The sequence below is a fragment of the Actinoplanes sp. NPDC051851 genome (assembly GCF_040681165.1).
GTDB lineage: Bacteria > Actinomycetota > Actinomycetes > Mycobacteriales > Micromonosporaceae > Actinoplanes.
The window spans coordinates 1-44,071 of sequence record NZ_JBFAYF010000057.1 but is presented as its reverse complement, the minus strand read 5'-3'; the positions used below and the strand labels follow the sequence as shown (position 1 = coordinate 44,071).

Genomic DNA, 44,071 nt, shown 5'->3' with positions numbered 1-44,071 from the left:
TGCCCACGGCGTCGATACGCTCCCGGGCGGCGGCGGGGTCCCCCCCCCCCCCCCCCCCGAGAACCGTGCAGAGCAGCCGACTGAGCGGTGCGTAGAACCCGGTGGCCGCGGCGTGGATGCCGAGGGCGGAATGCAGCGTGACCACGCGCCAATCACTGTGCTGCCGGGTTCGCACAACGTGGCCCGCTTCCTCGATGCGGTTCAACAGAATCGACGTCGCGCCTGGGCGCCCGCGTTCAAGCACGGCAAGCCCCTCGAACGCGCCGAAGCTGTGTCTCCATCAAACCCGGGGCGAGACACATGGTAAAGATTGCCATCCACACGATAGGGTGGCCCTCGTGGCCGTACGCGAAGAACATTCGGACGAGGTTCGCGACCTTCCGCCACCACCCCGGGAACGGCTTCTCGATCAGCTGCGGCGATATTACCGATCACGACTGAGCCTGAGCGGACTTCAATTCTGGATCTTGTTTAGAGGCCTTCCAACCCTCGCGGCAGCCGCTGCGTTGTTCGTTGCCTGCGGGATCGTGATTGGATGGCGCACAGCATACGACGTGACCCTCGGAATCACATCACCCGCGGACACACGTGTACCGACCATTGCCTGGATGTTGTCTCTAGGCGGTTGGCTAGTCGCGCCGAGCGTTGCTGGCGCAGTCGCCGGTCATATAGTGACAACCTATATTGAGCGACGCCAGCGCCCCGTCACAAGCCTGTTTGATGAGGAGACCAGTGGCTGAGACCATTCCGCTGCTACAGGAGGCGCTTCATTCAGGCGGCGCGTCCAACCTACCCGTCGGTTTCGTGAAGTATTTTGTTAAATTACATAGCGGAGATTGGCGTCTGGCCCAGGATCATTGGGAGCGAATTGTTGAAATGGTTCTCAAAACCGACGCCGTCGAGCGGGCAGCGAGCGGACATCGGGCGATCCATCAGGCGGTACAGGCCACTGTTTCGTTCCTAGAGAACATGGAACGTTGTCCACTCGATCCAACGTCGCCTGCGTCACGACGTCCATGATAGCCACTTATAGAGATTCACTTCCACTGCAGGCGTTCCAGATTACGCCATCACCCTCGACCCGCCCATTGCGGGAGCAGGCTCCGACCGACCCCGTCACGTCAAGAAGGTCTTGATGACGCTAAAATCGACCCTTCGTTAAGGGATTTTCAAGTGCTGGGCTGGAAATAGACAATTACCCTCTGACTCGGAGGGTAAGGATTGTTGAAGGTATCACGCCCCGGCCTCGGAAGGCACTTGCCGGGTGAAGATTACCGCAACATATCCGAAGATCAAGGTGACCGGGACGGACGCGGCGTCGCCAGCCACGCCGACGCCCGGTTCAAAAATTTAACTCTAACCCGCCTGCTATCCACCTCATTGTGCCGCTGGCGCTACGCCGCGAATAACGCCATTCGAATAAGCTTTCGATCTACAGAAATCGCGTACTGGAGTACTCTTCTGTTACGCCAAGTGTGCGGTGCTGTCACGCTCGGCTGGGGCGGCAGAGGAGGGCCACGCCGTGTCTCGCGGAGGTACATTACCTGCCGTTTCCGCCGAGCCCGGCCGGGTCCGGACTACCCCGGCCGGGCATCAGCTCATTGGTAGACGGTGGCCTGGCCATACAGCGGGGTGGTGAAGGAGGAGATGTAGGTGTGCACGTCGGTGCTCGGCAGGTTGTAGGTCATGAAGACGCCGTAGCCGGCCGATACCGTGCGGGTCGCCAGTGCGGCCGCCGTGGTCGACGACGTTCCCTGGATGTTGACCGCGGCGGGTGACAGGTGTGACGCCGTGAGGCCGGGGATCTGGGGCACGATGTAGCTGCCGTAGTAGGGGTTCCAGGCGTAGTCCAGTTGCGCCCCGATCGTCGCGTCGGCGGAGGCCAGGCTGCTCGCGGACGGGCCGATGTTGTAGAAGGACAGCAGCTTGTCCGGCATGGCGGTGCGCAGTGCGGTGATGAGCCAGCCGATCGACTGCGCGTTCGGCTGCGGCGTGCCGTTCTTGCCGTACTCGGCGTACTCGTCGTCGAGGTCGATCCCGTCGAGGCCGTACGTCGACACGGCGGCCGCGACCTGGGCCGCGAAGTCGGCGGCGGCCTCCTGCGTCGTGAAGTTGGCGAAGCCGGCGCCCTGGTGGTTGCCGAGCAGCGACAGCGAGACCTTGATGCCCTTCGCCTGCAGCGGAGCGATCTGGGTGGCCGCGTCGTCGAGGGTCGCCTGCACGCGGTCGTTGAAGTACAGCTGGGCCTTGGTGCCGTCGTAGTTGATGTTCGCGGCGAAGATGATCGCGACGTCGAAGGCGTTCGACCCGTCCGCGAGCGTGTACCGGCCGACGTTGGCGATGTCGTAGTTGTTGACCTCGACGTACGCGATGCTCGTCGGCCCGGACTTCGTCGCGGCCAGGTCCGCCGTGACCGCGTGTGCCTCGCCCGGCACCAGGAGGACCGCGCACGCCACCCCCAGCGCCGCGGCGACGGCTTTGCGGCCGATCCGAAGTGTCATCCCACGCATGTCCACACTCCCGTCGAGCAGACTTTAAATCGAGATCTATCGATCATTGTACGCTCAGATCCGTCTCCACTCGGGCGTCCGGAGTGATCGAATACCGCGGCCTCCGGGACCCGCCGCCTGGGCACGGCGACCGACATCGCGGCCGCGGCGGCGTTCCTGCTCGGCCCGGAGTCGACCTTCATCACCGGTACGGACCTGCTGGTCGGCGGCGGCGTGGTGGCCGCGCTGCGCTCGGGGGCGCTGTCCCACCTGGGTGGTCAGTCGCGGAACACCCCGCCCCCGTTGACGCTCCAGACCTGGCCGCTGACCCAGGAGGCGTCGTCGCTGAGCAGGAAGCAGATGGTCGACGCGAGGTCGTCCGGGCGGCCGAGCCGGGAGAGCGGCGTACCGGCCAGCAGCTGATCCCGGAACTCCCGGCTCAGCGTCGCCAGACCCGTCTCGCTCAGCACCGCGCCGGGGCTGACGCAGTTGGCGCGGACCCCGTCCTTACCGTACGCGCTGGCGATGTGCCGGGTCAGCGCGTTGATGCCCGCCTTGGACGCCGCGTAGGCGGGGCGGACCGGCTCACCGACGCGGGAGGCCTCCGAGGTGGTGTTGACGATCGCGCCACCGCCGGCCGCGATCAGGTGCGGGAGGGCGTGCTTGCCGATCAGGGCGAAGCCGATGAGATTGGCGCTCAGCGTCCGGTTCCAGATGGCGATGTCCATGTCGAGCAGCGGGCCGTCGTTGCCGAGCGTCTCGGGCGACAGGTCCGCGGCGACGTTGGCCACGCCGTCGAGCCCGCCGAGCTCGGTGACCGCCCCGGCCACCAGCGCCTCGACGGAGTCGGCGTCGGTCAGGTCGAACCGGGCGGCGACCGCCGATCCCCCGGCGTCGTTGATCTCCTTCGCGACGGTCCGGAGACCGTCGATGTTGATGTCACCGAGGTAGAGCCGGGCGCCGGCGGCACCGAGCCGCCGGGCGGTGGCGGCGCCGATGCCGGTCGCCGCACCGGCCACCAGGACGCGCTTGTCCCCGAGTCCCCGCATGCGGGTCACCACCCGACCAGGAGGCGTTCGAGGCCACCGATGATGAGGCCCTCCCGGCGCGGGAGCTCGCCGGGCGGCACCGCCAGCACGAGGTCCGGGACACGATCGAGCAGCACGGTCAGGGCGATCTGCAGCTCGGTGCGGGCCAGGGCCTGTCCCAGGCACGAGTGCGGGCCGACGCCGAAGCCGAGGTGCGGGTTGGGCAGCCGGGTCAGGTCCATCCGGTCGGCGGCGGCGAAGGCGTTCTCGTCCCGGTTGGCCGCCGCGAGGCTGCTGATCACCGTGGTGCCCGCGGGCAGTTCGGTGCCGCCGACGGTGACCGCCTCGCTCAGGTAGCGCGGCATGCCGAAGCCCGGATTGGCGTCGAAGCGCAGCACCTCCTCGACGGTGCCGCGCACCAGCGACCGGTCGGCGCGCACCTGCTCCCAGAGGCCGCGGTCGGCGAGCAGCATCGCCACCATCTTGCCGATCATGTTGGCCGTCGTCTCGTGGCCGGCGATCAGGAGCGCCTGGGCGGTGCCGATCAGCTCGATCTGCGAGAGCCGGCCGTCGTCCCGGTCGGCGACGGCGATCAGCTCGCTGATCAGGTCCTCGCCCGGCTGGGCGCGCCGGCCCTCGACGTGGGCCCACATGTACTGCCCGAACTCCAGCTGCGCCGCGTCGATCTCGGCCTGGCCGTACCGGGTGAGGCTGAGCATCGTGTCGGACCAGTGGGCGAACCTCTCCCGGTCGGTGTCCGGAACCCCGAGCAGATCGCAGATGACCCAGACCGGAAGGGGGAACGCGAACGCGCTGACCAGGTCGGCCGGGGCATCACCGGCCAGCATCGCGTCGACGAGCTCGCCGGCCATCGCGGTGATGCGCGGGGTCATCGCGACCATCCGCTTGGCGGTGAAGTAGCCGCCGACGAGCCGCCGCCATCGCCGGTGGCCCTCGCCCGCCGAGATGGACGACGTCTCAGCGCCGAAGACGCCGCCGGACTCGTTCGCGGTCACCCGGGCCGCGCCGGCGGCGTCGAGCTGGCGGGTGAACCGTGGATCGCTGAGCACCTGTTTCACGTCGTCGTACCGGGTGAGCAGGCACGCCTCGTCACCGCTGGCCAGTCGCACACGGGCGACCGGGCACGTGTCGCGAAGTTCGGCCCACTCCGGCGGTGGCTCCAGCGCGGCGGGCAGTTCGAACGGGTACTGCGGCAGGTTCCTCGTGGGGTCCACCATCGCCTCAAAGTAAGACGACTCTCTTATTAAGACAACCCCCTTACCTTTTTATGTACGATTCCCGCAGCTCACGTGAGGAGAAGGATGCCCACCAACTCCGCGCCGACCCGTTCCCCGCGCAGCGGCAACACCCGGCTCCTGATCCTCACGGCCGCCGAGCGACTGTTCGCCGTCCACGGCATCGCCGCGGTCTCCAACCGGCAGATCTGCGAGGCCGCCGGCCAGGCGAACAACTCGGTGATCGCCTACCACTTCGGCACCCGCGACGACCTGATCCGCGCCATCGTCGCGCACCACCAGAGCGACATCGAACGCCGCCGCGACGCCATGCCGCCGAGCACCACCCCGTACGACGGGGTGGTCCGCCTGGTCAGGCCGATCCTCGACCACTACGCGGCCCTGGGCCGGCCCAGCTGGTACGCCCGGTTCGCGGCGCAGGTCACCACCGACCCGGCCCTGCGCCACCTGGTGATCGACGAGGTGATGGCCCAGCCCTCGATGCGCCGGGCGCTGGCCGACCTCGGCCGGTACACCGCCGACCTCCCGCCGCACGCCCTGCGCCAGCGAGCCGACATGAGCCGGCTGCTGATCGTCCACATGTGCGCCGAGTTCGAGCAGTCCCTGGCCGACGGCACCGCCGACACCACCTGGGACCAGACCGCCGAGGTCCTGGTGGACGCGCTGCTGGACATCATGAGTCACGGTGTCCGGGATAGATCAGGTTCGTAGGAATCGGCCGCCAGGCGTAGCCGAAACTGCCGGTCAGTCGCCTGTGGGACTACCTCGGCGAGCGGGCCGGGGTTCGTACGGTCGGGGCCATGCCCACTGCATCCCCGTTGCGCGGCGCGCAACGGGACACGATTCTGGTGCGTCCCGAGCCGCGGCCGGACGCGCAGCGAACCCTGGTGTGTCTCGGCTTCTGCGGGGGCGGCACCGGGACATACCGGGCCTGGCTCTCCTGCCTGGACGCGGCGACCGAACTGGTGCTGGTCTGCTATCCCGGCCGGGAGGGGCGCTTCGCCGAGCCCTTCGCGGCCGACTGGGACAGCCTCGCGCGCGACGCCACCGACGCGGTGGCCCGGCTCGCCCGCGACACCGCGGACCGGCCCTACCGGCTCTTCGGCCACAGCATGGGCGGATGGATGGCCTTCGAGGTGGCCGTACGGCTCGCGGCGCGGGGCGTACGGCCACCGGAGGGCCTCATCGTCTCCTCCTGCAACGCCCCGGACCGCGGGGTCACCGACCGGGACCGCTTCCCCCGGCTGGAGGACCCGGAGGAACGGTTGCTGGACTGGATGGAGACGATCGGCGCGCTGCCGGACTACGCGCGGGAGGATCCCGACCTGCGGGAGATGGCCGTCGAGCTGATGCGGGCCGACATCCGGGTACGCGACTCCTACCGGCCCGACCCGGACGTGACGACCCGGGTCCCGGTACGGGTGCTGCGCGGCGAGGACGACGCGGCCCTCGACCCCGACGTCGCCGAGCGGTGGCGACGGTGCGCGCCCGGCGGGGCGACCGTCACCGACCTGCCGGGCGGGCACTTCTACACGCGCCCGGTGTGGGAGGAGCTGCCGGCCCACTTCCTGGACGGGAGCGGAGTCCGATGACGATCGACTGGATCCGTGAGCCGGGCGCGCCGGTGACCGCGCACGCCATCCGGATGCACGACGAGAACAGCGACACGCTGACCTTCCCCGGCCTGCTCGTCGACAACGTCCTCGCCGCCCACGGCCGTGACCCGTACCGCGGGGACCGAAGGATCGTGGTCGGCATGGGCGATCCGGTCGCCCTCGCCGACTGCGTGCCGGCACTCGCCCACGCGTCCTCGTAGGGAGCTGGAGATGGACCTTCTCGACCGGTTCCGCGCCGCCGTCGCGCGGCACCCCGACCGCGAGGCCGTGGTGGCCCCGGACGGCACCACGGTCACCTTCGACGAACTGCACACCCGGGTGCGGCGGCTGAGCGGCGCACTCGTCGCGGCCGGCGTCGCCCCCGGCGACCGGGTGGGCGTGTGCCTGGCCCGCGGGCCCGGCTTGCTGACCGCGCTGCTCGGGGTCTGGTCGGCGGGCGGCGCCTATGTGCCGCTCGACCCGGCCTACCCGCGAGCGCGCCTGGACCTGATGGCCGCGGACGCCGGTCTGGCCGTGGTGATCGCGGACGACCCCTGGCCGAACGGCATCCGCACGGTACGGCCGTCCCCCGCCGGCGACGTCCGTACCGGAAGGCCTGAAGTGGTCGTGCCACCGGGCGCACCGGCCTATCTCATCTACACCTCGGGCTCCACCGGGGCACCGAAGGGCGTGAGCGTGAGCCGGGCCGCGGTGGCGCACCTGGTCGACGCGCTCACCGCGGCCGGCGCCTACCCGGCAGAGCCGGCCCGGGTGGCCTGGAACGCCAGCGTCTCCTTCGACGCCTCGGTGCAGCAGTGGGTACGGGTCTGCCGCGGCGACACCGTGCTGACCCTGACCGAGGAGCTGCGCGGGGACCCGGCGGCGCTCGCCGACTTCCTGGTCGCCGCCCGCGCGACCGACCTCGACTGCACGCCCTCGCACTGGTCGGTACTGCGCGAGCGGGTCGGCGCGGCGGCGGAGCGGCTACCCGGCGGGCTGCGGCTCTTCGTCGGCGGCGAGGCGATCCCGGCGGAGATGTGGCGCGACCTCGCCGGGGACGGCGCGATCCGGGCCCTGAACCTCTACGGCCCGACCGAGGCGGCGGTGGACTCCACCGTGGCGGTCGTCGACGGCGCCGAACCGCACCTGGGGCCGCCGCTGCCCGGCGTCGGCGCGTACGTGCTGGACGACCGGCTCCGGCCGGCCGGCGAGGGCGAGCTGTACCTCGCCGGTCCCGGTCTCGCCCACGGATACCACGGCCGGGCGGGGCTGACCGCGGCCCGGTTCCTGCCGGACCCCGCGGGCCCGCCCGGCGCGCGCATGTACCGCACCGGCGACCGGGTGCGGTGGCGGGCCGACGGGAGCCTCACCTACCTCGGCCGGGTGGACCACCAGGTGAAGGTGAACGGGTTCCGGGTGGAACTCGGCGAGATCGAGGCGACCCTGGCCGCCCATCCGGCGGTCGCCGCCGCGGTGGTGGCGCTGCGGGAGCACCCGGCGCGGGGCCGCAGTCTCGCCGCCTACTGGGTGCCGGCCGCCGGTGCACCGGCCGATCCGGCACCGCTCCGCGCCCACCTGCGGGAGCAGCTGCCCGAGCATCTCGCGGCACTGCCGCTGACCCCGCTCGACGCGCTGCCGCTGGGCGTCGGCGGCAAGGTGGACCGAGACCGCCTGCCGGACCCGGTCGAGTCGGCCGACGGCGACTTGCCGGCGGGTGACCTCGAAGTGTCCATCGCGCGGGCCTGGGAGCAGGTGCTCGGCCGGGAACGGGTGCTCGCCACCGACGACTTCTTCGCCCTCGGCGGGCACTCGCTCGTCGCGCTGCGGGTGGTCGCCGACCTGAAGAAGCGCCACGGCGTGGTGATCCGGACCCGTACGGTCTACGAGTACCCGCGCCTGCGGGACCTGGCCAGCTTCGTAGCCAGGTCCCAGCGAGCGGGGTGACGACCTCAGCGCGGCCACCACAGGTCGTCCGGGTCCAGGGCGCCCACCCCGTACTTGCCCAGAGCGGAGACGAGCAGCCGGGTCTCCAGGGCGATGCACTCGGCCAGGCGCACCAGGCCGTCCTGCGGGTCCTCGGCGACCGCGAGCAGGGCCGCCCGGCCGAGCCCGGCCGCGGTGGCGCCGAGGGCGAGGCAGCGCACCAGCCGGCTGCCCTCCCAGATCCGACCGGTGACCAGCAGGTTCCCCTCGGGCTGGCCGATCCGGCGCAGGCACTCCCCCAGCGGCAGGCCGACGTGGTCGAGGAAGGCGGTCGGCGCCCAGCCGGTGCCGCCCTCGGCCCCGTCGACGGTGACCGCGTCGGCACCGGCCCGCCACGCGGTCGCCGCGGCCAGGGCGACGTCGCGGCCCGGGTGGAACTTGACCCAGGTACGGGCCCGCGGATAGTTGTTGCGCATGAACCGCAGCTGCTGGCGGACGATCTCCTCGGTGAACGTGCCGGGCGTGGCGCAGCGCAGCACCTTGGTGCCGCCGTCGCCGAGCACGTCGCGGATGGCGAACCGGTCGGCGAGCAGCGCGGCCTGCGCGGCGTCCAGCACGGTCATGCCGCCGAGGCCCGGTTTGGCGCCCTGGCCCACCTTCAGTTCGAAGCCGAGCCGGCCCGACTCCAGCAGGGGCGCGACGGCGGGGTCGGTGTAGACGAGGTTCCACACCTCGGCGTCGGCGTCCTCGGTGGACTGCTGCACGACGATGCCGCCGGTGCCGGGTCCGGCCTCGTCGAGGTAGGCCCGGATCCGCGCGATGATCACCGACGGCGTACCGGACGCGGCGGTGCCGTAGCCGTGCACCGAGACGGTGTTCTCCCCGATCACCATCGGGATGCCGAGCCGTCCGGCCTGCCGGCTGGCCGCCACCGCGAGGTCGCCGCTGGCGATCCGGGTCGAGCCGAACGCCGACAGGAACAGCGGCAGCGGGCTGGCGAACCCGCCGATGTCGGTGCGCAGGTCGACGTCGTCGTAGTTCGGCTCCCGGCCGAGTTCGATCAGCGTCTCGAGGCGGCGGGGCATGAAGACGGGTGGCACGATGCGGGCGTCGTCGAGGTCGTCGGTGGGGCAGGCCGCGCCGAACGTACGGTTGCCGTAGTCGGCCACCGCCGGGAACGCGTCGGCGGTGCCGGTGCGGGCCCGGGCCCGTACCCGGGTCTCCGGCAGGGCGGTCACGGGGTCACCACGCCGGGCAGCTTCGGGTAGGCGCTGACCTGCCAGAGCGCGTCGAGGCCGGTGAGGAACCGGGTCAGGCGCTCCACGCCCATGCCGAAACCGGCGCTGGCCGGGATCCCCCTGCGGGCCTCGTCGAGGTACCAGGCGTACTTCGCCGGGTTCTCCCCGCTCTCGCGCATCCGGGTGACGATCGTGGCGTAGTCGGACTCGCGCTCGCTGCCGCTGACCAGTTCGCCGTAGCCGTCGTGGGCGAGCAGGTCGAAGTTGCGCAGCCGCCGCGGGTCGTCCGGGTCCCGCCGGTCGTAGAAGCCGCGGGAGCCCAACGGGTAGTCGGTGACGAAACACGGCCGGGTCAGCGCCCGGGAGAGGCACTCCTCGGCGACCCAGTCGATCTCGGTGTCGGGGCTCTGGACGTGCCCGAGCGCGGCGAGCCGGTCCACCGCCTCGGCGTGGGTGCACCGGTCGAAGTCGCCGGCGAGCAGCTCGTCGAAGACCCGCCGGTCCCGGCCGAGGCCCTCCAGCACGTCGGGCAACCGGTCCCACACCCGGGTGACCACGGCCTTGAGCAGGTCACGGGCGACCCCCATGGCGTCGGTACGGGTCGCGCCCGCGATCTCCACGTCGATCTGGTGGAACTCGACCAGGTGGCGCCCGGTGGCGGCGGTCTCGACCGGTTCGACGCGCACGTTCGGCGCGATGTAGAACAGCCGGTCGAACCCGTTCAGCGAGGCCTGCTTGTACAGGATGGCGCTGGTCATCAGCCGGTAGCGGTGGCCGTAGAAGTCCACGTCGAGGGCCTTGGCGCCGCGGCCACCGGGGTCGGTGACCGGCCCGAGCAGCGGCGGCAGCAGCTCGGTGAACCCGTCGGCCCGCAACATGTCCCGGGCCGCCTGCAAGGCCTCCTGCTGGACGAGGGTCGCGGCGCGGAGCCGGGCCGAGCGCAGATGTTCCCCGAGCGGGAGCGGGGCGGTGGGGAGGGCGGTGGTGGTCATCGGGTCGTCTCCAGGGGTCGGTGGTCGAAACGGTCGGCGACCGCGCGCAGGGCGCGCAGCAGTGCGGCGGAGCTCATCAGGCGGTCGGGCGGTGCGTCCGGGCGTACCGGCATGGCGCCGGTGGCCACCCAGCGCAGCCGGCCGGCGGCGTCCACGGTGCTGCGGGACCGGCCGGCGTTGTCCGGGTGCAGGCAGAACGGCACGTCGAGGTGACCGCGACGGAAGGCGGTCAGCAGGGCCCGCCCGACGTCCGCGCTGTGACCGAGGGTGACCTCGATGAAGGTGCGGGCCTCGGCGTACACGTCGGAGTCGGGGTCGGCGGGGCCGGTGGCGCCGTCGGAGAGCAGGGCGGCGACGGCGGCCCGCTCCAGCGCCCGGACGTTCTCCTCGACGGTGGGGATGCGCTGGGCCTCGGCCACCGTCTTGACGATCAGCCGTTCGGCGCCGGCCCGCACGGCGAGGCGGGCCGAGTCCTCCAGCAGCAGCCGGGCCCCGCGCGGGGTGCCGGGGAAGACCCCCATGTAGGTGTAGACGACGGTGTGCCAGTCGACATCGGCCGGCAGGAACTCCCCGGCCAGCCGGCGCAGCGCCCGCACGGCCCGTTCGTCCTGGGCACTGTCGGTCTGCTGGGCGTAGCTCAGCGACACGCTGCGGATGCCGTGCTGGACGAAGAAGAGCGCTTCGAGGAGGCTGATCGCCACCAGCAGACCCGGCGGGCAGAGCTGGCCGAGCAGGCAGCCGCCGAAGGTCTCCAGGTGCGGCCGGCGGGGCGGCGGGGCCAGCTCGGCGAGCAGTTCGCAGCCGCGCGCCCAGCGGGCGACCGACTCGCGCAGCGGGGTGCGGCCGTACGGCAGGCAGTAGGAGACCGGGCCGCCCTCGGTGGCGTCCAGGCCCACCGCGGCGGCGGCCCGCACGATGTGTTCCGGGCGCGACGAACCGTGGCGTACCTGCACCGGGAAGGTGTCGTCGGCGATGCCGTGCAGCAGCGCCCGGGTCCGCTCCACCGGCAGGTCGACGAGCGGGTAGCCGTTGAGCGGTACCCCCGCCGCGAGGGCGTCGCGGACCGCGGCGTGGTCACCGAGACGGGTGTAGCTGTCCAGCGTCAGGGTGCCGACGGTGCAGGCGGCGGCGAACTTGGTGCGTTCCAGACCATGGCGCATCCGGTACGGGTCACTGAAGCCCATCCGGGGCTGGACGACGAGCCGCCCGGCCCGCGCGGCGCCGGCGACGAAGGAGCCGAAGGACCCGGTCACGGTACGTGCTCCTCGATCCGGGCCGGGCGCGCGGCCAGCCGGTCGAGCAGGGCGAGCAGGGCCGTGGCGTCGCCGTCCTGGTACACCTCGGTGTAGCCGGCGGCGCGCAGCCGCGCGACGGCGTCCGGGTCGAGCGGGCCGGCCACACCGAGCTTGCCGCCGATGACGGCCGGCACCGCGGCGAGCTGTGGGTGGGCCCGGAGCGCCGTGATCACCGCGAGGCCGTCGCGGTGGCCGTGGCCGTTGACGCTGGAGACCACGACCAGGTCCGGGCGGTGCCGCCGGCACGCGGTGACGAGCAGGTCGCCGGTGACGCAGGGCCCGGCGTTGACCACCCGGTGGCCGGCCTCGGTCAGGTAGAGCTCCAGGTAGACCAGGTTCCAGGTGTGCGAGTCCGACGCTCCGCCGGCCACCAGCACGGTGAGTCCCGGCGCGGGGTCCTGCGCCGGGGTCAGCACGCCGGGGACCAGGCGGCCCGCGCCAGGTTCAGCACGCGGAAGCGGTTGTCTTCGGGGCGGCGCACCGACGCCGGGCAGACCAGTCCGTTCTGCAGCAGGCCGCGCAGGACCCGGCCGCAGTGGGCGAGGGTCAGCCCGGTGCGGTCGGCCGCCTCGGTCAGGTCGAAGTCGCCGTCGCCCGCGGCGAGGGTGCCGAGGATCCGGGTCTCGTCGCCGGTCAGGGCGCCGACCCGGCGCTCGACGCCGTCGCGTACCCGGGCGCCGTCGTCGGCGCAGGCCAGGTGCCCGAGCAGGCCGCCCGGTTCGGACAGGCACCGGCGCAGCGTCGCCAGGTCGTAGACGGCGAGCCACCAGGCGGCGGCCCGCAGCGCGGCCGGCATCCCGTCGACCGTGCGGCAGATGTCGGCGACCGCGGGCGAGTCCGCGGCGGTGAGCCGGTAGTCGGGCCGCACGCGGTCGATCTCGGCCAGCAGTACCCGTACCGAGGGAACCTGCCGCAGCCGGTCCGGGTCGGACTCCAGGCCGGGGGCCGGGATCTCCAGCGGGTACAGGGTGTGTACCCGTTCGCCGGGCACACCGGGGGCGCGTTCGGAGGTCGTCAGCACCCGCAGTCCGGGGCAGTCGCGCAGCAGCTGGGCCACCCGGCCGGGCCGGGCGGGTCCCTTCGCGCCGTCCACGACCAGCAGGGCCGGCCGGTCCGCGACCAGGGCGACGAGGTCGTCGGCTGCGTCGTCGGCGGTGAGGTCGGCGGCGGTCGCGGCCGGGCCGTACAGGTGCCCGGCGGCGGCGCCCACCACGGCGGGCAGCCCGTCCGGGCCCGAGGGCGGGCCGTACTCGTTCTCGACGTCGTCGGGGAAGGCGTGCCACAGCACCGGCAGCCGCTCCTCGCGCAGCCGGGTGGCGACCTCGACGGCGAGGCGGGTCTTGCCGACGCCGCGCAGGCCGGTGATGCCGACCAGCCGCTCGGTGCCGGTGGTGAGCTGCGCCCGCAGGGTCGCGGTGATCGTCTCGCGGGCGATGATGGGGCGCGGGGCCCGCGGTGGGCCGGGTGGATCGGCGTCGAGGTCGGCGGCGAGGCGCCCGCCGAGCCGGCCGGCGTGGGCCGCCTCGTGCAGTTCGGCCCGGGCCCGCGGGCCCAGCCGCAGCCCGTCGGCGATCAGCTGGACCGTGTCCCGGCGGGGATGGCGTACCCGGCCGCTCTCCAGGTCGCGGATGGCCCGCTCGCTGATGGTGGAGAAGTCGGCGAGCTGGCGCTGGGTGAGCCCGCTGCGGGTGCGATGGACACGCAGCAGCGTGCTGAAGCCGGATATCGGGGTGTCGACGCCGTCCATACCGGTCCCTTCATCTCGTGGTCGGTTCATCTCCTGTTCGGTGAGGCCATCGCAACGGCCGCCGTTATCCCTCCGGCATCCCCGCCCCGATCGCTTATCCCGGCGTGGGATAGCACGGAGATGCGTCGCGGATGGGGCCACTTCATACCGTCAAGGCATCACAGCGGGTGACAGCAAGAAAGGTGACGACGATGACGGTCAGGGCGCGCAGGGCGACGGCGGGGATGCTGGTCACAGGGTTCATCACGGTGCTGCTGGGCTTCGCGTTCAGCACTTTCAGCACGCACGTCGAGCAGCACGCTTCGGCAGCGGCATCACTCACGGTGACCGTGACGCAGAACGACCCCTGGGACTGACGGGCCGGTCTACAGGCGGGACAGCTCCCGCCGGACCGCCTCGGTCCCGGCCCGGTCCATGATCCGTTCGCGGATGGCCAGGGCCTGGGAGAAGTACTCCCGCGCCGGCCCGGTACGGCCCAGGTGGGCGTTGGTCTCGCCGAGGTCGCGCAGCAGGTGCCCCTCGCCGATCACGTCGCCGATGCCGCGCACCATCTCCAGCGCCTCGGCGAACCGGTGCAGGGCCCGGGCATGCTCACCGCGGCGGCACAGCATCTGTCCGGTACGCCGTACGGTGCGGGCCTCCCCGCCGACGTACCCGATCTCGCGGTAGATCGCCAGGGCCTCGTCGAGCTGGGCCGAGACGGTGCCCATCTCGTCCCGCCGCATCCAGATGTCGGCGCTCTGGATCAGCACCCCCGCCTTGCCGACGACGTCGCCGACGTGGTCGAAGTCCCGCAGCGACGTCGCGTACAGGGCGAGGGCGGCGTCGTCGTCGCCCGCCCGGCGGGACAGCAGCGCCAGGTCACGCCGGCACAGTCCCTGGCCGTGCCGGTCGTCCAGGTCGAGGAAGGTGTCCAGTGCGCCGCGCAGCGCGTCCGCGGACCGCTCCGGCTGACCCCGGCTGAGGTAGAGGGTGCCGAGGGAGGTCAGCACGGCGGCGGTGCCCCGCCGGTTGCCGGCCCGGCGCACCGCCTCGAGGGCCGTGTCGTGGGTCCGCTCCCAGAGGTCGTGATAACCGCGCGACTCGAAGAGGGTGACCAGGGTGGTGGCCAGGTCCCAGCAGAGCTCGTCGAGCCGGCTGCGGGCGGCCTGGTCGACGGCGCCGCAGAGCCCGGCCTGCTCCCGGTCCAGCCAGTCGAGCGGATCGGCGAGCAGCGCCTTCTGGTATTCCCGGGGCGGCTGCCAGCGCGGGGCGTGACCGTGCAGCACGGTGTAGTCGCCGCCGTAGACGGCACGGTGGGCCTGCTCAGCGAGGGCGAGCCAGCCACCGAGCATCCGGATCTCGGCGTCGGCGCGTTCCAGGGTGTCCTCGTGCTCGTCCAGCCGTTCCCGTACGAAGAGCTGGATGATCTCGTGGAAGCGGTAGCGGAACTCGCCGGTGGGCTCGACCGAGGTGACGTCCAGCAGCTGCACGTCGACGAGGGGTTCGAGCAGGTCGGCGGGCTCCGGGCGGCGATCGTCGAGCAGTGCGCCGGCCAGCCAGCCCGGCACGGTGGGCCCCGGCACCAGGCTGAGCAGTCGCAGCAGCCGCCGGTCGGCCGGCTGGAGCCCGTCGTAGGTGAGGCCCAGGGTGGCCCGGATGGTCAGCTCGCCGTGGGCCAGCTCGTCGAGCCGGTGCCGTTCGTTGGCCAGCCGGTGCACCATCGAGGCGAGGGTCCAGTGCGGGCGCGCGGCGAGCCGGGCGGCGACGATGCGCAGGGCGAGCGGCAGCCCGCCGACGGTGCGTACCAGGGCGAGCGCCGCCTCCCGTTCGCGGTCCACCCGGTCCCGGCCGACGACCCGGGCCAGCAGCTCCAGGGCCTCGGCGGGCGCGAGCGCGTCGAGCTGGAGGCGGGCCGCGCCGGGGAGCGCGGTGAGCCGGTTACGGCTGGTCACCACGACGGCGCTGACGCCGGCGCCGGGCAGCAGCGGGCCGATCTGGCGTTCGCTGGCGGCGTCGTCGAGCACGATCAGCACCCGCCGGTCCGCGAGCAGCGTGCGGTACATCTCGGCCCGCTCGTCGACCGGGTCGGGGATCAGTGAGCCGGGGATGCCGAGGGCCCGCAGGAACCGGCCGAGCACCGGCGCCGGGTCGAGCGGCTCGAGGGCGGCACCGCGCAGGTCGCAGTAGAGCTGGCCGTCGCGGTAGTGCTCGGCGGCGATGCGGTGCGCGACGTGGGTGGCCAGGGCGCTCTTGCCGGTGCCGGGCCGGCCGGCGATGACGACGACCGGGCCGGAGCGGGCCCGCGAATCGGTCAGCAGCGCCTCGACCCGCCGCACCAGGCCGCTGCCGACGTAGTCGGGGGTGTCGGCCGGCAGTTGCCGGGGGCGTTCCTGGCCCAGCGGGCGCGGTGCCGCCACCTCCGGTTCGGCGGCGGTCTCCACGGGAGGGGGTTCGGGGGTGCCAGGCAGGTTCAGGGCCGGGTCGTTGTGCAGGATCGCCGTCTCCAGCAGGCGCAGCGCATCGCCGGGTTCGAGGCCCAGCTCCTCCATCAGCAGCACCCGCCCGGCCCGGTGGACGGCGAGTGCCTCGGACTGACGGCCGGAGCGGTACAGCGCCAGCATCAGCTGCCCGCGCAGCTGTTCGCGCAGCGGGTTCTCGTCGACCAACCGGCCCAGTTCGCCGACCAGCTGGCGGTGCCGGCCGAGGTCCAGTTCGAGACCGAGGTAGGTCTCCACCGCCACCAGCCGCTCCTCGTCCAGGTGGATGGCGCGGTTGCGCAGGTTCGGCCGGGTGATACCGCTGAGGCTGGGCCCCCGCCACAGCCCGGCGGCCCGGCGCAGCGACTCGGCCGCCTCGGCGGCGCGCCCCTCCTTGACCAGCACCCGCGCCCGGCCCAGCTGCCGCAGGAACAGGTGCAGGTCGATGATCTCCTCGTCGACCTGGAGCATGTAGCCGGGCGGGCGGCTCACCACGTCGGCGGGCAGGCCGGGCCCGGAGAGCGCCTTGCGCAGCCGGGACACGCAGATCTGCACCTGGATGCGCGCGGTGTCCGGCGGTTCGTCGCCCCAGAGCGTGTCGACCAGCTGTTCGATGCCGACGATGCGGTTGGCGTCCAGCAGCAGGCTCGCGAGCACCACCTGTTGCCGGCCGGTCGGAATGGTCACCACGGCGCCGGGCGCGCCCACCTCGATCGGGCCGAGAATCCGAAACAGCGGACCTGGTGACGCATCAGTCATGAACTTCCCTTTGCTTCGGACACGCTACCGACAGTTAAGTCGATTAATCGAGGAACGTCCATCCACCGCTGGTGGATCGGGGAGATAACGCGGGGATAAGCCGGAATTGGAGTCATGGCCCAGGCTGGTGTCACGCAATGCCGGAAAGGTGGCCACCATGCCGAGTACCGCCATAACAGCTATCGGACAGGACCATGTTCGGCTGTCCTATCTATATCTGGACAACGGAGATATAGAAGGATTTGAGTCACTGTGGGACGCCGGTGTTCCGCCGCGCGGCGGGCGGACCGGTGACCGGCACCTCATCTACAAGATGGTCGCGGCCGACGACTGCGTGGCCGTGATGGGCCGCCTGGTCGGCCCGCCGGACGTCGACTTCGCCGACTTCTTCACGCTCTCCGACGAGGGCCTGCTGCTGGGGTGCCGGCGCTACCACTTCGTCGACGCCCCGGACGCCGGGTAGCTGCCTGCGCAGCTGCCGGTCACCGCCCCGGCGGGCTCATACGGTCACAGGGACCCCAAGACGTGACGAGTCCGAGGTGGATGACCGATGGCGGTGAATGTGTATGCCGAGCACGTGACGGCACGGATGCGGCGGCTCGCCGCCGCGGCGCCCGACCGTGTCGCGGTGCGCGCCGGTGCACGACGGCTCTCCCGGAGCCGGCTCGACCGGCTCACCGACGCCCTCGCGGCCCGGATGTGCGGACGCGGGGTACGCCCGGGTGACGTGGTCGCGGTCCGCTGCCCCGACCGGCTGGCACAGGTCACCGGAATGCTCGCGGTCTGGAAGGCGGGCGGCGTCTACCTGCCGCTCGACACCGCCTGGCCGCCGGAGCGCACCGAGGCGGTGCTCGCCGACAGCGGTGCCGTCCTGGTCTGGGAGGGCGCGGACGACGGTGCCGGCCGGGAACCCCCGCACACCCCGGCCGCCGGCGCCTACCTGATCTACACCTCCGGCAGCACCGGCCGGCCCAAGGCGGTCGCGGTCGGCCACCGGGCGCTCGACCGGCACCTCGCCGCGATCGCCGCCCGCTTCGGCATCACCGCCGGCGACACCGTGCTCGCCTTCGCCAAGCCCACCGCCGACGTGTCGATCGAGCAGACGCTCACCGCTCTCGCCGTCGGCGGCACCCTCGTGCTGCCGGAGAACGACCTGATGTCGGCCGGGGAGTTCCTGCGCCTCGTGGACGACGGCGGGGTCACCGTGGCGAACCTGCCGGCCGCGTACTTCCACGGCGTCGTCGACGCGGTCCGGGCCGGCCGGGCGGTCCCGGCGTCGCTGCGCACGATGATCTCCGGTAGCGACCGGCTCTCCCCGGAGGCCGCCGCGACCTGGACGGCGCTCACCGGCGTCCCGCTGGTCAACGCGTACGGCCCGACCGAGACCGTGATCACCGCGACCGTCCACGACGTCACCGGCCCCCGCGCCGGCACCGTCCCGATCGGCACGACCGTCGCCGGGCGCGTCGCGTACGTGCTGGACGACCGCCTGCGCCCGGCCGAGAGCGGCGAGCTGTACCTCGGCGGGGACGTCCTCGCCGACGGCTACCTGGGCCGCGGCGGGCTCAGCGGCGAGCGGTTCCTGCCCGACCCGTTCGCGGGTGAGCCGGGTGAGCCGGGTAAGCCGGGTAAGCCGGGTGAGCCGGGTAAGCCGGGTGCCCGCATGTACCGCACCGGCGACCGGGTCCGCCGCGACGGTGCGGACCTGGAGTTCCTCGGCCGCGTCGACGACCAGGTGAAGGTCCGCGGCTTCCGGGTCGAACCCGGCGAGATCGAGACCGCGCTCGCCACCCACCCGGCGGTCGCCACCTGCGCGGTCGCGCTCGACGAGGCGCCCGGCCGGGACGCGCGGCTGGCCGCCTATGTCACCGTGACCGGCGCGGCACCCGACTACGCCGCGGTGCGGGAGTTCCTCGCCGGGCGACTGCCCGAGCACATGATCCCGGCCAGCCTCACCGTCCTGGACGCGCTGCCGACCACCCCGAACGGCAAGGTCGACCGGGCCGCCCTGCCCGCACCCGCCGCCGCACCCGGCGCCGCCCCGGCCGCCCTGCGGACCCCGGCCGAGCAGCTCGTCGCGGGCATCTGGGCCGATGTGCTGGGCCGGGACGCGGTCGGGGCCGACGACAACTTCTTCCACCTCGGCGGCGACTCGCTCACCGCCGTACGGGTGGCCGGCCGGGTCTTCGAGGTCTTCGGGCCCGTCTCGCCGTACCTGATCTTCGACGCGCCGACCCTCGCCGCCTACGCCGACGCCGTGCGGGCCCAGTTCACCGACGGTGACGAGCGCCCCGGCCCGGTCCGCGAGCACGCCACCCGGGCACCGCTCTCGCCGTTCCAGCGCGGCCTGTGGCTGCACGAGTGCTGGCAACCCGGCACCGCCACCTACAACGTGCCGTGGGTGTTCACGTTCGACGGCCCGATCGACGCCGGCGTGCTCGGCGAGGCCGTCCAGGCGCTCACCGACCGGCACGAGATCCTGCGCACCACGTTCGACCTCGCCGACGGCTACGGCGCCCAGGTGATCCACCCGCGTCTGGCCGCCGACTACCGGGTGGCGGAGACCGGTGACGTGGAGGCGCTGATCCGCCGTACCGCGCAGGAGCCCTTCGACCTGGCGACCGGCCCGCTGCTGCGCGCCCGCCTCCTGGTCACCTCGCCCGAGCGGGCCGACCTGGTGCTGGTCTTCCACCACCTCGTCTGGGACGAGTCGTCGCTGCCGGTCCTCGACCGGGAGCTGCGCGAGCTGTACGCGGCCCGCGCGGACCGGCGCCCGGCACGACTCGCCGACCTGCCCCTGCAGTACGCCACCTGGCTCGACCGGGCCGGCACCGCACCGCGGCACCTGGCGTACTGGGCCGACCGGCTGCGCGACGTCCCGGCGAACCGGGTGCTGACGCCGGACCGGGAGCGGCCCGCCGATCCCGCCCGCCGGCTCGGCCACACCCGCTTCGACCTCGGCACCGCGCTCGCGGCCCGGTTGCGGCGGCTGGCCCGCGACCAGGACGCCACCCCGTTCATGGTGCTGCTCGCCGGCCTCGTCGCCGCCGCGCACCGCCGTACCGGCCACCGCGACCTGGTGATCGGCACCCCGGTGAGCGTCCGCGACCGCGCCGAGTTCGACGGGCTGATCGGCTACTTCATCAACCTGATCCCGCTGCGGTTCCGGGTCGAGCCGGACATGACGTTCCGGGACCTGCTCGCCCACGTCCGCGGGGTCGCCCTGGACGGCTACCGCCACCAGCACGTGCCGTTCGACCTGATCACCGACGCGGCCCGGACCGGCGACGCGCTGTTCCAGCTGGTCTTCGAGGCGCACCCGGCGGGCCCGGCGGCGGCACCGATCGGCGGCGCGGAGGTGTCGCGGCGGCTGCACGTCAACGAGCTCTCCCGGTTCGACCTGTCGTGGTCGGTCGAGGACGACGGCACCGGCTTCACCGGGCGCATCGAGTACGACACCGACCTGTTCGACCCGGCCACCCCGGCGGCCCTCGGCGACGCCTGGGCCGCCGCGCTCACCGCCGCCGCCGAGAACCCCGACACCCCGGTCGGGCCGTCCCTGGTCGACCTGATCACCCGGCACGCCGGACCGGCGGTGGCCCTCGCCGACGGCGACACCGAGGTCACCTACGCCGGCCTGGCCACCGAGATCGACCGGACGGCACGGGTCCTCACCGCCCGCGGGGTGCGCGCCGGGGACCTGGTCGCCATCGCCCTGCCGCGCGGCGCCGCCATGGTGACCGCCCTGCTGGGGGTGCTGCGCGCCGGAGCCGGCTACGTCCTGCTCGACCCCGAGCTACCGCCCGGCCGGCGGGCGGCGATCCTCGGCGACGTCCGGCCCGCCCTCGTCGTGGACGCCCCCGTCACCGGCACCGGCGCCGGTCCGGTCGCACCCGTCGCGACCGGCCCCGGCGACGTCGCCACGGTCATGTTCACCTCCGGGTCCACCGGCCGGCCCAAGGGCGTCGTCGTCCCGCACCGGGCGCTGCTGGCCACCTACCTCGACCAGACGTACACGGACTTCGACGCGGACCAGGTGTGGCTGCAGTGCTCGCCGGTCTCCTGGGACGCGTTCGCCCTCGAACTGTTCGGCGCCCTGCTCCACGGGGCCACCTGTGTGCTGCACCCCGGGCAGCGCCCCGACCCGGAGACCGTCGAGCGGCTCTGCCGGCGCCATCGCGTCACCCAGCTCCAGCTCTCGGCGAGCCTCTTCAACCTGCTGGTGGACGAGTTGCCCGAGACGTTCGCCGCGTTGAACGTCGTCTTCACCGGCGGCGAGCACGCGTCCCCCGTACACGTGAACCGGATCCTGGAGCGTTACCCGTCCCTGAGGGTGGTCAACGGCTACGGTCCGGTGGAGAGTCTGGGGTTCACCACCACCCATCCACTCACCGCCACAGCACCCGGCACGGCCCGGGTCCCCGTCGGCGTCCCGGTCAGCCACAAGGGGATCCGGGTCCTCGACGGCAAGCTCGAACCCGCCGCGCCGAACACCGACGGTGACGTCTACTGCACCGGCGAAGGACTCGCCCACGGCTACCTCAATCAGGCCGGTCTGACTGCGAGCCGGTTCATCCCCGATCCCACCGGGTCCGGCGCGCGGCTCTACGCCACCGGTGACTCCGGCCATTTCGATACCGAGGGGCGGCTGCACATCACCGGCCGCACCGACCAGCAGATCAAGATCCGTGGTTACCGGGTCGAGCCCGCCGAGATCATCGCGGTCCTCCAGAGCCTGCCCGGCATCCGGCAGGCCGCGGTGACCACCGTCGACGGACAGCTGCACGCCTACGTCACCGGCGACGCGTCACCCGCCGACGTCCCGCAGCGGCTGGCACACCACCTTCCCCACTACATGGTCCCCAGCACCATCACCCACCTCGGCCAGCTCCCGCTCACCGCCAACGGCAAGCTCGACGCAGCCCGGCTGCCGGCACCCACCGTCGGCCCACCGGCGACGGCACGGGAGTGGACCGACACCGAACGGCTGGTCGCCGAGGTCTGGGCCGAGGTGCTCGGGCCGGCGGAGATCACTCCGGACAGCAGCTTCTTCCGCCTCGGCGGCAACTCCCTGGCCGCGGTACGGGTCGCGATGCGCCTGTCCCGCCGCACCGGCACCCGGGTCCCGCCGAGCCTCGTCTTCACCGCGAAGACCGTGAGCGCCCTGGCGACGGCCCTGAACCCGACGGAGGACGCGTGAACACGCAGACGGCCCCGGTCTCCAGCCTCCAGCGCGGACTGTGGTTCATGGAGCAGTGGAATCCCGGCGCGGCGACCTACCACACCGCGTGGACCCTGACGTTCGACGGACCCGTCGACCCGGCCCTGCTCGGCCGGGCCCTCCAGTACCTCGCCGCACGCCACGAGGCCCTGCGCACCACGTTCTCGCTCGGCCCGGACGGCCCGGTCCAGCACGTCCACGCCGACGGCCGTATCCCCCTCGACGAGGCCACCACCCTGGAACAGGCCCGCGAACGGGCCGCCGCCACCCGGTTCGACCTCACCGAGGGACCGCTGCTGCGGGCCACCCTGGTACCCGAACCCGCCGCCCTCGTCCTCGTCGTCCACCACATCATCTGGGACGGCTGGTCGGAGGAGCTCTTCGACCGCGAACTCGCCGCCACCTACACCGCCCTCGCCGAGGGCCGCGCCGTCGGCCTGCCGGCACCCGCCACCCAACCGGCCGAGCACGCCCTCGCCGAGGCGCGGGAGTCCTTCGAGGAACACCGCGAGTTCTGGCGGGAGACCCTCGACGGCGCCCCCGCCGAGCTGACCCTGCACGCCGCCCGGCCCCGCCCGCCGGCGCAGACCTTCACCGGCCGCACCCGCCCGTTCGCGCTGCCGGCCGGCACCACCGACCGGCTGCGGGCCCTGGCCGCCGAGACCGAGTCCACCCCGTTCGTCGTGCAGCTAGCGGCGTTCGCGATGCTGATCGGCCGGCACAGCGGCGCCCGCGACCTGGTCATCGGCACCCCCATGACGGTGCGTCACCGGCCGGAGCTGGAGACCGCCCTCGGCTGCTTCGTCAACCTGGTGCCGCTGCGGGTACGCCTCGACCCGGGGGCCACCTTCCGGCAGCTGGTCGAGGGGGTACGCGACACCGCGTTCGACGCCTACGCGTACGCGGAACTCGCCTTTGATGCGATCGTCGAGACGCTGGGGCGGGATCGCAGCGCCCGGCACGCACCTCTCGTCCAGGTGGTGTTCGGCGCGCACGCCACCGGTCCGGAGCCCCTGCGCTTCGGTGCGGTGACCGCGACGGCCCGGGTGTTCGACGTCGGCACCAGCAAGTTCGACCTCACCTGGTCCACCTTCGACGACGGTGAGCTGCGCGGCGAGGCCGAGTACAACACCGACCTGTTCGACACCGCCACGGTCGGCCGGCTCGCGGCCGACTGGCGGGCCGTGCTGCACGAAGCGCTCACCGACCCCGACACGCCGCTGTGGCGTCTCGCCCCCACCGACCGCACCCCGCCCGCCGGGGCCGATCCGGGAGATCCGGCCCGCTGCCTGCACACGGCGTTCGAGGACGCCGTCGACCGCTATCCCGACCGGGCCGCGCTGAGCCACGGCGAGCTCACGCTGACCTACGCCGAGGTCGACGTCCGGGCGAACCGGCTCGCGCACGCCCTGATCGCCGCGGGGGTCCGCCGCGGCGACCGGGTCGGCCTGTACCTCGACCGCACCCCCCACATCGTGGTCTCGATCCTCGCGGTGCTGAAGGCGGGCGCCGCGTACGTGCCGGTCGACCTGACCGCGCCGGCCGGGCGGGCCGCGTTCGTCTTCGCCGACACCGGCGTCGAGGTCGTCGTCACCGACCGGGGCGACGACGCCCCCGCCGGGCCGTGGCGCCGCCTCGACCCGGCCGCCGTACCGGCCGCACCGTCGTCGCGCCCGGGTGTCCCTGTGTCGCCGTCCGACGTCGCCTACCTCATCTTCACCTCCGGGTCGACCGGCGTCCCCAAGGGCGTGGCCGTGGCCCACGAGCACGTCGGCCGCCTGATGAGCACCGGCCGGGAACACTTCCGCTTCGGGCCCGCCGACGTGTGGACGCTGTTCCACTCGTACGCCTTCGACTGGACCGTCTGGGAGCTGTGGGGCGCCCTGCACCACGGCGGCCGGCTCGTCGTGGTGCCCTACCTGCTCAGCCGCGACCCGTGGGCGTTCGCCGCGCTGCTCGGCGCCGAACGGGTCACCATGCTGTGCCTCACCCCGTCCGCGCTGCGGCAGCTGGAGGCGGTGCTGCCCGCCACGCCCGCGCCGCTGCCCTCGGTACGCCGGGTGATGCTCGGCGGCGAGGCCCTCGACCCGGCCGTGGTGCGCCGCTGGTTCGCCCGTCCCGGCGCGCCCGCGCTGTGCAACCTGTACGGCATCACCGAGACCACCGTGCACGTCACCACCCACGACCTCGACGGCGCCGCCGGGTTCGAGCGCAGCCTGATCGGGGACGCCATGCCGCACCTGGCCGCCCTGGTCCTCGACGAGCGGCTGCGGCCGTGCCCGGTGGGCGTGCCGGGCGAGCTGTACATCGCCGGCCACAGCCTCGCCCACGGATACTGGGGCCGCCCCGGGCTCACCGCCCAGCGGTTCGTCCCCGACCCGGCCGGCCGCGCGCCCGGCGGTCGCCTGTACCGCACCGGCGACGTCGCCCGCCGCCTGCCCGGCGGTGGCCTGGAGTACGTCGGCCGCTGCGACCACCAGGTGAAGATCAACGGGTACCGGATCGAACTCGGCGAGGTCGAGAACGCCGTCGCCACCCACCCGGCGGTACGCACCTGCGCGGTCACCGTCCACCGGGAACAGCTGGCCGCCTACGTCACCGTCGAGGGCGCCGCGCCGTCCCTCGCCGAGCTGCGCACCTTCCTGGCCGCCGCGCTGCCCGCCTACATGATGCCGGCCACGGTGACCGTGCTGGACGCGCTGCCGACCACCGTCAACGGCAAGGTGGACCGGGCGTCGCTGCCCTCCCCCACCCTCGACGCACCGGCCGACACGCCGTCCGAGGCGCCGCGCTCCGCGGAGGAGACCCTGGTGGCGCAGACCTTCCAGGAGGTCCTGGGAATCGCCGGGGCCGGGCGCGCCGACGACTTCTTCCGCCTGGGCGGCGACTCGATCCGGGCCGTACGCCTGGCCGCCCGGCTGCGCGAGGACGGCTGGACGCTGTCGCTGCCGGACCTGTTCGCCGCGCCGACGGTCGCGGGCCTCGCCGGTCTGCTCACCCCGGCCGAGGCCGGCGCCGACGCGCCGACCGCGGAGTTCTCCGCGCTGCCCGCGGCCGACCGCGACGCCGCGCTGCCCGGCGGGGTGGTCGACGCCTACCCGATGGTCTCCATGCAGCTCGCCATGATCTACCACATGGAGCTCTCCGGCGACGCCGGCGGCTACCACAACGTCAACAGCTATCGGGTACGCGGCACCCTCGACCCCACGGCGCTGCGGGACGCCGTCGCCGGGGCGATGGCCCGCCACCCGGTCCTGCGCACCAGCTTCGACCTGTTCACCTACAGCGAGCCGCTGCAACTGGTGCACGGCCGCGCGCCGGTGCCGCTGGACGTCGAGGACCTGCGCGGGCTGGACGACGCCGCCCGGCACGCGGCGGTCACCGCGGTCTTCGACGAGCTGTGCGACACCCGGTTCGACCTGCGCACCGCACCGCTGTTCCGGGTCGTCGCGCAGTACCTGGCCGACGACGTCTTCCAGCTGACCCTGGCCGAGCACCACGCCATCCTGGACGGCTGGAGCTTCACCTCGCTCTTCACCGAGATCCTCGAACGGCACGCCGGCCCGGCCGGGCCGCCCGCGGCGCCGCCGGAGACGACGTTCCGGGATTTCGTCGCCGCCGAGAAGGCCGCCGAACGCTCCCCCGAGACCGCCGCGTTCTGGCACGACCGGCTCGCCGGCGCGACGGGAGCCCTGTTCGGCGCCCCGTCCGATGAGGCCGAGGTGCCGCGGACGGTGGAGCACGTCATACCGGACGCCGACCGGGTCCTGCGGGCCACCGCGACGGCGGCCGGCGTGCCGGTGAAGGCGGTGGCGCTCGCCGCGCACGTGCTCGCCCTGTCGGAGCTGACCGGGCTGCGGCGGCTCACCACCGGCCTGTCGGTCAACGGACGCCTCGAGCGCCCCGGCGGCACCGACTGCTACGGGCTCTTCCTGAACACCGTGCCGCTCCCGGTCGACCTCGACGAGGCCGGCGACGGCCTCGACCTGGTACGCCACCTGCACCGGGCGGAGACCGCGCTGCTCCCGCACCGCAGGATGCCGTTCGCCCGGCTGGCCCGGTTCATGACCGGCACCCGCCTCGACGCGAACTTCGCGTTCCTGCGCTTCCACTCCCTCGGCCGGGTCACCGGGGCCGCCGGGAGCATCGTGGACGACCGCATCGGCTGCGAACCGACCATGCGGTACGAGCCGACCGACTTCTCCCTGGGCGTGGCCCTCGTGCAGGACCCGTCCTCGGGGCGGGCCCTGCTGGCCGTGGACCACCTCACCCGGCAGGTCTCCGACCTGGACGCCGACCGCTACGCCGCCGCCTACCTCGCCGCCCTGGCGCGGTTCGCCGCGCCGATCCGTACCCCCGCAACGATCTGAACCACCGAACCGAGAGGGACATGCCATGGACGCGTTCACCGTATTCACCGTGGTCGTCAACGACGAGGAACAGCACTCGATCTGGCCGACGGAGCTCGACGTTCCGGCGGGCTGGTACGAGGTCGGCAGGTCCGGCAGCAAGCAGGAGTGCGTGGCCTACATCGACGAGGTGTGGACCGACATCCGCCCGCGCAGCGTCCGCGAGGCGCTGGCCCGCTAGCGCTGGAAGGAGACGCGCGACATGTTGACACCGAGCACCGCGGTGGCGCTGGTCGAGGGTGACACCGCGATCACCTACCACGAACTGGACGACCTCGCCGACCGGATGTCCCGGGTCCTCGACCTGCGGGGAGTGCGGCCCGGGGACCTGGTCGCGATCACGCTGCCGCGCGGGATCGGCATGGTGACCGCGCTGCTGGCCGCCGGGCGTGTGGGTGCCGGCTACGTCCTCGTCGATCCCGACCTGCCCGCGGGCCGCCGGGAGGCCATCCTGACCGACACCGCACCCGCGCTCGTCGTCGACGCGTCCGTCGCGGCGGCCGACCCGGGACCCGGCCGGTTCGCCCCGGTCGCGGTCCACCCGGACGACGTCGCCACGGTCATGTTCACCTCCGGGTCGACCGGCCGGCCCAAGGGCGTCGTCGTCCCGCACCGGGCGATCCGGGCCACCTACCTCGACCAGACCTACGCCGCCTTCGACGCGGACCAGGTGTGGCTGCAGTGCTCGCCGGTCTCCTGGGACGCGTTCGCCCTCGAACTGTTCGGCGCGCTGCTGCACGGCGCCACCTGCGTGCTCGCCCCCGGCCAGCGGCCCGACCCGGAGACGGTGGCCGACCTGTGCGCCCGCCACCGGGTCACCCAGCTGCAGGTGTCCGCCAGTCTCTTCAACTTCCTGGTGGACGAGCGGCCCGAGGCGTTCGCGCTGCTCAAGGTGGTCTTCACCGGCGGTGAGCACGCCTCCCCCGCCCACGTGAACCGGATCCTCGAACGCTACCCGCACCTGCGGGTCGTCAACGGATACGGGCCGGTGGAGAGCCTCGGGTTCACCACCACCCAGCCGCTCACCGCCACAGCACCCGGCACGGCCCGGGTCCCCGTCGGCGTCCCCGTCAACCACAAGGGGATCCGGGTCCTCGACGGCAAGCTCGAACCCGCCCCGCCGAACACCGACGGCGACGTCTACTGCACCGGCGAAGGACTCGCCCACGGCTACCTCAACCAGACCGGCCTCACCGCAAGCCGATTCCTCCCCGACCCCACCGGGACCGGCACACGGCTCTACGCCACCGGCGACACCGGCCACCTCGACACCCAGGGACGGCTGCACATCACCGGCCGCACCGACCAACAGATCAAAATCCGCGGCTACCGCGTCGAACCCGCCGAGATCACCGCCGCCCTGCAGGCCGTACCGGGCATCCGGCAGGCCGCCGTCACGCACCGCGACGGCCGGCTGCACGCCTACATCACCGCCGACGGTGCGGTCCCGGCCGACATCCGCGGGACACTCGCCCACCGCCTGCCCGACTACATGCTCCCGACCGTGACCCGGCTGGCGCGGCTACCGCTGACCGCCAACGGCAAACTCGACACCGCCGCGCTACCGTCGCCGTCTGCGCAAGACACCGCAGGGGCCGTGACGAGCCCACTGATGGGCCGCATCGGGGCGGTCTGGGCGAGGGTGCTGAACCTGCCCGCGGTCGGGGCGCACGACGACTTCTTCGCCCTCGGCGGCCACTCCCTGACCGCGGTGCGGGCCCTGTACCTGCTCCGCGACGAGCTACGGGTGGAGATCCCGCTCCGCGCGATGCTGGACGCGTGCGACCTCGATGACTTCACCGGCGCCGTCCAGCGCCTCATCGACGCCGGCGGCGCCCCGAAGCGGCAGCGGGTGGCCCTCGTCGGTCGCCGGGGCACCCGATGACCGCCACGACCGTACGGCCGCTGGTCGACGACTGGTGCTTCCGGCCCGTACCGCAGGGTCCGGGCACGCCCCAGCTGGTCTGCTTCCCGCACGCCGGCGGCGACGTCACCGCCTTCTCCCGGCTCGCCGGGGCCCTCGCCGGTGACCGGGAGGTGGTGGCGGTGCGGCTGCCCGGCCGTGGCGGGCGCTTCCACGACCCGGTTCCACCCCGGTTCGCCGATCTGGTAGCCCAGGTTGCCGCCGGGATCGGACCGCGACTGCGCCCTGGCGCCGTCTTCTACGGGCAGAGCTTCGGGGCCCTCCTCGCCTACGAGGTCGCCCGGACGCTGCCCCCGGTGCGCCTGGTAGTGGCCTGCGCACCCGCCCCCGGTGAATGGCCCGCCACCGTGCCCGACCCGGCGACGGGCGCGGACCGGCTGCTGCGCGAGTGCGGTCTCGGCGACGAGATCCCGGCCGGTCACCCGCTGTACCCGTTCATGGTCCGGGTCCTGCGCACCGATCTCGCGCTCTGCCACACCTACCGGCACCGGCCCGCGCCCCGCCTCGACATCGCCGTCCACGCCGTCGCCGCCGCCGGCGACACGGTCGTCGACCCGGCCCGGGTAGCCGGGTGGGCGGCGGTCACCACCGGCCCGTTCACCAGCTCGACGGTGCCCGGCGGGCACCTGCCGGCCTCACCGGCCGCCGACGGACCGGCCGACCTGTTGCGCACGTTGCGGAGGAGCTGACATGCACGCCACGTCCACACTGGATCTGAGCGACACCCGGCTCTGGTCCCGGCCCGACCTGGCCGATCTCATCGACGATCTCAGAGCCGAGGCTCCCGTACGGCGTACGGACACCGCCCAGGACGGGCCGGTCTGGTCGGTGCTCTCCTACGAACTGGCCTGCACCGTACTCACCGACGCCACCGTCTACAGCTCCACCGGCGGTTCCCTGCTCGGCGCAGGCGCCGGGAAGTGCCCGGTCGGCGCGGGCAGGATGATGGCGCTCACCGACCCGCCCCGGCACCGCCAGCTCCGCCAGCCGGTGGTGCCGTTCTTCTCCAACGCCGCCGTCAAGCGCTACGCCGAGCGGGTCGAGCGGCTCGCCGCGACCGCCGTCCGCGAGGCCCTCGCGAAGGGCGACGTGGATCTCGTCGACGTCGTCTCGGCCATCCCGCTCACCGTCATGTGCGACCTGCTGGACATCCGCGACGACGACCGGGACCTGGTGGTACGCGTCTGCGACCAGGCGTTCCTCGGCCGTACGCCGCAGGAGCGGCGAGCCGGGCACCAGCAGCTCATCCCGTTCCTCTTCCAGCAGGTGATGCTGCGCCGGACGTCCCCCGGCGACGATCTGATCAGCGTCGCCGCCACCCACCGGGTGGACGGCCGGCTCCCCCCGGTCGAGGACGTCGTGCTCAACCTCGACAACATCCTGGTCGGCGGCGTGCAGACGGTACGGCACACCGCGGCGATGAGCCTCTGGGCGCTGATGAACCACCCGGACGCCTGGGCCGCCCTGGCCGACGGCACCGCGGATCTCGACGCCGCCACCAACGAGCTGCTGCGCTGGACCTCGGTCGGGCTGCACATGCTGCGCACCGCGTCCACCAGCACCGAGCTGGGTGGCCAGACGATCGAGGCCGGCGACCGGGTGGTGGTGTGGACGTGGGCGGCCGACCACGACCCGGCCGCCTTCGACCGTCCCCGGGAGCTGCGCCTGGACCGGTCCCCCAACCGGCACCTGGCGCTCGGCGTGGGCCCGCACCACTGCATCGGCGCGCCCCTGGCCAAGGCCGAGCTGCGGGCGGTCTACCGCGCGTTCCTCGATCAGGTCCGCGAGATCGAACTCGCGGGCGAGCCGGTCCACAACACCTCGCTGATCAATTTCGGATTCGACCGGCTGCCGGTCCGCCTGCACGCGCGCTGAGACGGGAGCATCTCCGGTGACCTCGACAAGTCTGAACCACGACCGGCCGCCCGCCGCGCCGCCGGTCCGGGCCGGGTGGACCCGGGTCGGGTTCTTCCTCGGCGGCCAGGGCATCTCCCTCGTCTGCGACCAGGTGTTCTTCATCGCCGTGGTGTGGGCCGCCGCGCAGCTCGGCGGCACCGCCGCGGTCACCTGGGTCACCCTGGCCGAGTCGGTCCCCCGGGCCGGCGCGATGATCTTCGGCGGGGCGATCTGCGACGCGTTCGGGCCCCGGGCGGTGCTGCTGCGGACCACCTCGGTACGCATCGCCGTGCTCGGCGCGGCCGCCCTCGCCGCGATGACCGTCCACTCCCTGTGGCTGCTCGTCGTGGTGGCCGCCGTCGAGGGCGCGATGCTCGGGCTCGGGTCACCGTCGTTCGGCACGATGCTGCCCCGGATGGTCTCCCGCGACCGGCTCGGCCGGGCCAACTCGCTGCGCGCGATGGCGATGCGGTTCGCCCCCATCGTCGGCCCGCCGATCGGGGCGTGGCTCGTCGCGGGCGGTCACCTGGTCGCCGCCCTCTTCGTGGTCTGCGCCGGCTGCGTCGTCTCCCAGCTCTGCGTACGCTGGGTGACCCGGTCGATCGAGGTGCCCCCGGCGACCGGACGGCCGCTGTGGCGGCGCATCGGCGACGGTTTCGTGCTGCTGCGTGCCGATGCCCGGCTCCGCTGGCTCTTCCTCTCGTCGCTCTGCCTGGACCTGGCGTTCGCCTGGCCGCTCAACCCCGGCCTGCCGGTGGTGGTCCTCCAGCGCGGCTGGGACGTCGCCGCCGTCGGCCTGCTCATCACCTGCTTCGGCGCCGGCGCCCTGGTCTCGGCGGCGATCGGGGCGGTGGTGGACCGGCGGGTGCCGATCGCGGTGCGGTTCATCGGCGGCGGGGCCGGTGTGGCCGTGGCGCTGCTCGCCATGATCGTGGCGCCGTCCCTGTCGTGGATGGCGGTCGCGTCGGCGGCGGTCGGGGTCTTCTCCGGGCAGAACGCGCCCGCCGCCGTCTCCCTGTACCAGGAGGCCGCACCCGCCGACCGGCTCGGCGTGGCCATGTCGATGATCGCCCTGTCCGGCATCGGGGCCGCGCCGTTCGCCTACAGCGCGTTCGGTGCCCTCGCCGCCGCGGCCGGCCCGGCCGTCGCCTGGGTCGCCGGTGCCGCCCTCGCCCTCGGCGCGCCCCTCGCGGGCCTGCGTGCCCTGCGCCTGCCGTCCCGTTCCAGCTGAGGAAGGACATACCCGTGCGCCCGTTGTCGTTCGGCCAGCAGCGACTGTGGTTCCTGGACCAGTTCGAGGGTCCGGACGCCCTGTACAACGTGCCCTTCCCGCTGCGGATCCGCGGCCCGCTCGACCGGGCGGCGCTGCGGGACGCGATCGGCGACCTGCTCGACCGGCACGAGGTGCTGCGCACCGTGTTCCCCGCCGCGGACGGCACCGCGCACCAGTGGATCCTCGATCCGGCCGACGCGGCGGCGCGCCTGGAGTTCCGCGTCGAGCATCTCACCCCCGAGCAGCTGCCGGCCGCCCTCGCCGCGGCCGCCGCCCGGCCGTTCGACCTGGCGGCCGAGCTGCCGCTGCGGGCCGTGCTCTTCGCCCTCGGCCCGCAGAAGCAAGCCGGCCCGCAGGAGCAAGCCGGCCCGCAGGAGCACGTGCTCCTGCTCCTGCTGCACCACATCGTCTGCGACGGCTGGTCCCTCGGGCCCCTCTCCGCCGACCTCGGCGCCGCCTACACCGCCCGCGCGGCGGGCCGGGCGCCCGACCGGGAAGAACTGGAGGTCCAGTACGCCGACTACGCCGAGTGGCAACGCGAGGTGCTCGGCGACGAGGACGACCCGGACAGCCTGTTGCACGAGCAGCTCGCGTACTGGCGCGACCGGCTGGCCGGCATCCCGCAGCGGATCACCCTGCCGTTCGACCGGCCCGCCGGCCGCACCGACCAGCCCCGCACGGCCGCGATCGTCACCGTCGAGGTGCCGGCCGCCGTGCACGCCGCCCTCGACGACCTGGTACGGCGCGAACGCTGCACCCTGTTCATGGGCCTGCAGACCGCGCTCGGCGCCCTGCTGTCCCGCCTCGGCGCGGGCGACGACATCGTCCTGGGCACCGCGGTCGCCGGCCGCGACGAGAGCGCCCTGACCGACCTGGTCGGCTTCTTCGTCAACACCCTCGTGCTGCGTACCGACCTCACCGGCGGCCCGGGATTCACCGGGCTCCTGGCCCGGGTCCGCGACGGCAGCCTCGAAGCCCTGGCCCACCAGGACGTGCCGTTCGAGCGGCTGGTCGACGCGCTCGCCGCGGAGCGCACCCCGGGCGCGCACCCGCTGTTCCAGGTGATGACGGTGCTGCAGAACACCGAGCCGCCCCGGTTCTCGCTGGCCGGCCTCGACGTCGGCGTGGAGCCCTTCGACGTGGCGGCGGCCAAGTTCGACCTCGGCGTGGCCTTCGCCGAGCGCCGCACCGCCGACGGCGCCCCGGCGGGCATCGAGTGCCAGTTCGAGTACGCCGCCGACCGTCTCGACCAGGAGACCGTCGAGGCCTGGGCCGCGCACTTCGTCCGGCTGCTGACCGAGGCCCTGCGAGATCCCGGCCGTCCGCTGTGGCGGATCGGGCTGAGCGCCGCCGAGCCGTACCGCCCGAGGGCCCTGCCCGCCCGGTGCGTGCACGAGGTGTTCCAGGAGCGGGCCGCCGGGACGCCCGGGGCGGTCGCGCTGCGGTTCGGCGACGCCACCGTGTCGTACGCGGAGCTGAACGCGAGGGCGAACCGGATCGCGTGGCGGCTCGCGGAGGCGGGGGCCGGCCGGGGCGACCTGGTCGGGGTGCTCGTCGACCGCGGCCCCGACATGGTGGCCGCGCTGCTCGGCGTGCTCAAGGCCGGTGCCGGCTACACCATGCTCGACCCCGAGTTCCCCGACGAGCGCCTCGCCGGCAACCTCGATCGCCTCGGCGCGCGTACCGTGATCGCCGGCGCCGGCCTCGCCCACCGGGTGCCGCCGACCGTGACGTGTCTGTCCCCGCAGCACGACGGGCCGGACCACGATCCCGGGCTGCCGGTGTCGGCCGACGACGTCGCGTGCGTCATGTTCACCTCCGGGTCCACCGGCGTACCGAAGGCGATCGCGACCCCGCACCGGGCCCTGGCCGCGACCTACCTCGGGCAGGACTACGCCGATTTCGACCGCGACGAGGTGTGGCTGCAGTGCGCACCGGTCTCCTGGGACGCCTTCGCCACCCAGGTGTTCGCCCCGCTGCTGCACGGCGGGGTCTGCGTGCTGCAGCCCGGCCAGCGGCCCGACCCGGACGCCATCGCCGCGATCGTCCCGGCCGCCGGGGTGACCGTCCTGGAGGCGTCGGCGACCCTGGTGAACTTCCTGCTCGACGACGCCCCGGAGCTCTTCGCCGGCCTGCGGCACGTGCTCACCGGCGGCGAACCGGCGTCCGGGCCGCACCTGGCCCGCGCCCTGCACCGCTTCCCCGGCCTGCACGTGGTCAACGGGTACGGCCCGGCCGAGTCGATGGGCTTCACCACCGTCCGGCACGTGGACCCGGGCGACTGCACCGGCCCGAGCGTCCCGATCGGCGCACCCCTGGACGGCAAGCACGGGTACGTGCTCGACGCCCACCTCATGCCGGTGCCGCCCGGCGTACCCGGCGAACTCTGGCTGACCGGCGACGGCCTCGCCCACGGCTACCTGGGCGCGGCCGGGCTGACCGCGTCGCGGTTCGTGCCCGACCCCTTCGGCCCGCCCGGTACCCGGATGTACCGCACCGGCGATCTGGTCCGCCGGGACGGTGACCGCACCCTGTGGTACCTCGGCCGCATCGACGACCAGGTGAAGATCCGCGGCTTCCGGGTGGAGCCCGACGAGGTGACCGCGCACGTGCTCGCGGTGCCCGGCGTCGCCCAGGCCGCGACGGTGGTCCGCGACGACCCGGCCGGCCGGCCCTGCCTGGTCGTCTACTACGCCGGTACGGCCGACCCCGGCCCGCTGCGCCGCCGCTTGGTCGAGGAGCTGCCCGAATACCTGGTACCGGCGGCGATCACGCGTCTCGACGCGCTGCCGGTCACCCCCAACGGCAAGCTCGACCGTCGCGCCCTGCCCGACCCCGGTCTCACCGCCGCACCGGCCGGGCGGGCACCCCGCTCCGGGATCGAGGAGATCCTCGCCGGGCTGTTCGCGGGACTGCTCGGCCGGGCGGAGGTCGGCGCCCACGACGACTTCTTCGCCCTCGGCGGCCACTCGCTGCTCGCCACCCGCCTGGTCAGCCGCATCCGCACCACCCTCGGTGCCGAGATCAGCCTGCGCGAACTGTTCCAGACACCGACGGTCGCCGGGGTCGCCGCCCTCGTCGCCGGCGCGGACCCCGACGGCGTCAAACGGCCGTCCCTGGTGCGCTACGACCGGCCCGCCGAGCTGCCGCTCTCCGCCGCCCAGCAGCGGCTCTGGTTCCTCTGCGGGATCGAGGGCCAGGACCTGGCCTACCACGTGCCGCTCATCCTGCGCCTGACCGGCCCTCTCGACCACGCCGCGCTCGGCGCCGCGCTCGGTGACGTGGTGGCCCGTCACGAGGTGCTGCGCACCGTCTACCCGGCCACCGGCGGCCGCCCGGACCAGCACATCCTTGCGCCCGGCCCGGTCGCCCTGCCGGTCCACGAGGGAGAGCCGGTGGTGTCCGGTGCCCGGTTCGACCTCGGCGCCGACCTGCCGTTGCGGGCGGAGCTCTTCCGGGTGGACGCCGAGACGCACGCCCTGGTGCTGGTGCTGCACCACATCGCGACCGACGGCTGGTCGATGGGCCCGCTCCGGGCGGATCTGGCGACGGCGTACACCGCCCGGCTGGCCGGGAACGCCCCCGACTGGGAGCCGCTGCCGGTCCAGTACGCCGACTACACCCTCTGGCAGGGCGAGCTCCTGGCCCTCGAGGAGGACACCCAGCTGGCCTACTGGCGGGAGGCCTTGGCCGGGCTGCCCCTCGATCTGCCGTTGCCGTTCGACCGGCGGCGCCCGGCGTCCGCGTTGGATCAGCTCGGCACGGTGACGCTGGAGCTGCCGGCCGACCTGCACGCCCGGCTGCTCGACCTGGCCCGTACCTCCGGCGCCACCCTGTTCATGGTCCTGCAGGCCGCACTCGCCCTGCTCCTCTCACGCCTCGGCGCCGGCGCCGACATCCCCATCGGCACCCCCGTCGCCGGGCGCACCGACGAACGACTCGACCACCTCATCGGCTTCTTCATCAACACCCTCGTGCTCCGCACCGACCTCACCGGCAACCCCACCTTCAACACCCTTCTGGTACGCGTCCGCGACACCGACCTCGCCGCCTACGCCCACCAGGACCTCCCCTTCGACCGCCTCGTCGAACACCTCAACCCGACACGCGACCTCGCCCGCCACCCCCTCTTCCAGGTGCTGCTGTCGCTGCCCGGCACCACCGGAACCGCCTCGTCCGGCGGCTGGTCGCTGCCCGGTCTCGAGGTCACCCTGGACGACGCGCCGGCCGGAGCGGCGAAGTTCGACCTGGCCCTCACCGTGGTGGACGGGCAGGACGGTCTCGAATGCCATTTCGAGTACGCCGCCGACCTGCTGGACGAGGCGACCGTACGCGGCTGGGCCTCGGCCTTCGCCGCCCTGCTGGACGAGGTGACCACCTTCCCCGACCGGCCACTGCCGACGCTCGCCGCCGCCGCTCGCGACGAGGAGGTCGTCGAGGAGGTGGCGGACCGGGCGCCGCGCGACGCCGTCGAGGAGATCATCGGTGGCCTGTTCGCCGACGTCCTCGGCATGCCCGCGGTCGGGGTCCACGAGAACTTCTTCGCCCTCGGGGGCTATTCGCTGCTCGCCACCCGTCTGGTCGCCCGCATCCGCGCGGCACTGTCGGCCGGACTGTCCGTTCGTGATCTGTTCGAGCAGCCCACCGTCGCCGGTCTCGCCGGGCGGGTGCGGTCCGGCGCCGAACAGGGCCCTGCGCTGGGCCCGGTCGAACGACCCGACCCGATGCCGTTGTCCTACGCCCAGCAGCGGCTCTGGTTCCTGGCCGAGGTGGACCCGGACAGCGCCGCCTACCACGCGCCCCTCGCCCTGCGCCTGCGCGGGCACCTGGACCGGGACGCCCTGGCCGCCGCCCTCGCCGACGTGACCGGCCGCCACGAGACCCTGCGTACCGTCTTCCCGTCCCACGACGGCGTCCCGTCCCAGGTGATCCTCCCGGTGGGCACCCCGCTGGAGATCCGGGAGTGCGCCGAATCCGCCCTGGCCGCGGAGATGGGCGACTTCGCGCGGCGCCCGTTCGACCTACGGCACGAACCGCCCCTGCGCACCCGGCTCCTCCGCCTCGACGGCGACGACCACGTACTGCTGCTGGTGTTGCACCACATCGCCAGCGACGGCTGGTCGATGGGCCCGCTCCGGGCGGATCTGGCGACGGCGTACACCGCCCGGCTGGCCGGGAACGCCCCCGACTGGGCACCGCTGCCGGTCCAGTACGCCGACTACACCCTCTGGCAGCGAGCCACCCTCGACACCGAGGCCGAGCTGGCCTTCTGGCGCGAGCGCCTGGCCGGGCTGCCCGACGAGCTGGACCTGCCGACCGACCGGCCCCGGCCCACCGTGCCCACCCACCGCGGCGACGCCGTACCCGTCGACCTGCCCGCCGACCTGCACTCCCGGCTGCTCGACCTGGCCCGTACCTCCGGCGCCACCCTGTTCATGGTCCTGCAAACCGCACTCGCCGCGCTGCTGTCCCGCCTCGGCGCCGGGACCGACATCCCCATCGGCACCCCCGTCGCCGGGCGCACCGACGAACGACTCGACCACCTCATCGGCTTCTTCATCAACACCCTCGTGCTCCGCACCGACCTCACCGGCAACCCCACCTTCAACACCCTTCTGGTACGCGTCCGCGACACCGACCTCGCCGCCTACGCCCACCAGGACCTCCCCTTCGACCGCCTCGTCGAACACCTCAACCCGACACGCGACCTCGCCCGCCACCCCCTCTTCCAGACCCTGCTCGCCGTCCAGCACACCCAGGACGGCACCGGCCACGACCTGCCCGGCCTCGTCGTCACCACCGAGGCGCCGGACACCGGGGCGATCCGGTTCGACCTCAGCCTCTCGGTGGCCGCGCACACCGGCGCCGACGGCACACCGGCCGGCATCCGGGGCACCCTGGCGTTCGCTACCGACCTGTTCGACGCGTCCACCGCCCACGACCTCGTCACCCGTCTCGTCCGGCTGCTCACCGCGGTGGCCGCCGACCCGGACCGACCGGTCCACCGGGTCGACCTGCTCTCCGCCGACGAGCGGCACCGGGTCCTGCGGGCGTGGAACGACACCGCCGTACCCGCGACCGGCGACACGCTGCCCGCGATGTTCGCCGCCCAGGCGGCCCGCACCCCGGACGCGGCCGCCGTCGTCGTCGACGGCGGCGCCGTCAGCTACCGCGACCTGGACGCCCGGGTCGAGGTCATCGCCCGCGCCCTGCGCGCCGCCGGGGTGACGGCCGGGGACGTGGTCGCCGTCGCCCTGCCCCGCTCGGCCGACCTGATCGCCGCGCTGCACGCCGTGCACCGGGCGGGCGCCGCCTACCTGCCGATCGACCCCGGCTACCCGCCGGAGCGGATCGTCTTCATGCTGGCCGACACCGCCCCCGCGACGGTGATCACCCCGGACTTCCTGCGGCATCTGCCCGCCGCGGCCGACGGCGCGCCGCTGCCGCCGGTGCTGCCCGCGGGTCCGGCCTACGTCATCTACACCTCGGGGTCGACCGGGCAGCCCAAGGGTGTCGTCGTCCCGCACGGCGCGATCGCGCTGCACCTGCGCTGGATGCAGGGCGACTACCCGCTGGACGCGACCGACCGGGTGCTGCAGAAGACGCCGTCCAGCTTCGACGTGTCGGTGTGGGAGTTCTTCTGGCCCCTCGCCGTCGGCGCCACCCTCGTCGTCGCCCGGCCGAACGGGCACCGCGACCCGGGCTACCTCGCCGAGCTGATCCGCGCCGAACGGGTCACCGTCGCGCACTTCGTCCCCGCGATGCTCGACGCGTTCCTGGCCGTCGTGCCGGGTGACACCCCGCTGCGGCAGGTGTTCTGCGGCGGCGAGGCCCTCACCCCGGCCCTGGCGGAACGCTTCACCGCGGCACTGCCGTACACCCGGCTGTCGAACTTCTACGGGCCCACCGAGGTCGCCGTCGAGGCCACCCACCAGCCCTACCACCCGTCGTCGCGGGAGCGGACGATCCCGATCGGACGGCCGGTCTGGAACACCCGCGCCTACGTCCTCGACGCCCACACCAACCCGGTGCCGGCCGGCGTCCCCGCCGAGCTGTACCTCGCCGGTGACCAGCTCGCCGACGGCTACCTGGGCCGCCCCGGGCTCACCGCGGAGCGCTTCGTCCCCGACCCGTTCGGCGGGCCCGGCGACCGCCTCTACCGCACCGGTGACCTGGTCCGCTGGACCCCCGACGGGGCGCTGGAGTACCTGGGCCGCACCGACGACCAGGTGAAGCTGCGCGGTCAGCGCCTCGAACCCGGCGAGATCGCCGCCGTAGCCCGCGAGTGCCCCGGCGTCGTCCAGGCCGAGGTGGTCGTCCGCGACGACCGGCTCGTCGCCTACCTGGTCGGCCCGGCCGACCCGGCGGAGGTCCGCCGGCACCTGGCCGCCGCCCTGCCCGCGTACATGGTCCCGGCCCACCTGGTCACCCTCGACGCGCTGCCGCTGCACCCCAACGGCAAGGTCGACCGCCGGGCCCTGCCCGCACCCGGTACGAACGCCGCCGCCGGCACCTACCGGGCGCCCCGGGACACCGTCGAGGAGATCCTCTGCGGCCTCTACGGCGACCTGCTGGGGGTGCCCCGGGTCGGCGTGGACGACGGGTTCTTCGAGCTCGGCGGCCACTCGCTGCTCGCGATCCGGCTGATCAGCCGGGCCCGTACCGCCCTCGGTGCCGAGGTCGCCATCCACGACCTGTTCGACCAGCCGACCGTCGCCGGACTCGCCGCGCGCCTGCGGTTCGGCGGCCCGGCCCGGGAGGCGCTGCGGCCGATGCCCCGCCCCGACCGGCTGCCGCTCTCCTTCGCCCAGCAGCGGCTCTGGTTCGGCAACCGGCTCGACCCGGCCAACACCAGCTACACGGTGCCGATCGCGCTGCGGCTGCGCGGCGACCTCGACCGGACGGCCCTCGCCGCCGCCCTCACCGACGTGGTGGCCCGCCACGAGGTGCTGCGCACGGTCTTCCCCGACCGCGACGGTGAGCCGGAGCAGCTGGTGCTGCCGCCCGCCCCGGTCGACCTGCCGGTCCACGCCGCGCTGCCCCCGCGGGCCGCGTTCGACCTGCGCACCGACCTGCCGCTGCGGGCCACGCTGGTGGCGGAGGGCGACCGGCGGCACGTGCTGCTGCTCGAACTGCACCACATCGCCAGCGACGGCTGGTCGATGGGCCCGCTCTGCGCCGACCTCGCCACGGCCTACGCCGCCCGGGCCGCCGGCGGTTCCCCGCAGTGGGCGCCGCTGCCGGTCCAGTACGCCGACTACACCCTCTGGCAGCGAGCCACCCTCGACACCGAGGCCGAACTGACCTTCTGGCGCGAGCGCCTGGCCGGACTGCCCGACGAGCTCGCCCTGCCCACCGACCGGGGCCGCCCCACGACGCCCAGCCACCGCGGCACCCCGGTACCGCTCGACCTCCCCGCCGACCTGCACCGGCGCCTGCTCGACCTGGCCCACGCGTCCGGCACGACCCTGTTCATGGTGCTGCAGGCCGCCCTCGCCGCGCTGCTGTCCCGCCTCGGCGCCGGCACCGACATCCCGCTCGGCACCCCGGTCGCCGGCCGGCACGACGAGAGCCTCGACGGCCTGGTCGGCTTCTTCGTCAACACCCTGGTGCTGCGCACCGACGTGAGCGGCGACCCGTCCTTCCACGATCTTCTGGCTCGGGTACGGGCCACCGACCTGGACGCCTTCGGCCACCAGGACCTGCCGTTCGACCGCCTGGTGGAGGAGCTCAACCCGGCCCGGGTGCTGGCCCGGCACCCGCTGTTCCAGGTCGTGTTCGTCCTGCAGAACAACGCCGAGGGCGATCTCGGCGACCTGCCCGGCCTCGCGGTCGAGGGCGTACCGCTGGACGCCGACACGGTCGACTTCGACCTCACCGTGGCCCTGCGGGAACGCCGCGCACCCTCCGGCGCCCCGGACGGCATCGGCGGGACCCTGGTGTTCAGCGCCGACCTCTTCGACCCCGGCACCGCGAGCGACCTCACCGCCCGGTTCGCCCGCTGGCTGGACGCCGTGGTGACCGCCCCGGACCGCCCGGTCAGCCGGTTGCCGCTGCTCAGCGACGCCGAGTCCCGGATGCTGCTGACCGAACGTACCGCGACAGCCGTGGACTTCGGCCCACTGCCGACCGCCGGTGAACTGGTCGCCGCCCACGCCGCCGCGGCCCCGGAGGCGCTCGCGGTGTCGGCGGGCGGATCCACGCTCACCTACGCCGAACTGGACGCCGCCGCGAACCGCCTCGCCCACCGCCTCGCCGAGGCCGGCGCCGGGCACGGCACGGTCGTCGGGGTCTGCCTGCCCCGCTGCCCCGAGCTGATCGTCGCGCTCCTCGCCGTGTTCCGGGCCGGCGCCGCCTACCTGCCCCTCGACCCCGGCTACCCGGCCGGCCGCCTGGACTTCATCCTGCGGGACGCGGCCGCTCCGATCGTGCTCACCCACACCGCCGTCGCCGCGCGCGTCCCGGCCGGCGCCGGCACGGTGTGGTGCCTCGACCTCCCCGCGGACGTCTCGTACCCGGCCACGGCCCCGGATGTCGCGCTCTCGCCCGGCAACGCCGCGTACGTCATCTACACCTCCGGTTCGACGGGCACGCCGAAGGGCGTCGTCGTCGAGCACCGCGGGCTGACCGACATGTGCGCCTGGTACCGCCGCGAGTTCGCGGTCACCGCCGCGGACCGGGCCGGCCAGGTGGCCGCGCTCGGGTTCGACGCGACGGTCTACGAGATCTGGCCCGCCCTGACCGCGGGCGCCAGCGTCCACCTGACCCCCGAGAGTGTCCTGGAGGACCCCACCGCGCTGGCCGGCTGGCTCGCCACGACCGGCATCACCCTCGGCTTCCTGCCCACGCCCCGGCTGGAGGCCATGCTGGACGACCCCGCGCTCGCCGGCACCCGGCTGCGAGCGGTCACCGTCGGCGGCGACCGCCTGCGCCGCCGCCCGGCCGGATCCCTGCCGTTCCGGCTCGTCAACGGCTACGGCCCGACCGAGTTCAGCGTGATCGCGACCGCCGGCGACGTCACACCGACCGCGGCGGGCCTGCCGGACATCGGCACCCCGCTCGCCAACACCCGGGTCTACGTGCTGGACGCCGGTCTGAGCCCGGTCCCGGCCGGCGTCTCCGGCGAGATGTACCTGGCCGGCGCCGGCCTGGCCCGGGGCTACCTGGGCCGCTCCGGCCTCACCGCCACCCGTTTCCTGCCCGACCCGTTCGGCCCGCCCGGCGAACGGATGTACCGCACCGGCGACGTGGTGCGCTGGCGCGCCGACGGCCGCCTCGACTTCCACGGCCGCACCGACAACCAGGTGAAGATCCGGGGCGTCCGCATCGAGCTCGGTGAGATCGACGCGGCCCTCGCCTCCTTCCCCGGCGTCCGGCAGGTCGCCACCGTCGTCCGCGAGGACCGCCCCGGCCTGCGCGAACTCGTCGGCTACCTGGTGGCGGACCCGGCCCTCGACGTCGCCGAGGTGCGGCGCCACGCCCGGGAGTTCCTTCCGGAGCACATGGTGCCGGCCGCGTTCGTGGTCCTGGCGGCGATGCCGCTCACCCCGAACGGCAAGCTGGACCCCACCGCCCTGCCGGCCCCCTCCCGTACGCCCGGCGCCGGGCGGGCACCGCGAGGCCCGCGCGAGGAACGGCTCGCGACCCTCTTCGCCGAGGTGCTGGGCCTGCCGGAGGTCAGCGCCCAGGACGACTTCTTCGCCCTGGGCGGCCACTCGATGCTGGCCGCGCGGCTGATCGGCCTGATCCGCCGCGACCTGGGTACGGACGTCGGCATCCGGGCCCTGTTCGACGCGCCGACCGTGGCCGCCCTCGCCGAGCGCCTGGCGCGTGGCGCCGCCCTCGAGGACGCCCTGGAGGTGCTGCTGCCGCTGCGGGCCCGCGGCGACCGGGCACCCCTGTTCTGCGTCCACCCCGCGGCGGGCGTAGGCTGGGTCTACTCCGGTCTGCTGGCCCACGTCGCCGCCGACCGCCCGGTCTACGCCCTGCAGGCACGCGGGCTCACCGAGAGCGGCTACCGCCCGGCCACGATGGACGCGGTGGTCGACGACTACCTGACCCGGATCCGGGAGGTCCAGCCCGAGGGCCCGTACCACCTGCTGGGCTGGTCGTTCGGCGGCGAGGTGGCCCACGCCCTGGCCGTACGCCTGGGCGCGGAGGTCGCCTCCCTCACCCTGCTGGACGCCTACCCGGGCCGCGGCACCACCGGCGAACCGGTGAGCGAGCCGGAGAACCTGGCCGCGCTGCTGGTGTCACTCGGCCTCGACCCGGGCGAGGAGGACCTGGACATCGCCGGTTTCATCACCCGGGTCCGGGCACACGGCGGCCCGCTCGACGCGCTCGATTCGACGGCCCTGGCCGCGCTACCGGCGGTCTTCGCCACCAACCGCACCCTGGCCGACGGTTACCGCCCGGACGTCTTCCCCGGCGACATCCACTTCTTCCAGGCCACCGAGGGCCGCACCGCGACGTCCTCGCACCCCTCGGCATGGCGGCCGTACCTGACCGGCACCCTCACGGTGCACGAGATCGCCTGCCACCACGGCGAGATGACGAGCCCGGCCCCGCTGGCCGAGATCGCGGCGGTGCTCGCCGGGAATCTCCGGTAGCGCTTTGCCATGATCGTCGACGGTATCCCCGGTGCCGGCCGCCTCACCTCAGGGTTTGCGGCCGAGCCCGACCGCTGCCAGTCGCAACACCGGGTGATCCGCCGCTCGCGGGGTGTCCGGCTCCGGGCGCCACTCGCTGGCGGTGACCACGCCCGGCTCGACCATCTCCAGCCCGTGGAAGAACGACTCGATCCGGGCGATCGGCCGGAACTGACCGCGGCCGGTGCCCTGTTGCAGCTCCGCCTGCGCCGCCGCCACGCTCGGGTCGTCGGTCGCCACGAGGTGGTGGATGAAGACATAGCTTCCCACCGGCAGGGCCGAAAGAAGGGTCGCCAGGCTCGCGGCCCAGGGTCATTGCATTCTGGGTGACTGCTGGTCACGGCGGTGATGAGGTCGTGTGATCGGCGGTCGGCGCGTCGGTTGGCGCGGGCGATGTTGGTGTCGCCGTTGATGCGGTGCCAGCCGATCGCGGTGTTACGCAGGGTGGCCATGGCGTGCGGGAAGGCGATTCCGTCCGGGGTGTGCAGGGTGACGGCGTTGATGGTGCGGGTCTCCTTGCGGCCGTGCCCGCGGTCGTGGGTGCGGTCACCGACCGGGATCTGTGCCCACGGCAGGGTCTTGAGCTGGGCGTGAAGGGTGGGCTGGTTCCCTTTCGCCTGTAGTAACAGGTGTGCTCCGCGGCTGGTGATCTGCTCGGCGTGATCGGTCTGGGTATGCATCGCGTCGGCGACGAACAGGACCCCGGTCAGGCTGCCCAGCGCGTTTTCGACCTCGGTGAGAAGCGGGGTGGACGCTGGGATTTCGTTTGATGTGGTGTCGACGGTGACCTGGGCCAGGACGATGCCGGTGCTGGTGTCCAGCGTGGACAGCAGATGCGTCTGGCGGCCCTCGGGCAGGCGGGCGCCCCGCAAGGTTTTGCCGTCGACGGCGATCACGGTCCGGTAGCGGCGGGGCCGCA

25 protein-coding genes and 3 pseudogenes are annotated in these 44,071 nt (G+C 73.6%); 17 read left to right on the top strand and 11 right to left on the bottom strand.

Features of this window, described 5'->3' with window-relative positions; all coding sequences use genetic code 11:
* Nucleotides 1-116 precede the first annotated feature (116 nt).
* Together AB0M08_RS37420 and AB0M08_RS37415 are read left to right on the top strand one after the other, a co-directional pair.
* The gene (locus AB0M08_RS37420; RefSeq protein ID WP_364504369.1) at nt 117-740 is read left to right on the top strand and encodes a DUF6313 family protein; all 624 of its coding nucleotides are present in this window, start codon (nt 117-119) and stop codon (nt 738-740) included.
* The gene (locus AB0M08_RS37415; protein WP_364504321.1) at nt 733-1,020 is read left to right on the top strand and encodes a DUF6313 family protein; all 288 of its coding nucleotides are present in this window, start codon (nt 733-735) and stop codon (nt 1,018-1,020) included. The genes AB0M08_RS37420 and AB0M08_RS37415 overlap by 8 nt, the downstream gene beginning before the upstream one ends.
* Nucleotides 1,021-1,598: 578 nt before the next feature.
* Here AB0M08_RS37415 and AB0M08_RS37410 read toward each other — a convergent pair.
* The gene (locus AB0M08_RS37410; RefSeq protein ID WP_364504318.1) at nt 1,599-2,501 is read right to left on the bottom strand and encodes an endo-beta-N-acetylglucosaminidase H; all 903 of its coding nucleotides are present in this window, start codon (nt 2,499-2,501) and stop codon (nt 1,599-1,601) included.
* Nucleotides 2,502-2,624: 123 nt separating this feature from the next.
* On the opposite strand from AB0M08_RS37410, the pseudogene AB0M08_RS37405 reads away from it, so the two are divergent.
* Nucleotides 2,625-2,714: pseudogene (locus AB0M08_RS37405) on the top strand (short-chain dehydrogenase); the annotation flags it as partial.
* A 53-nt stretch (nt 2,715-2,767) separates the two neighbouring features.
* Here AB0M08_RS37405 and AB0M08_RS37400 read toward each other — a convergent pair.
* Together AB0M08_RS37400 and AB0M08_RS37395 are read right to left on the bottom strand one after the other, a co-directional pair.
* The gene (locus AB0M08_RS37400) at nt 2,768-3,538 is read right to left on the bottom strand and encodes an SDR family NAD(P)-dependent oxidoreductase (RefSeq protein WP_364504315.1); all 771 of its coding nucleotides are present in this window, start codon (nt 3,536-3,538) and stop codon (nt 2,768-2,770) included.
* Between the two features lie 5 nt (nt 3,539-3,543).
* On the bottom strand, nt 3,544-4,755 hold the full coding sequence (locus AB0M08_RS37395; protein WP_364504312.1) for a cytochrome P450: 1,212 nt from the start codon (nt 4,753-4,755) through the stop codon (nt 3,544-3,546).
* An 84-nt stretch (nt 4,756-4,839) separates the two neighbouring features.
* On the opposite strand from AB0M08_RS37395, the gene AB0M08_RS37390 reads away from it, so the two are divergent.
* From AB0M08_RS37390 to AB0M08_RS37375, 4 genes and pseudogenes are all read left to right on the top strand, one after another.
* A complete protein-coding gene (locus AB0M08_RS37390) occupies nt 4,840-5,484 on the top strand; it encodes a TetR/AcrR family transcriptional regulator (RefSeq protein ID WP_364504309.1) in 645 nt (214 codons plus the stop codon).
* A gap of 89 nt (nt 5,485-5,573) precedes the next feature.
* The gene (locus tag AB0M08_RS37385; protein ID WP_364504306.1) at nt 5,574-6,365 is read left to right on the top strand and encodes an alpha/beta fold hydrolase; all 792 of its coding nucleotides are present in this window, start codon (nt 5,574-5,576) and stop codon (nt 6,363-6,365) included.
* A 92-nt stretch (nt 6,366-6,457) separates the two neighbouring features.
* Nucleotides 6,458-6,589, top strand: a pseudogene (locus AB0M08_RS37380) (TauD/TfdA family dioxygenase); the annotation flags it as partial.
* A gap of 10 nt (nt 6,590-6,599) precedes the next feature.
* A complete protein-coding gene (locus AB0M08_RS37375; protein ID WP_364504303.1) occupies nt 6,600-8,312 on the top strand; it encodes a non-ribosomal peptide synthetase in 1,713 nt (570 codons plus the stop codon).
* Nucleotides 8,313-8,317: 5 nt separating this feature from the next.
* Here AB0M08_RS37375 and AB0M08_RS37370 read toward each other — a convergent pair whose 3' ends face one another.
* The 5 genes from AB0M08_RS37370 to AB0M08_RS37350 are packed head-to-tail and all read right to left on the bottom strand — an operon-like array spanning nt 8,318 to nt 13,563.
* The gene (locus AB0M08_RS37370) at nt 8,318-9,529 is read right to left on the bottom strand and encodes a glutamate synthase-related protein (protein WP_364504300.1); all 1,212 of its coding nucleotides are present in this window, start codon (nt 9,527-9,529) and stop codon (nt 8,318-8,320) included.
* Complete coding sequence (locus AB0M08_RS37365) at nt 9,526-10,521, bottom strand: asparagine synthetase A (protein ID WP_364504297.1); 996 nt, start codon at nt 10,519-10,521, stop codon at nt 9,526-9,528. The genes AB0M08_RS37370 and AB0M08_RS37365 overlap by 4 nt, the downstream gene beginning before the upstream one ends.
* Entirely contained in the window at nt 10,518-11,774 is a 1,257-nt protein-coding gene (locus tag AB0M08_RS37360) for a methylaspartate mutase (RefSeq protein WP_364504294.1), read from the bottom strand. The genes AB0M08_RS37365 and AB0M08_RS37360 overlap by 4 nt, the downstream gene beginning before the upstream one ends.
* The gene (locus tag AB0M08_RS37355) at nt 11,771-12,232 is read right to left on the bottom strand and encodes a cobalamin-dependent protein (RefSeq protein ID WP_364504291.1); all 462 of its coding nucleotides are present in this window, start codon (nt 12,230-12,232) and stop codon (nt 11,771-11,773) included. Before AB0M08_RS37355 ends, AB0M08_RS37360 begins: the two co-directional genes overlap by 4 nt.
* The gene (locus AB0M08_RS37350; RefSeq protein ID WP_364504288.1) at nt 12,226-13,563 is read right to left on the bottom strand and encodes a helix-turn-helix domain-containing protein; all 1,338 of its coding nucleotides are present in this window, start codon (nt 13,561-13,563) and stop codon (nt 12,226-12,228) included. The genes AB0M08_RS37355 and AB0M08_RS37350 overlap by 7 nt, the downstream gene beginning before the upstream one ends.
* Nucleotides 13,564-13,754: 191 nt before the next feature.
* Between AB0M08_RS37350 and AB0M08_RS37345 the strand changes: the two genes are divergently transcribed.
* Entirely contained in the window at nt 13,755-13,919 is a 165-nt protein-coding gene (locus AB0M08_RS37345) for a hypothetical protein (protein ID WP_364504285.1), read from the top strand.
* A 9-nt stretch (nt 13,920-13,928) separates the two neighbouring features.
* On the opposite strand, the gene AB0M08_RS37340 is transcribed toward AB0M08_RS37345, so the two are convergent.
* A complete protein-coding gene (locus AB0M08_RS37340) occupies nt 13,929-16,781 on the bottom strand; it encodes a BTAD domain-containing putative transcriptional regulator (protein WP_364504282.1) in 2,853 nt (950 codons plus the stop codon).
* A gap of 157 nt (nt 16,782-16,938) precedes the next feature.
* On the opposite strand from AB0M08_RS37340, the gene AB0M08_RS37335 reads away from it, so the two are divergent.
* The 9 genes from AB0M08_RS37335 (at nt 16,939) to AB0M08_RS37295 (ending at nt 43,113) form a co-directional block, all read left to right on the top strand.
* Nucleotides 16,939-17,244, top strand: a complete 306-nt coding sequence (locus tag AB0M08_RS37335) for a hypothetical protein (protein WP_364504279.1) — start codon at nt 16,939-16,941, stop codon at nt 17,242-17,244.
* A gap of 87 nt (nt 17,245-17,331) precedes the next feature.
* Entirely contained in the window at nt 17,332-21,981 is a 4,650-nt protein-coding gene (locus AB0M08_RS37330; protein WP_364504272.1) for an amino acid adenylation domain-containing protein, read from the top strand.
* Nucleotides 21,978-26,372, top strand: a complete 4,395-nt coding sequence (locus AB0M08_RS37325) for an amino acid adenylation domain-containing protein (RefSeq protein WP_364504269.1) — start codon at nt 21,978-21,980, stop codon at nt 26,370-26,372. The genes AB0M08_RS37330 and AB0M08_RS37325 overlap by 4 nt, the downstream gene beginning before the upstream one ends.
* 25 nt (nt 26,373-26,397) lie before the next feature.
* Nucleotides 26,398-26,592 carry an MbtH family protein gene (locus AB0M08_RS37320; RefSeq protein ID WP_364504266.1) on the top strand — a complete coding sequence of 65 codons (195 nt, stop codon included), beginning with the start codon at nt 26,398-26,400 and terminating at the stop codon, nt 26,590-26,592.
* Nucleotides 26,593-26,613: 21 nt separating this feature from the next.
* Entirely contained in the window at nt 26,614-28,296 is a 1,683-nt protein-coding gene (locus AB0M08_RS37315) for a non-ribosomal peptide synthetase (RefSeq protein ID WP_364504263.1), read from the top strand.
* On the top strand, nt 28,293-29,024 hold the full coding sequence (locus AB0M08_RS37310; protein ID WP_364504260.1) for an alpha/beta fold hydrolase: 732 nt from the start codon (nt 28,293-28,295) through the stop codon (nt 29,022-29,024). The genes AB0M08_RS37315 and AB0M08_RS37310 overlap by 4 nt, the downstream gene beginning before the upstream one ends.
* A 1-nt stretch (nt 29,025) precedes the next feature.
* Nucleotides 29,026-30,210: a cytochrome P450 gene (locus tag AB0M08_RS37305; RefSeq protein WP_364504257.1), complete on the top strand. Its 1,185-nt coding sequence runs from the start codon at nt 29,026-29,028 to the stop codon at nt 30,208-30,210.
* A gap of 16 nt (nt 30,211-30,226) precedes the next feature.
* Entirely contained in the window at nt 30,227-31,462 is a 1,236-nt protein-coding gene (locus tag AB0M08_RS37300) for an MFS transporter (protein WP_364504255.1), read from the top strand.
* Between the two features lie 14 nt (nt 31,463-31,476).
* Entirely contained in the window at nt 31,477-43,113 is an 11,637-nt protein-coding gene (locus AB0M08_RS37295; protein WP_364504252.1) for an amino acid adenylation domain-containing protein, read from the top strand.
* A gap of 48 nt (nt 43,114-43,161) precedes the next feature.
* On the opposite strand, the gene AB0M08_RS37290 is transcribed toward AB0M08_RS37295, so the two are convergent.
* Entirely contained in the window at nt 43,162-43,449 is a 288-nt protein-coding gene (locus tag AB0M08_RS37290; RefSeq protein ID WP_364504366.1) for an SAM-dependent methyltransferase, read from the bottom strand.
* Nucleotides 43,450-43,700: 251 nt separating this feature from the next.
* Nucleotides 43,701-44,048, bottom strand: a pseudogene (locus AB0M08_RS37285) (ISAs1 family transposase); the annotation flags it as partial.
* Nucleotides 44,049-44,071: the final 23 nt, after the last annotated feature.

Excerpts from the sequence above, each read along its gene's own strand:
- AB0M08_RS37310 (WP_364504260.1), top strand. The coding sequence starts at position 28,293 with ATGACCGCCACGACCGTACGGCCGCTGGTCGACGACTGGTGCTTCCGG.
- AB0M08_RS37305 (WP_364504257.1), top strand. The coding sequence starts at position 29,026 with ATGCACGCCACGTCCACACTGGATCTGAGCGACACCCGGCTCTGGTCC.
- AB0M08_RS37400 (WP_364504315.1), bottom strand. The coding sequence starts at position 3,538 with ATGCGGGGACTCGGGGACAAGCGCGTCCTGGTGGCCGGTGCGGCGACC.
- AB0M08_RS37320 (WP_364504266.1), top strand. The coding sequence starts at position 26,398 with ATGGACGCGTTCACCGTATTCACCGTGGTCGTCAACGACGAGGAACAG.
- AB0M08_RS37340 (WP_364504282.1), bottom strand. The coding sequence starts at position 16,781 with ATGACTGATGCGTCACCAGGTCCGCTGTTTCGGATTCTCGGCCCGATC.
- AB0M08_RS37395 (WP_364504312.1), bottom strand. The coding sequence starts at position 4,755 with ATGGTGGACCCCACGAGGAACCTGCCGCAGTACCCGTTCGAACTGCCC.
- AB0M08_RS37345 (WP_364504285.1), top strand. The coding sequence starts at position 13,755 with ATGACGGTCAGGGCGCGCAGGGCGACGGCGGGGATGCTGGTCACAGGG.
- AB0M08_RS37335 (WP_364504279.1), top strand. The coding sequence starts at position 16,939 with ATGCCGAGTACCGCCATAACAGCTATCGGACAGGACCATGTTCGGCTG.
- AB0M08_RS37375 (WP_364504303.1), top strand. The coding sequence starts at position 6,600 with ATGGACCTTCTCGACCGGTTCCGCGCCGCCGTCGCGCGGCACCCCGAC.
- AB0M08_RS37420 (WP_364504369.1), top strand. The coding sequence starts at position 117 with ATGCCGAGGGCGGAATGCAGCGTGACCACGCGCCAATCACTGTGCTGC.
- AB0M08_RS37365 (WP_364504297.1), bottom strand. The coding sequence starts at position 10,521 with ATGACCACCACCGCCCTCCCCACCGCCCCGCTCCCGCTCGGGGAACAT.
- AB0M08_RS37330 (WP_364504272.1), top strand. The coding sequence starts at position 17,332 with ATGGCGGTGAATGTGTATGCCGAGCACGTGACGGCACGGATGCGGCGG.
- AB0M08_RS37385 (WP_364504306.1), top strand. The coding sequence starts at position 5,574 with ATGCCCACTGCATCCCCGTTGCGCGGCGCGCAACGGGACACGATTCTG.
- AB0M08_RS37315 (WP_364504263.1), top strand. The coding sequence starts at position 26,614 with ATGTTGACACCGAGCACCGCGGTGGCGCTGGTCGAGGGTGACACCGCG.
- AB0M08_RS37410 (WP_364504318.1), bottom strand. The coding sequence starts at position 2,501 with ATGACACTTCGGATCGGCCGCAAAGCCGTCGCCGCGGCGCTGGGGGTG.
- AB0M08_RS37350 (WP_364504288.1), bottom strand. The coding sequence starts at position 13,563 with ATGGACGGCGTCGACACCCCGATATCCGGCTTCAGCACGCTGCTGCGT.
- AB0M08_RS37390 (WP_364504309.1), top strand. The coding sequence starts at position 4,840 with ATGCCCACCAACTCCGCGCCGACCCGTTCCCCGCGCAGCGGCAACACC.